This window comes from Mammaliicoccus sciuri (assembly GCF_025561425.1).
Classification (GTDB): Bacteria; Bacillota; Bacilli; order Staphylococcales; family Staphylococcaceae; genus Mammaliicoccus; species Mammaliicoccus sciuri_A.
On record NZ_CP094824.1, the window covers coordinates 1,557,129 to 1,614,799 of the forward strand.

Genomic DNA, 57,671 nt, shown 5'->3' on the forward strand with positions numbered 1-57,671 from the left:
CTTGTGCACCAACAGATTGATATTTACTAAACATTTCATTTACAGAACGTTCAGCTCTTCTAAAAATACGTTTCAATCTAGATTGATTTTGTTTTTGTAATTCATCTGGATTTATTTCTTTTAATTTATTCATTAAGTTTCTTAATGAATTACCAATAGGGCCCACATCTTTAGATTGTACTTGAGTAAGCATTTGATGTGAAAACTGGGATAATTTATTTTGAGCTTGTTGACCATAGAGTAGAAGACCATCATTATCTAATGGCTTTATCTGCTTAGCAATTTCATCAATTTTACGTTGATCTTCATCTGAGAATGTCTTTTCATAAGTTGACGTGACATCAGAAGGGGTTTGCTGTTCTGTAATTTCTGAAGTTTGTGGTGTTAACGCTTCTGATGAATCTTTAAATGGGTCATCAATAAGGTCGTCAAATAAGTTCTTATTCGTTTCAGTCATTGTTACGCTCCATTTCATATTCATATTTTTTATGAGTTTTTGTTAAATTTACTTTTTCTTTCGTTGATTCTGGAATGCCTTTTCTATAGCTATTTCTTTGTTTAGCAATATCAGCAAGTTCCATTTCAATATCTAATTGATGATAACTCGATTCATTTAATTCTTTTAAATCGGCAACGAGTGTTCGTTTGTTTTCATCAATCGTGAGCTTTGTTTGTTTCAGTTTAGCTTTTTCTTCTTTAGATTTATTTGGCATACGTTGTAATATTGTGTAATTATCAATTAAATTCACGGTATTGTCTAAGTGAGAGTAGAAGAAACTTTCTACTTTATAAAATTTCTCAGGTGACTGTTTAACCGTGTTATAAATTGTACGTGCCAATTTAGCGACTTCGTTTAAATTCTTGAATTCTTTATACGATCTAATACGCATATAATTTTTATAAAGTCTTTTCAATTTGGGCTGCGCTTCGTTTAATTGTTTTCTAATAAAATGGAATTCTCGACGCGTTAAACCCATTTCTTTTAAATAACGTCTTGAACTATACCATTGTATAGGTAAAAAGCTAATAACGTAAGTGCCAGCAAATACAGCCATATCTATAAGAAAATTTAAATCTAATTGAAAAACACTAAATAAAAAAGCAATAAATGATATAGGCACTGCTAATAAAGCACCTAATACATATGATAAATTATATTTCATTGTCATCTTCCTAATTTATAACGTTTTGAAATGCTTTGTTTTTTCGTCTAAAGTGGTATCTTCGATTGTATAATTTTCTACAACTGAAGCTGGCGCTACTCCCTGGATAACACCATTAACAAATTGTTCTAATTGATCTTCTTCACCACTTGCGTATATTTCTACATAATCGCTGACATTTTCAACGGTACCAACTATTTTATGTTTCTTAGCGAGTTGAGCTGTGAAAAATCGAAACCCAACACCTTGTACACGTCCAAAAACTTTAATATGTTTTCCGTTCATATTTATCACCTCATATCTTTATTATAAAGGGTTCAGTGTAAAAAAACTAATAATTAGAAACAAACCCACAAGCTATTTTCTTGATTTAATATTCAATAAGATTTAAATTAACTCTAGGGCAATTTTCTAAATAGGGGAGATTTTAAGATGTATAAAATCGTAACAATCCGAACAGATTATGAGGGATGGTGGCTGTTTGACGATTGGAAAGACTATATCATTAAAGAAATTGAATGTCAGGATTATGATGAAATGGTCACGCAATATCATAATTTACTTAATCAATATCAAACGAAGTTTACGAATGAACTTGTAGGTAAACATAACATACATGCTTTCTATAATAATTGTGATCTTTCTTACTGTGAAGACTGTGAAGAAGATATGCAAATATTTTATAGTATTCTTATATTAAATGACAATTCAATTTATACGCCATTACCAAAATAATAAATTCTGAAAATATCTTAAATGGTATTGCATTTGAATATTCTGTGACGTATAATAAGAAATAGCAATATCGTTATTCCATATTGCAAATAACATTATTAATTAATTGTGTTTTTTGTAATATGCGAATATCGCATATTGAATTTTAGTCTTGGAGGTTTCACAATTATGAAACAAGGTACAGTTAAATGGTTTAACGCAGAAAAAGGATTTGGCTTCATCGAAATTGAAGGAGAAAATGACGTATTCGTACATTTCTCAGCAATTAACCAAGAAGGTTACAAATCTTTAGAAGAAGGTCAAGCAGTAGAATTCGAAGTAGTTGAAGGCGACCGTGGCCCACAAGCTGCAAACGTTGTAAAACTATAATATATATGAATTTGAACGACTAAAAAGAAACCCTAACAATGTTAGGGTTTCTTTTTGCGTTATCATATTGTTATTATTTAATAATAAATTTCAAGTTTTCAGCTTATTATTTTACGTCATTCATAATCAATTGTTTTAATGTTTGTCGCTTAATAACTTCTCTCGCTTTTCCATCTTTAACAAATAGAACTGAAGGTTTAAGCATTTGATTATAATTTGAACTCATAGAGTAGTGGTAAGCACCTGTAGATAATACAGCAATATAATCACCGATTTTTGTAGATTTAGGAAGTTTCATATCTCTGCCAATTAAGTCACCTGATTCACATAACTTACCAGCAATTGTAACGTCATGTGTGTCTTCATCATTTCTATTCACTAACAATGCTTCATATTGAGCATCATAAAGTGCCGTTCTAATATGATCACTCATACCACCATCAATTGATACATACGTATTAACATTAGGAATCTCTTTAATTGTTCCTACTTGATACAACGTAACACCCGCTTCACCAACAATTGAACGTCCTGGCTCTATAGAAATCTCTGGAATAGCCATATCATATTTTTGACTATTTTCTTTAATGGCATCTGTAATCAATTTAATACCATCTTCAATAGGGTAGCTTTTATCCGCTTCAGTATATTTAATACTAAAACCGCCACCTAAATTTAATATATCAATCTCAATATCATGTTCTTTTAACCATTCAAATACGATTTGGATTGTGTTGATAGTACCATCAGCTTCAAAAATTTGTGATCCAATATGGAAGTGAATTCCTTTAAAATCAATTTTATCTGATGCTTGTAAAGCACGAACACCTTCAAGTGCAGTACCATGTTTAATAGACAAGCCAAATTTACTATCTTCTTGACCTGTTTGGATAAATTCATGTGTATGTGCTTCAACGCCAGGATTCACTCTTAATACAGCTTTAATAGGCTTAGAAGCTAATCTATTAATACGTGTGATTTCATCTAAAGAATCAATGACGAAATATTCAACGCCGCTTTCAATCGCATATTCAATTTCTTCATTCGTCTTATTGTTACCATGAAAATGAATTTTACTTGGATCAAATCCACTTGCTAAAGCTGTATATAATTCACCTTCAGATACGACATCTAGACCCATTTCTTCTTCTGCCATCAATTTAAACAATTGAATACTACTAAAAGCTTTAGAAGCATACGAGATATTATATGATAAGCCACTTTCTTTAAATGCTTCATGGAATCTTCTACATTGTGTTCTAATTTGTTCCTCATCATATACGATAGTAGGGGTACCAAAACTTGCAGCTATCGTTTGTAATGATACATTGCCCATTGTAAGAACACCTTGGTCATTATATTTAACTGTCATTATCTAATCTCCTTTATTAATGAATGATGGTTTAATGCACTGATTTGCTCAGAATTTGCACCAACACCTTTAAATGTAAATTCATCAATCCTTATATCGTTACTATACATAACAACTTGATCACCACTTTGGATTGTATCATCTACTTCAACGAACATGTGACTCATCATCAACCCTCTAATTGGATAGCGTTGTTGATTAATAAGTACATCATGTTTCGCTCTTGTCTTAAGTATACCGTCTCCATAGCCAATATCAACTACAGCAATGTTACAATCTTTATCAGCTGTATATTGGAAACTATATCCACAAGTTTCTCCTTTTTTAATAGGGCGAACTTGTATCACATTAGCTGTAACCGTAAAGTTCTGATCTGTAAGTGTAGTAGAGAGGGTACTATAAGGTCTTGACCCATAAAGTATAATACCAAGACGAGCATGCGTATGTTGATTGAACAATCCGTCTTCTCGAACATAACTTGCACTATTTTGCGCGTGAATAAATTTGAAGGCATAACCTTGGTCTAATATAAATGATAAACAATCAATCCAAGCTTGTCTTTCTGTTTCATATTCATCGCCACCAAATTCATCTGCATATCCGAAATGTGTCCAAATCCCTTCAATAATCGCTTGCTCTGCAATAGGTAAGCTTTCATTATGTTTGAGTACTTGCAACATTTCATCTTGGTCTTTCAAACCAGAACGGTGTAGTAGATTTTCAAGTTCTAAATGTAATTTAACGCCTGCTAAATCTTCTACATGTTCATGATAGAACGTCAATGAAGGTAACGTCATCGCGATGTTATGTGCCTTTAATGTTTCAAATTCGATAGAAGGATTCATCAAAAAGATATTCACTTGTTTATCTATTTCACGAATTCTTACTGCTTCATGAAGTGATGTCGTACTGAATGTTTGAATACCAGCCTGAATAAAGGATTTAACTGCGAATTCTAGTCCAAAATGATATGCATCGTTTTTCACGACAGCCATAACTTTGTTATCTTTAATAACATTTTTAGCATTTTTTATAAAATTTTGTTCATCAATCGTAATACGTGCTACCATTATTTGTCCGCTCCTTGATTTAATAGTGCTGTATAGTAATCAGCGACACTGATTAATACTTCTTCATCGAAATTGAGTCTATTTGTATGTAGACCATAAATATAATCTTTTTCAACATTTCGTGTTCCAAAAAAGACAAAATAACTTGGTGCTAATTGACGATAGAAACTAAAGTCTTCACCAAATAAATAAGGCTTTTCAAGTTCATGTAATGTTAAGTCGAGGCTTGTTAAAGCTTCTTTAACGCCATCATATAATTGTGCATCATTTGTAGTAGGTGGATATCCTTTAGCAAAATCAACCGTACAAATAACTCCAAATAGCAATTCAACACTTTCTGCGATTTTTTGCATTTGATTTATAACAATTTCAAGATCATTCGTATCATATGTACGAATCGTACCTTCTAAGTATCCATTCTCTGGAACGGTATTAATGGCTTCACCAACATTGAATTGTCCAACATGAACAATATTGCGATTTAAACCATTTAAATGAAATTGCTGAATTTGTGTAACTTGAGATAATACATGCATCATCGCTTCTGATGCTGCTTTACCATCTTCTTTACTGGCAACATGACTCGAACTTCCTTTTAAGTAAAATCGATACTCTGTTGCACTGGCTGTAATTTCATCATTTTTAAAGGCTACTGTGCCGACATCTTCAAATGGCATAATGTGTACGCCATAAATTTTCTCTATATTATATTTATCAAACACATTTGATTGGATTAATTGATTCGCACCAGCTTCAGTTTCTTCTGAAGGTTGGAATATAAACACGACATTATGCGGTAATTCACCTTTATCATATAAAGCTTTACAACGTTGTGTAAAAAGCATTAATGCTGTTGTATGACCATCATGACCACATGCATGCATTACTTGATCAACCGTACTTTTATAAGGTACATCGTTTACTTCTTGAATAGGTAAGGCATCGATATCCGCTCGATACGCAATTGTATGATTCGAATTGCCTTCTAAATAACCAATGACACCTGTTTGAATAGGGCGTTCGTATGGAATATTTAATTGTTTTAAGAAGTCTTCAATATACGCAGTTGTCTCATATTCTTGCATACTTAACTCTGGGTGTTGATGTAAGTATCTTCTTGTATTTTTCACAAATTCTAATTCAGACATTTAACTCAGTCCTTTGTATTATGTATAGAAAGAGGGAGCGGGATAGAAATTTCATTTAAGGAAAATGATATCGCAGTCCCGCCCCGACTAAAATGATATTATTGATTTAAATTACGTAAAGCAGATACAATTTCTTTTTTACCATCTTGTACATCTGCTGATTGTTTAATAACTTTAGCAGGTGTACCAGCTACTACTGCACCAGCTGGAACATCTTTAGTTACGATAGCACCAGCTGCAACGATTGCACCTTTGCCGACTCTAACGCCTTCAAGGATAACAGCATTTGCACCGATTAATACGTCATCTTCAATCACAACAGGTGATGCACTTGGTGGTTCGATAACACCCGCTAATACTGATCCAGCACCAACGTGTACATTTTTACCAGTTGTTGCACGTCCACCTAAAGTAGCGTTCATATCTACCATTGTACCTTCTCCAACAACAGCACCGATATTGATTGTAGCACCCATCATCACAACAGCACCGTCTTCAATAACTGCATGTTCTCTAATGAAAGCACCTGGTTCGATTCTTGCATTTGTATTTGTTAAGTCTTTTAATGGAATTGCTGAATTACGACGATCATGTTCAATTTCTAAATCCGTAATAGCTGATTGATTCGCGTCATAAAAGCTCTTCCAATCTTTAGCATCACAGAAAATTGTTTTAGATGTTTCAGAACCAAATACTTTAAATGACTCTGGGAATTCAACATTTTCAAATGTGCCGTTTACATAAACCTTTAAAGGCGTTACTTTCTCTGCTTCACTAATATATTGTATAATTTCTTCTGCCGTAAAATCTTTAACCATGTTAAATTCTCTCCTCATTTAAATTATTGTATGTGTAATATCCGTTTTCTTTATTGACTAGAACATCTGCTACATTAATTGCGCCATTAGCAAAGATATCTTTAGACTGCGCACGATGTGTGATTTCAATCGTTTCGTCATGGCTAGCAAATAGTACTTGATGTTCTCCAACAATTGTACCACCACGTTGTGAACTAATGCCAATTTCTGTAGGTTCACGTTTAGTAGTTGATTCATGTCTGTCATAAACTGGTACAGATTGTGCTCTTTTTTCTTTAATTGCGTCATATAGTTGAACGAGTGTACCACTTGGTGCATCGACTTTCTTATTATGATGCTTTTCTAACATTTCAATATCAAAGTCTTCCAATAATGGTACTGCATATTGAATAATTTCTTTGAGTATATGCACGCCATAGCTCATATTTGCGCTGAAAAATACAGGCATGTTCTGAGATTTTTCTTTTAACTTTTCTATGATTTGTTCTTTTTCACCAGTCGTTGCGATAACTAAAGGTAATGTGAAGTCTTCTTCTAATAAAGGCAATAATAATTCAGGATTTGAAAAGTCTATTGCCACATCCGCTTCTGGCGCTTCAGAAATAGATTCGAAAGCAGGGTAGGGATATGATTTCGTTGAATCCTTTACAACAACACCAACAATTTCGTTATCTCTTTCTTCTGCTAATCTTGCGACGCGTTCATTCATTGCACCATATCCGATTAATAATATCTTCATTGTTTTACACCATCTTTAAACTTAGTAAATGCTTCACTTAAAACGTTTCTTTCTTGTTCTTCCAATGTAACAAGCGGTAATCTTACTTCATAACAACCGAAACCTAATTCAGACGTTAATAACTTAATCGGCACTGGATTTACATCTACACTTAAATGATCAAGTAATTCGGTAATATCACGATTTAAAGTGTTTGCTTGTTCTAATTGATCATTAACGACATAATCATATAATTGTTGTGTTTCTTGTGGTATAGCATTTGCTACAACTGAAATTAATCCCGCTCCGCCTAATTGATAGTAATCCAACATATTGTCATCATTACCACTATATAATGCAAAGTCACTTGGTAATTGTTGTTTTAAAGTTTTTGCGTATTCTAAATCTCCAGTCGCATCTTTTAAAGCTACGATGTATGGATTTTCACTTAGTTTAAGCACCGTTTCAATATCTATCGTCATATTTGTTCTTGATGGGACATTATAAAGTACAACAGGTAATGCAACTTCATCTGCAATTTTTGTAAAATGCGCGATTAATCCACGTTGACTCGTCTTGTTGTAATAAGGTGTGATTAACATAATTGCATCAGCACCTAATTCTTTGGCTTTTATGGAAGCATCGATAGAAGCTTGCGTATTATTTGTACCTGTACCTGCTATAACTGGTACACGACCATTCACTTTTTTAATCCCACATTCTAATAATGTATTTCTTTCTTCTGTTGTAAGCGTAGGATTTTCTGCTGTTGTTCCGTTAATAATAATACTTTTAACACCATTATCTATTAAAAATTCTATATGATTTTCAAAGGCTTCGTAGTCTACATCCTCATTTGTGAATGGTGTCGTAAGGGCAACGCCCACACCGTTAAAAATATGTGACATACTGAACACTCCTCGTTATTTTTTATTTAATTCTAATACTTGTTCTAGCACTTGAACGGCATTTAAACTTGCACCTTTTAATAAATTATCTGAAGTACACCAGATGTGGAATGTATTGTCTAAAGAATCATCTTTACGAATTCTTCCAACGAATACTTCATCTTTACCAGTAGAATGAATCGCTAATGGATATTCATTATTTTCTACGTTATCTACTAAGACAACACGGTTATCTTCATTAAATAAGTTACGAATATCTTCAACAGTTGCTTCTTTATCTAAAGTTACGTTTATATGCACACTGTGGCTGTCTTGAACAGGTACACGTACACAAGTTGCTGTTACATTTAAAGAAGGTTGATCTAAGATTTTTCTAGTTTCGTCGATCATTTTTTGTTCTTCTTTTGTATAACCATCTTCTAAAAATACATCTATATGTGGTAACACATTATTATAAATTGGGTGAGGGTAGTTCTTTGGTGCTTCTCCTTTTTCACCATTAGCTAAATCTTCACGACCAGCTAAACCAGATCCTGATACTGCTTGATATGTTGTATACGCAACACGTTTCAATCCAAATTGATCTAATAAAGGTTTTAAAGGTACAACTGATTGAATTGTTGAACAGTTAGGGTTTGCAATAATTTTACGATTTAATTTAGGTACATTCACTTCCGGAACGATTAAATCAATATCTTCATGCATACGCCATTGACTTGAATTATCGATTACAATTGCACCATGTTTTTCAAATAGTGGGGCGAATTTCTCGCTTGTACCACCACCAGCACTCATAATAACGTAATCGAAATTGCCATCTGTTTTTTCTTCTGTCAATGCTTCAACAGTATAAGTTTTTCCTTGGAATTCGATTTGTTTACCTGCTGATCTAGGTGATGAAAATAATACAAGTTCATCAAATGGTACATTTCTTCTATCTAATACTTCTAATACTTTTTCTCCTACTAAACCTGTTGCGCCTACAACTGCTAATTTTGTCATTTTGTTCACTCCATCATTCATTATATATTAAATGCTTCACTTAAAGTTCGAACGGCAGTTTCTCCTAATTCGCGATCAACAACGTAAGAAATACTAATCTCAGAAGTTGTTGTTTGATAGAAGTTGATGTCATGACTAATTAAAGTACGGAATGCTTTAGAAGCTATTCCTGACATATCTCTCATGCCAGTTCCAATCACTGAAAGTTTAGCGTAGTTATCTCTCATTTTGTAACGTAAGTGAGGGTATTCCTCAGTAAGTTGTTCAATGATTTGTTCGATTTGATATACGTCTGAATCTTTAATCGTAAACGAAAGCTGTAATCCTTGTTGATTTTCAATTTGAGATATCATATCAACATTCATTGATTGTTCTTCTAATGAATCAAATAATTTCTGTAATAATGCAAAATTTTGCATCAGATAAGTTAAAGTAACATGAATCATATGTGTATCAAGTGCGACTCCTGTAACTGCTTTTTTCTCTAATATCTCTGTTTGTGGCATAATCCATGTTCCTTTCACGTTTGATAATGTTCTACCAAGATATAATGGTATGTTATAATTTTTTGCAATTTCGACACTTCTAGATTCTAATACGCCAGCACCTAAAGCACTCATTTCCATCATTTCTTCATATGAAACTTCATTGAGCAACTTTGCTTCTTGATAAATTCTAGGGTCTGTTCCATATACACCATCAACATCTGTATATATTTCACAAGATGTATCTATACTTGCTGCAATGGCTACTGCAGTTGTATCAGAACCGCCGCGTCCTAAAGTTGTAATTTCCAGATGATCATTCACACCTTGAAATCCTGCAACGACAAGAATGTCATTTGTTTCAAAAGCTTCTTCAAAACGTAGTGCATCAATTTCTGCAATTTTACTTTTCAAATGATTACCAATTGTCTTGATACCTGCTTGATATCCAGTCATTGCTTTCGTTTGAACACCAATATCATTCAATACCATTGATAAGTATGAAATGGTTTGTTGTTCACCAGTCGTTAAAAACATCGCTAAATGCTCATCTTTAGGTTGCGTCGTAAGTGAGCTAATATTTTCAAGTAAAGAATCTGTCGTCTTACCCATAGCACTTACAACCACTACTAATTGTTCTCCATTATCAACACGTGATTTCAACATATGTGCGATATTTTTAATTTTGTCAAAATCACCAACGGACGTACCGCCAAATTTTAAAACACTCTGACTCAAAATAATTCCTCCTATAAATCGGAGACGAACGCTGTAATATAAATAAAAAAACAAGTTCGGCATTCGAACTTGTTTTAATTTATATATACAAGTGATGCACTCCATTATTCTTAAAATAATGACAGACAACTAGCTCTTAACCTAAATGTCCAACACCATATTTCTGCAAAAATATAATGTTTCGGCATCGCACCCTTTCACTCCTTTAAGATTGCAGTCCAATAGGGGTAGTTACTAATGATTGATGCGCCTCATCAAAAACATATTCAATTGGTATGCATTCATTATACATACAAAGAATATTGATGTAAAGAGAGAAAACTGATAATTTCAAAAAGTTCTTACTATTTGATTGATCATTTTAGAATATTAATATTCATTCATATTCATTTTAGATGAGTGTGGAGGAGATGGAGGGAGTTTTTAGGAATGGGGGGAGGTTGGTAAGAAAAGTAGGGCTGGATTTATCTTGTTTAGTCAGTCTTGATAAATAGAGGAATATGTCCATATAATTGTGTAATAAAAAAAGAGCCACATATAGCTCACTTTGGTACAATGTAATCGACTAAGAAAAAATTGTAGAGGTGACTATATATGACTCAATTAAATGTTAACTTAGATTATGAAGAATTGGCAAGTGCTATTTTTGGAAGTGATATGAATGCGTCTATGAAAACAATAGCTATGACTGTCATAAATGCATACATGGAAATGGAAAGAGACAAGTATGTTAATGCTGGATATAAACAAAAGAATTCAGGAAGAAACGCACAACTTAATGGCTATTATGCGCGTGATTTCCTGATGCCTATTGGCAATCTGACATTAAAAGTTCCAAGAACACGTGACGGTGAATTTACAACTGAAGTATTTAATCAATATTCGCGTTCTGACCAATCGCTTATTTTAGCGATGACAGAAGCATACATTAATGGTGTTTCAACTAGAAATGTTAATAAAATTGTGGAATCCCTAACGGGAAAATCTGTGTCTAAATCAACTGTTTCAGGCGTAATAAAAAACCTAGATCCTGAAATTAAAGAATGGGCTGGTAGACCTATTGTTAGTCATCAGTATAAGTATGTATTTGTTGATGCTATGCACATTAAGGTAAGAGAGAATAATAAAATTGTTTCTAAAGGTGTTTATATCGCTATGGGTATCAACGAAAATAGAAAACGCGACATTATTGGCTTTAAAATTTCTAATCAAGAGTCAGAATTAGCTTGGTCAGAGTTTTTTGAAGACTTAAGAATGCGTGGTTTAACAACACCTGAACTTATTATCTCTGATGCGCATTCTGGACTTATTAAATCTATTAAGTCACAGTTTATTGATTCATCTTGGCAACGTTGTACATTCCATTTTCTTAAAAATATTGTAGAGAGATTTCCTAAAAAGAACTCTAAAGAAGCTAGAATGTTACTTAAATCAATATTCCAAGCACCAACATATCGTCACGCTGTTCAGCTCAAAGATGAATTCATTGCACAATATGAAAGTAATCCTAAGTATGTGGAAGCTATTAAAATATTGGATGAAGGCTTCGAAGATGCCTCACAATTCTATAGATTTCCTGCTCAACATCATAAAAATCTAAGAACTACTAATTCAGTTGAAAATATTAATATGCAACTCAGAAAACGAGAAAAAATAGTTAAAACATTCCCTAATCTAGATTCAGCTTTTAGATTAATTGGCGCAGTACTTATGGATATTCAAGAAAGATTTGATAAGTCTAACAGACCATTTATCGCTTAATTAAGCTACTTATTTTTTAAAAAATAAGTAGTGATCAAACAACTATATCTGTTTAAACTTCAAAACAAATATAGTTGTTCGATTCATTAAAAAACCAAAGGTTGATTACATTCTAAAGATATTACACAAACATATGGACTTGACTAAATAGAGGGTGTCTATGTTGCTTGTTTACCCTGTCTTGCAACATTGAACACCTGAACATTGCTAGTCGACGCTCACTTGCAACATTGAACGCCTGAAAACTCACATCTCCATCATTTTCCCCAAAAATAAAAAACTGAGACATGTCCTCATGTCTCAGTTCCATATATGCTAATTAGTTATAAACACCTTGATCTCTCAAGTATTCTTCATAACTGATTTCTTTAGAAATTGCGCCGTCTTCTTTGATTTCAATTACGCGATTAGCGATTGTATTGATAAATTCAAAGTCATATGAAGTAAAGATTAATGATCCTTTGAAATTCTTCAATCCATCATTGACTGCAGTGATACTTTCTAAGTCTAAGTGGTTTGTTGGTTCGTCTAGTAATAATACGTTAGAGTTTGATAACATCATTTTACTTAACATACATCTTACTTTTTCTCCACCTGAAAGGACACTTGCTTTTTTCTTAACTTCTTCACCACTAAATAACATACGTCCAAGGAATCCTCTTAAGAATGTTTCTGTTTGTTCTTCTGGTGGTGCATACTGTCTTAACCAGTCAACTAAGTTCATTTCTATACCTTCGAAATATTCTGAGTTATCTTTTGGTAAGTATGATTGTGTTGTTGTAACGCCCCATTTAACTGTTCCTTCATCTGGTTCAATTTCACCAGCTAAAATACGAAGTAGGGTCGTTTTAGCAATCTCACTTTCTCCGATTAATACAGCTTTATCATTTGGGTTCATTGTAAATGAAACGTTATTTAATACTTTTTGACCGTCAATTGTTTTTGAAACACCTTGAACTTGTAATAAGTCATTACCGATTTCTCGCTCAATTGTGAAATTAACGAATGGATAACGTCTTGATGATGGTTGAATGTCATCAAGTTCAATTTTTTCAAGCATTTTCTTACGGCTTGTTGCTTGCTTAGATTTAGAAGCGTTCGCACTAAATCTTGCAATAAAGTCTTGTAATTCTTTAATACGTTCTTCTTTTTTCTTGTTTTGATCTTGAGCCATTTGAGTAGCAAGTTGACTTGATTGATACCAGAAGTCATAGTTTCCGACAAATAGTTTAATTTTGCCGTAGTCTAAGTCAGCAATATGTGTACATACATTGTTTAAGAAATGTCTATCATGTGATACGACGATAACTGTATTCTCAAAGTTAATTAAGAAATCTTCTAACCAAGCAATCGCTTTAATATCTAAACCGTTTGTAGGCTCATCGAGTAATAGAACATCTGGCTCACCAAATAAACTTTGAGCAAGAAGTACTTTTACTTTTTGGTTGTTTTCTAATTCAGACATCATTTTGTCATGTAATTCGTCTTTAATACCTAAACCTGAAAGTAAAACAGATGCATCCGCTTCTGCATTCCATCCGTTCATTTCAGCAAACTCACCTTCAAGTTCTGCTGCACGCATACCATCTTCATCTGAGAAGTCTGGTTTCATATAAATTTCGTTTTTCTCAGTCATAACTTGCCATAATTTTTCATGGCCTTTTAATACAACATCAATCACTTTTTCATCTTCGTGCGCAAAGTGATCCTGTTTTAATACTGCTAAACGTTCATCTTTACCAAGTGAAACGTGACCTGATTGAGAATCTAATTCGCCTGATAATACTTTTAAGAACGTTGATTTCCCAGCTCCATTAGCACCGATAAGTCCGTAACAGTTACCTGGTGTGAACTTAATATTTACATCTTCAAAAAGCTTACGATCACCGAAACGTAAACTTACATTCGTAACTTGTAACATTAAATGACTCCTTTTCATTAATACTTCTACCGATGAATTATATCATAAATGAAACAAAAATGGGCAAGAGTTTGAACAGTCGTTACACGAAGCAAAATGCATGTTATAATGAATAAACGAAAAACATATGAATGGAGAATGACATGGCACACGAAAAAGATACGCTTGTAGGTCGCATAGACTTTTTAAAATTGGATAGATTGGAAGGTTCAACTTATCACTTACTTGGACCAAATAGCGAACCTATTAAAATGAATGCTTCAGAAGTGGAAGATGACGATCAATTAGAAATCGGTGAAGATTATAGTTTCTTTGTATATCCTAGCCGATCTGGAGAATTATTTGCTACACAAAACATGCCAACTATTACAAAAGACCGTTATGATTGGGTAAAAGTATTGAGAGTAGACCGTGATGGTGCTGCAGTAGATGTAGGATTACCTAGAGAAGTACTCATTCCATGGGAAGATCTACCTAAAGTTAAAGAGCTATGGCCACAAAACGGTGACATGATATTCTGTACACTTAGAATAGATAGTAATAGTCAAATGTTTGCGAGACTAGCAACAGAAACAATCGTTGACACGATGTACAAAATGGCTGAAGAATCTATGTTACATCAACATGTAACAGCAAGACCATATCGCTTATTAAGAGTAGGTACTTTCCTCTTATCTGAAGATGGTTATAAAATATTTGTACATGAATCAGAACGTAAACATGAACCAAGACTAGGTGAAGAAATGGACGTTAGAATCATCGGCGTAAAAGAAAACGGTGAATTAAATGGTTCATTCTTACCATTGGCACATGAAAGGCTAGATGAAGATGGCCAAGTGATATTTGATTTACTTGTAGAATATGACGGAGAATTACCATTTTGGGATAAATCAAACCCAGAAGCGATTAAAGAAGTCTTTAATATGAGTAAAGCAAGTTTCAAACGTGCTATCGGTAGATTATATAAACAAAAATTGATCACAATCGAGACTGGTAAAATTACCATCACTAAAAAAGGTTGGGCTCAAGTTAAAAAAGAAGACTAATTATAAAACCAAACTGACACTTCCAAATGAAGTTGAGTTTGGTTTTTTATCGCGATTATATGCCATTTAATTACAATATTGACATTATTTAAAAAGCGTTGTAAATTATAAATGTAACAATATCGAACATTAATAAACAATCAAATATTTGGATCGTGACTATTCAATTAGGCGAAAACCACAATTCTTGAGGTGCATGAATCACCTCTAAGTCTTGTGGTATTTTTTATTTCAAATGATTGGAGGTATTGCTGCCTATGATAATCAAACAAGTCCTTAACAATAATGTTGCTATTGCCATCAGTGAAAATGGTGAAGAAGTAATCGCTATGGGGAAAGGAATCGTGTTCTCAAAAAAGAAAGGTGATTTCTTATCTCATCAAACACCCGAGAAAATCTTTAGACTCGATAATCAAGAAGTGAGATTTCATTTACAGTCTTTAATTAATGATGTACCCGTACCGATTATTACGACATGTTGTGAAATCATAAATGATGTTCAACATAAATTTGATTTTACATTTCAAGATTACATTTATGTCACATTAACGCATCATTTACATCACGCGGTCAATATTCATCAAAACAACCAAAAGATACAGACATTTTCTATTGATGTTAAAAGCATTCATCCTCGTGCATTTGAATCTAGTTTATACGCATTAACGATTATTAAACGAAATTTAAATATTTCTTTCCCAGCATATGAAGCAAATAATCTAGCATTACATTTTATCAACGCTGAGCAACCTGAGGGTATCGAAAATCAAACTGCTTATAAGAATAAAAATATTCAACTGAACGATTTGATCAATTGCTTAAATCAAATAGGTATCACACGGAATAAGTCCAATGAATATTATTATGATAGATTCATCCAGCACTTAAAGTATTTAACAGAACACATTCTTGATTATTCTGAAGACTTATCTCAACAAGTTGATATATCATTCCAACAGCATTTAAAAACACACTATCCAAATTCTTATTTGTACGCAAAAGACTTATATAACGCCATATCAAGAAAGTTCAATATTGTTATTAATCAACATCACTTGTTCTATTTTCAGTTGCATATAGAACGCATATTATCATCACAAAAAGGAGGCACAACACGAGATGAGTAGAGAAGAGAATATGATGGTAGGTTTCACTATTGTAGCGATAGCTGGGGATGCAAGAAGAGAAGTTATGGCTGCTATGGAAAAAGCTAAAAACGGACTATTCGATGAAGCGCGTAGTCATATTGAAAGTGCAAATACATTTATAACAGAAGCACATAAAGAACAAACCCAATGTTTAGCTCAAGAAGCAAGTGGTGAATCATCTGAATTAAGTTTTATTATGGTACACGGTCAAGATCACTTAATGACAACAATGGCATTACGTGATTCTGTAAATTACATCATTGATATTTATGAACAACTTCAAACTTTAAAACAAAATGGGTGATACATGTGAATAAGATAATTAAATTTATTGAAAAGATGAAACCATTTTTTTGAAAAAGTGGCTTCTAATCCATACTTAACAGCAATTAGAGATGGCTTCGTTGCATTAATGCCAGTTATTTTATTTTCATCATTATTTATTTTAGCTGCTTACGTACCGAACGTTTGGGGATTCCATTGGCCAAAAAATATCGAAACTACCATTATGAAAGTTTATCAATTCACAATGGGTATGTTAGCACTTTATATGGCAGGGACTGTTACGAAATCATTAACTGACAATAAAAACTTAAAATTACCTAAAACGAACCAAATCAATGTCATTTCAACATTCGTAGCTGCAGAATCTTCATTACTAATTGTAGCGATGAACCCCGTTAAAGACGGTATAAGCATTGATATGCTTGGTACTAAAGGACTTATCGCATCATTTATCGTGGCATTTGTAATACCCAACTTTTATAAATTCTTTATTGGCCGAAATATCACAATTAAGATGCCACCTCAAGTACCTGGTAATATCGCACAAGCGTTTAAAGATATGATTCCGTTTGCCGCTTCTGTCGGTTTATTCTGGATTATCGATATCGCGATTCGTCAAATTGCTAATGGTAACTTAGCAGAATTGGCGACAATTATACTGTCACCATTATTTACAGCTGCAAATGGTTACTTAGGATTTGCGATTATCTTCGGATTTATAGCTTTCTTCTGGTTTATAGGTGTACATGGACCATCTGTAGTAGGTCCTGCTGTTATTGCGATTATGTATAACAACCAAGTTGAAAACTTAAGATTATTTAGAGAAGGTCAACATGCACATATTGCATTAACACAAAGTACGCAAGACTTTGTAGCACTGATCGGAGGTACTGGTGCCACATTCTTAGTTCCATATATATTTATATTCTTGTGTAAGTCTAAAGAACTTAAAGCTGTTGGTAAAGCGTCATTTATTCCTACAACATTTGCTGTAAATGAACCTTTATTATTTGGTGCGCCAATTATTTTAAACCCTGTATTCATGATACCTTTTATCGTGACACCAATTCTTAACTCATGGGTATTGAAATTTTTCGTAGAGAATCTAGGTATGAATAGTTTCATGCATTTCTTACCATGGCCGACACCAGGACCTATAGGTATTTATATGGCATCAAACTTTGCGCCATTATCTTTATTATTAATAGCCGTTATTATGATACTCGACTTTGTGATTTGGATGCCATTTATTAAAGCATATGATCGTATTAAAGTGAGTGAAGAACGCGGAACGATTGAAAGTCAAAATATTGTACAGCCTCAATCAAACGTAGAGTCAAACGAAAATAGTCAGGTAGAAACTACTGATACTAAAGTTCAATATGACATTAAGGATCACGTCAACGTATTAGTCGTATGTGCTGGTGGTGGTACAAGTGGTATACTCGCTAATTCGTTAAACAAAGCTGCTAAAGAACAAAATATTCATTTAAATGCTACTGCGAGAGCATATGGTCAAGATATGGATTTAATTAAAGATATGAACATTGTTATATTAGCCCCTCAAATGGATTCAATGAAAAATGAAATGAAGAAATATACTGACCAGCACAATGCTCTTCTTATGACAACAACAGGTAAAGAATATATTGCACTTACAAGAGACGGAGAAGCAGCAATAGAGAAGATATACAAACTACTATCAGAAGAAAAATAAACTAAAGGAGTATAAGCATGTTAGAATTACCAAAAACTTTTGTACTAGGCGCTGCAACTGCAGCATATCAAGTAGAAGGGTCAAGCAAAGTAGATGGAAAAGGACGTGTGCTTTGGGATGAATTTTTAGAGAAACAAGGACGATTTAGCCCAGATCCAGCAAGCGATTTTTATAATCGATATGAAGAAGATATTAAATTAGCTTCAGAACACGGTATTAAAGCGTTAAGAATTTCTATTGCTTGGTCTCGCATATTTCCAAAAGGGTATGGGGATGTTAATCAAAAAGGGGTAACATATTATAAAAATGTATTTGCGACGTGTCGTAAATATAATATTGAACCGTATGTGACATTACATCATTTTGATACGCCTGAAGAACTATTCAAACAAGGGGATTGGTTATGTAAGGAGAACATCACGTATTTTGTGAACTATGCAGCATATTGCTTTGAGACATTTAAAGATGATGTTCAATATTGGATGACGATTAATGAACCGATCGCATATACTTTAGGTCAATATGTGACAGGTGCGTTTCCACCTGGTGAACAATATCAAGTCGTCAAGTGTCTCCAAGCTCAACATAATCTTATTGTTGCGCATAGTAAAGTAGTTAAACTCTATAAAGAGAAAGGTTATGACGGAGAAATCGGTATTATACATGCTTTAACTCAAATTTATCCAATTGATCAACAACCTGAAAATGTGAACTCTGCTAAAGTTCAAGATACATTTATCAATGGATTTTTATTAGATGGTACATTTTTAGGCGCATATTCTAGTGAGAAAATGGATATAATTAATCATTTGCTTAATATATATGATGGTTCATTAGATATGACAGAAGAGGAAATGGCAATCATTAAAGAAGCTAGTCAATTACAAGATTTCTTAGGCATCAATTATTATCAAAGTAATTGGGTGAAAGCAAATGAAGCGGATAGCTTAATACATCATAATGGTACTGGTGACAAAGGTAGTTCGATTTTTAGACTTAAACAAATAGCTGAAATTGTTAAAAACCATGACGTTCCAACGACTGACTGGGATTGGTATATTTATCCTAAAGGTTTATATGATATAATTATGCGTATCAAAGAAGACTATCCAAATTATAAAAAGCTGCTGATCACTGAGAATGGACTAGGGTATAAAGATCAATTTATAGACGAACATACGACAATAAATGATCAACCTCGTATAGACTATATAGCTGCACATATAGAAAGTATTAGTGATGCGATTAAAGATGGTGCTCATGTAACAGGTTATTTTGTTTGGTCATTGCAAGATATGTTTAGTTGGTCTAATGGTTATAATAAGCGATATGGATTATTCTATATCGACTTTGAAACACAAAAAAGATATATCAAGAAAAGTGCGCTATGGTATAAAGCACTATCTGAGTCATTAGAGAATAAAACAGAATAAATAAGAAACTAAACCCCGCTTCTAGATTAAATAGAAGCGGGGTATTTATAATTAAATTATAGCTGTTGCATATTGTTCAATTACTTTATTTAGATTTTGTATATTACTAATACCTTCATCATTTAACCAAGCATTGCATCCTTGTTCGCCATCTTTAACATATGCTTGAGTAGCGCCTGCCCATGTAGCTCTTCCACATAACACACCGTTAAATTTAGATTCTGATTCATAAGCAAATTTCAATGTTTCTTGGAATAAAGTAGGTGATACGCCTGCACTTAGCAAGATAAATGGTAAATGTGTTGCGTCTGATTGCTCTTTGAAATACTGCCTAGCTTGTGCTTTCGTATATACTGGATTATCACCAAAGCCTTCTACAAAATTCATATTAACTGGTACTTCTACTTTTAATACGTCTACTTTAAATCGGTCTTCTGAGAATAATTTCATTGCTTCGATAACTTTATGAGGTTTAACTTTTGCGTATGCTTCACTTAAATTATCATCATTTGTTGCGTCATATGACACGATTTCTAAGAAAAATGGAATATCCAACGCTACACACTCAGCACCGACTCTTTCAACAAAGGCTTCTTTTTGTGCGTTGATTTCTTGTGATTCATCAACATCAAAATATACGAGTAATTTAATGGCATCTGCACCTTGTTGTTTTAAGTGCGTGTACAGACCATGTATTTAATAAATCAGGTAAACGACCTGGTGTTGCTTTATCATAGCCAGTCTTTTCGTAAGCTAAGATTAAACCGCAATTAGGATGCCTTTCTTTTGAAGCGGGTAATCCATACTCAGGATCTAATAATATACTTGAAGAAAATTCCGTTAATGTCTTAGATATTTGTACTTTAAAATCTTCTATCGTTTCTGATGCTACATTTTCACCAAGCATCTTCTTTAATGCACCGCGTTGATCAATAGCAAGTGCAGCAATTTGGCCTATATCGTTTGTGAGTTTTGATAAATTTTTAACCATTTAAAAACACTCCAATTGTTCAATTTTTATTTTTGCTAAATAATACTCAAAATTCTCTTTCATTAAGAATCCAGTTTTCTGTTCTAAAGCATTCGCAATTCCAGCAGCCATGGCTGATTTAACAGCATAGTGAACATCTTGTTTATGTATGAGTCCATAACTAAATCCTGCTATAGAACTGTCACCAGAACCAACTGCGTTAACAACTTTAATTTTAGGAATATTTACTTTATAAATTTGATGCTGATATTTATAAAGTGCACCATTAGAACCAAGTGAAATCATCACACAAGGAATTTGGTTTAAAAGAGGGGATTTCAATGCTTCGATAATCTCTTGATGATTATCATGATTTTTTCACATTAAATAGCTGATTTAGTTCCTCGATATTAGGTTTAATTAAATAAGGTAAGCTTTGACTTTCATGATTTAATAAATCTTTTAAAGTATGACCATTTACATCTAACAATACTTTCTTACCGTGACTAACAGCGAAATCGATAAGTGCCTGATAAGTTTCAACATTCATGCCTGGTAGAGCACTACCTGATATCGCAACAATGTCATGCGCTTGAATAAGTTTAGTCACATGCTTCATAAATGACTGAATATCTTCTTGCGTAATTGGATCTCCTGGTTCAAGTAATTCTGTTTGATGTGCTCCATTTAAAATCGCAATACATTGTCTCGATTCAATATTTGTTTCATAAAAATCATGTTTAATATCATCTTGATCTAAATCACGCTTAATAAATTCACCAGTAGTACCTCTGATAACGCCAGTTGCCAAATGATTAATGCCTAAAATGTTTGCCACTCTCGTAACATTCAATCCTTTGCCACCAGCTGTTTTAATAACATTTTTAACGCGGTTCGTTTTGTTCAATTCAAAATGATCTAGTTGATAGGCGATATCCACTGAAGTATTTAATGTAATTGTTAATAATTTCAATGTTTCACCTCATCCACATATTCTCCTTTATTCCATTTATCAATATATTTGTTAAACTGATTGGAATCATATTGAACTTGGTCGTCTGTTAACAATTGATTTATGCGTTCTATTAATTGATCTGATTCCGTTGTTTGGATATACTCAGCATCTATAAAGGTTTCAACGATATCAGTTATTAAATCAATGCCTGAAATCGTTCCACCGACTCCAATAATATTGCAATTATATTTTTCTTTCGCTAAACGAGCGCTTGTTATGTCTCTAACAAGTGCAACTCTCGCATTAGGTACTTTATTTGCTGAAACACTAATACCTACACCTGTACCACAAAGTACAACACCTAAGTCAGCTTTTCCTTCTATAACAGCTTTTGCGACATTTACACCATAAATAGGGTAGTGTGTTCTTTGATGATCATAAGTTCCAACATCTATCACTTCATGACCAATACTTTTAATAAAATCTGATACTTTGATTTTTTCATCCGTAACGATATGATCGCATCCAATAGCTATCTTCATTTAACTTTCTCCTTAACACAAACTATTTAACATATCTATTCTGATTTGATGTCGGCCAGCATCATAAGATGATTCTCCAAATGCTTTAGCACAATTAATCGCTAGAGTAGGGCCAACAATTTCAGAAGCAAGAATCATAATTTTTGTATTGTTGTGACGTGCTGTCATATAAGCAGAACGGTCATCTGAAACTGAAGCAGCGATTATATTTTTATGTTTGTTCGCGATAATGAATAGTGCAATACCATAATCATCAATAATTAAAGCTTTAGCATCTTCATTATTTTTAACTGCTTCTATAGTATTTACAGTTACAGCAAACACATCGTCTTCAAGTGTTTCATCGTACAAATCAATCCATTCAATGTTAGAATGAGATAGTTCCTGAATAATCTTGTCTTTTAAAGGGCTGGATTTACGAATACAATTAATAAAAACTTTCATATACTTCCTCCTATGTTTGTAATTGTTTGTTTTTTGTTAATTATAATATAAAATCAAACATACTTTCTGTCAATAAAAAACGCAATATAAAATAGCGATATGCTATTCTATATTGCGTTTCTTTTAATATTCATTTTGATAACTACTTAATCTTGTTTGGATATGTGTTTAATATTTCTTCACTTACATCATCATCTGAAATAACAGCATCGACATCGTTAATATTATAGAAGTTATATAATGCTTGAACACCGAATTTAGTGCTGTCTGCTGTAATATATTTAAGCTTTGCATTTTCTAAAATGATATGAATACCTTTACCTTCTTCTTCATTAGCAGTTGTTAATTTTTGACCATATATACCGTTAACTCCGACAAAGGCTTTTGCTACATGAAAGTCTTCCATCATTTTGTTCGCAAAGTGTCCGATAAATGTACCCGTTTTGGATCTGAAACGACCACCTACGAGTAATACATCAATGTTTGATAAATCTTTATATTGTAAGAATATATCAAGCGAATTTGTAAATATGCTTAAGTTCTTATCTTTTATAAAATCAAATATGAGTTCATTTGTAGAACCTGATCCGATAAAAATAATATCTTCATTATGAATCAGTTCGCCACACTTTTGAGCGATTTTCATTTTATTAGAAACATTGATAGTTTGCTTTTCTTTATGTGACTTTTCATTATATAAGTTATCTTCAATTAATTTAGCGCCACCATGAATTCTATTTAATAAACCATTGTTTTCTAGTTCTTGTAAATCTCTTCTAATTGTCATTTCAGCAACGTTCATCTTCTCCGAAAGGGAAGATACTTTCACAGACATATTATTTTTAAGTTCATCCATTATAAAACGGTGCCTATCAACTTTTAATTTCACTTGTGATCCTCCTATATATTAACTTTTTAATAAGTTCGAATTTGTTTGATTATATTGTAACACAAATAATATTAAAATTAGAATAATATATAATACGGTTATTTAATAAGGGTGTTTATATTGAATAAGAAAATGTAGAGACTGAAACAATAAAGTGTACCAGTCTCTACATTAATAATAGAAAACATATTATTCAATTTCGTTTGTAAGTGATTCTAGCTCGTCGATTAAGTGGCCGATATACGCGATTGTTTCTTTAAGTGGTTTATCTGTCGTAATATCAATACCTGCCATTTGAGCAAGTTCAACAGGAGATTTAGAACCACCAGCTTTTAAGACATTTAACCAATCTTCAACAGCAGGTTGTCCTTCTTTTTCAATTCTTTGACTCATAGCAGCTCCGATTGTTAAACCTGCTGAATACGTATAAGGGTATAAGCCCATATAATAATGTGGTTGGCGCATCCATGTTAATTCTGCACCTTCTGTTATTTCAACTTCGTCTCCCCAGAAATCAGAAATAACTTGTTTCTTAATGCTATTTAAAAGTGGGGCAGTGAGTGCTTCACCTTTATCAACATGTCTATAAACTTCTCTTTGATATTTAGCTTCTAATAAATGTGTAACCATATTATGATAGTACGTTCTTGAAATAATTGAGCTAATAACCCAACGTTTAAATTTCGGATCATCTGATTTCTTCAATAAATTATTAGCCATTAACATTTCATTCATTGTTGATGGTGCTTCTACAAAGTACATTGAACAATCTGCTTGATATACATTTTGATGTGCATTTGCTAAATTAAAGTGTCCTGCATGACCAAGTTCATGTGCTAATACAAATACTTCAGTCATTTTACTTGTCCATGAAATAAATATGAATGGGTTAACACCGTATGGACTTGCACAATAAGCACCTGTTTGTTTCCCTTTGTTTTGAGGGAAGTCAATCCAGCGTTTATCATAACTATCATTGACCATTTGCATATAATCTTCACCAAGTACACTTAATGCTTCTTTAATATATTCTTTAGAACCTTCAATTGATACATCCGGTTCATAAGTAGGGTCTAATGATATACGTAAATCTTCAAATTTCAATTTATCTAGATTATTTGTACGTTTAAGTAATTGCGCATATCTTCTCATATGTGGTGCTAATTCTTCTGAAATAACATCTATTTGACGATCATACATTTCTCTCGTTACATCTTGTGATTCTAATAAGAAATCAATTACAGAATCGTAACCACGTATTTCAGATTCAATTTTTTCTTTTTGAACGTGAGCATTGTATGTTGCTGCAGTTGTATTTTCATAACGGCGTAACGCATCACTAAATTTCTTAAATGCATTACGTCTAACTTCTGTATTAGAGTCAACTTCGTAATCACCTTCAAATGATACATAATCTAAAGGTATTTCTTCTCCATTCGCTTCAAAAGTACCAAACTCAATATCTAACATTTTCGTAATACCATATAATTCATATGGCGCACCAAAAGTAGGTGAGAAGGTTGCTAACGCTTTTTCTACTTCAGGATGTAGCGTATGTTCTTTTTGACGTTTTAACAACGTTAAATATTTAGGATACTCAGATTGTTTAATTAAAGCATTGAATGCTTCATCATCTAATTGCAAAATTTCTGACTCTACGAATGATAATAAACCAGCAACTTTTCCATATGTAGTAGAAAATTGTGCAGCTACTTTTTGACTTTGTTCATCTGTCGTATCAGTCGAATAAAGTAATTCTACATATGTACTTAAGTGAATAATACTTACAATAAGATCAGCTTGTTCACGTAAAGCAGATTCAATTGTTGATATTTCATTTAACTGATTCACATATTTTTCATTAAATGCTGTAACATTTTCAACTAATGCTTTTAATGCACTATAAAATGCATCATTGTCTTGATACAAACTTGAAAGATCCCATGTTTCTTGAACAGGAACTTCACTTCGTAATGATTGTCCCATCAAATCACCCTTTTTTAAAATTTACTTATTTATGTACTTATGTACATATTATACATATAAACATCTTCTACGTCATATGATACAACGTACTATTTGAACAATTTATCTGGCGTATCATGGTCACATTTGTGCGATAATGTCCGTAAAATTTAAACAAAATTGCAAATGTAGAATTAAATTTATATAAAAAAATCAAATTTTTATCTATATCGTAATTAAACATAAATAAAAGGGGTATAGACCAGTACAACTAGATAAAGGAGACGTGCATCTTGAATATTTTTGATTTCCCAAATATGGATTTCATTTGTCGTCGTTATTGTTTTTTCTGTATTATCATCATTAATACTTAAAAAACACGTCATCAGTGCAATTTTGACATTTGTCGTATTAGGTATGATTGCATTTATATTACCTAATTTTTATGATATTACATACGAACCATTATTAGGCTATGCAGCATTTATGGCAATCGTAAGTTTATTTGTATGCTTATTAACATGGTACTTAATGAGAAAGAATCAAAAAAGATTAGCTGAAAAAACATAGTCAAGATGAAACAATAGAAGATGAACGTCAATTTAATGAATTAAAAAGACGTAATAAATAGGGGGAGCGGGACAGAAATCTAATTTGTAAAAAAGATTTCATAGTCCCGCCCCGGCAAGGATGACTAGAGTTGAAAAAAGCTTGGTACAAGCGCATTTCGGCTTCAGACATCTACTGCCAAGATACTAGAAAAGTCTGAGACATTACATTATGTCCCAGACTTTTTTGATTGATTGATCGATCGTTATGAACACTTCTGACCAAACTTGTTCGTAACGAGGCTCTTGTGAACACTTTCGGCTAAACTTGTTCATAACGAGGGCGTTAATTACAAAACTTGGCCGAAGTGTTACTAAGGATAGCTATAATTACAAAACTCTGCCGAAATGTTACTAAGGATAGCTATAATTACAAAACTCTGCCGAAATGTTACTAAGGATACACATAGTTACAAAACTCGACCGAAGTGTTACTAACACACTCGTTATTTGGCCTTCTTATCAAAACTGCTAATAACGACACTAGTATTTGCACCTTCAACCAAAACTGCTAATAACGACTGAGATATTTCTATATATACCAGTCGCTTTTTCTTTCTTTATTTAAAATAAACAGGTGTCGTGATTGCATAGAGTGCTTCGTTAATAAAACTTTGTTGGTCTGCGCTTAAATCTGAGTTCTTTAATGTTCCTTCTCGTTCATACCCACATCTTTCAATGGTGTTAATACTTCTTGTATTTTTAACATCTATGTATGCTTCTATTCTTGCAAAGCCATGGTTTTCTATAACATGTTGTGTAATATATTGAATAGCTTCTGTTATATATCCTTTGCCTAAACCTGAATTGACTGCCCAATAACCAATTTCACATGATGGTAATCTTAAATCGATATCTTGAAGTACAACTGATCCTACAAATTGCATCGTATCCTTTTCAAAGATAAAATATCTAAAATATTCTTTGTTATATTGTGGGTCAGTTGATTTATTAAGAAAATCAGTCACTTTATATTCATCGAATTGATAATTGAAGAATGCTGCCCAATCTTTTAATGTATTTACTGAGTTAAGCATTTCGTCCTTTATTGTCTCTTTGTATGAAAAAACTTGTTCTCCAGCTAATAGTATTAACCGAGATGTTTCTAATTTTAATTCAAGTTGTATCTCTTTATTCATTATAAAACTCCTGACTTACGTGATATTCTAAATGTATTATAACATGTACGAAATTGACTTTATTTATTTTTTTGTTTATATAGTTGACTCTAACGTAACGTAAGACTTTATAGTAGGGTTATGAGGAGGTTAAGTAAATGGAAATGACTGTTAAAGAAATTGCTCAATTAGTCGGTATAAGTGTGCGCACGCTTCACCATTATGATGAAATTAATTTACTGAATCCGTCTAATGTATCATCTTCTGGTTATCGATTGTATTCAGACGAGAATGTAGACAGATTACAGCAAATTTTATTTTTTAAAGAACTTGATTTTCCTCTAAAAAAGATAAAAGAAATTCTTGATGATCCTTCGTTTGATAAAGAAAAAGCGTTAAATATGCATAAAAAGATGCTTATCAATAAAAGAACAAGAATTGATCAAATGATTCAAACGATAGATCAAACGACGAAACATATGAAAGGAGAAATTAACATGACGAATGAAGATAAATTTATAGGTTTTGAGTTTAATCAGAATGAATATGAAGATGAAGCACGTGAAAAGTGGGGGAAAAAGACTGTAGATAAAGCCAACAATCGTATTAATAGTTGGTCTAAAGAAGAAAAAGCTTCAAAAGAAGAAGAAATGAATGATATCTTTAGAACATTTGCAGCAAACAGAAATGAATCTCCAGACTCAGAAATTGCTCAATCAATTGTACAAAGATGGTACACGTATTTAAATTCTAATATTGATTGCGAGTATAGTTTAGAAGCATTTGGTAGTATCGGTGATATGTATGTAAGTGATGAAAGATTTACTAAAAATATTAATAAATTTGGTGACGGTACCGCACAATTTGCTAGTAAAGCCATTGCAAGTTATGTCAAAATGAATCAATAGCATAAACTACTATAAATCGTATTTATTTCGATTTATAGTAGTTTTTCTTTATCATGATGTATGATATGCTTTCTTAAAATCAATATGGAGTGATTGAATGATTTATGTATTAAGACATTGCAAAGCTACTTATATGTATCAATCAAACCATATATAACAAAATACCAAACACCATTAACTTATGATAGCCGATTAAATGAGCGTATTTTAAGTGACTTACCAATAGATAATTGGCTAACTGAGCTTAAAATGACTTTCAGTGACTTTAATTATCGTATACATAATGGCGAAACAAGTTTAGAAGCTCAACAGCGAATTTTAGAAGTATTTAAGTCGATACCAGTAAATGAACATGCATTAATCGTAACACATGAAAACATCATGTCATTATTACTAAATCATTTTGATAAACAATTTGGCTTTGATGAATGGAAAGCTTTAATGAATCCAGATCTATATGCAATTGATGAAGCGTTACAAGTTAAACATATAACAATATAAATTAGTTAGGTTTTTATGTAGAATAGGCGTCCCCTAAGACAATATACTTAACTTCCTATAATATATATTATGTAAACTAGTTAATGGATTAAATATGATATGTGTCACTAACCGTATATTTAACGTAAAAAAAGCTGAAATATGAATTTCAGCTTTTTTGATTACTTTTTAATTTTAGATCGTACTTTTTGGATTACATTGTGTAAGAAATATTTTTTCTTATTGATTGGTTTATAGAAATCTCCGATTAATTCTTCGATTTGAACGTTAAATCCTCGTTTAAATCGATATACACCGTAATCTTCGCTATCTTCTGTGAAATCTCCTGATAATCCGTAGAAGTTGTATCTATCAAATCCATTTTCGAAACAATAATTAATCATATGCCAATGCATCATATATGGTCCCATAAAGTGATTGTATTTTTCACTTGAGCCACCTGAGAAATAATTGATTTCATATGCATTTTCAAAGAATACACCTGAAGCTAAGTTTAAGATTTCGCCATCTGTTTTAATAAGTTCGCTAGTTTCTAATAATTCTTTCTGTGCATGGTCGATTAAACGGTCTGTTTCAGCAATTTTCTTTAATTGTTTTTCAGATTTGTTTTCTTTCGCCATCATTTGATCACGTTTTGTTTCTAATTCATTTAAATTCTCTTGTGTTGATTGAATATATTCATTTAAGTCGATATATGCTAATGGTACTAATGCTTTAGAACCATATGTATCGATAAAGTTTAAGAAATATTCATCTGTCTTAGAAATAAAGCCAGCTCTTTCTTCTGTTTCTCTATATAATTTAAAGAATATATCTAATTCATCGCGTTCTAAGAAACGTACTTTAACACCGTAATTATGTGCTTTATTGACGTTACGTTTTCTTTGGCTGTCGAATCCTTTTTTAACTTCTGCTAATGTTTTATCTTTTAAGTTCAAGACACCCATCCATCTCACTTGGCTCGATGGATCATATTTAGTCGTAAAGCCGTGATGGTCATAGCCTAGTGATTTAATGAGATCAACGATTTGGTCATTAGCGCCATCTTCTTTAATTTGTTCAATACCTTTATCGTATATATTGTAAATCCAGTATGGATCGACTTTAACATATAGACATTGATGATGTTTTAAGTACTTTTCAAGTGCTTTGAAGTAATATGTCACTAAATCTAGATTGCTATAATCCATTACCGGACCACGATTTGAATAATACACATAACTACCTAATGTTGGTATTTTAGAGAATAGACTTGCTGCAACGACTTGGTTATTCTCATCTTTAACACCTAATAATACAACTTGAAAACCATCATTTTCCCTCGTCTTGATGTTTTCTTTTACTTGAAAGTAGTGACTTTCGTATCGACTATCAGATACGAACTCATCATATTCAGTAACTGTTAATTCTGTAAATTTCATATTATCTAAATTCCTCTCTTACTGAAAATCATTTATTTTTTTAATACTTTTTTTAGTGTTGTATACGCTTTGTACGCTGGTTTATTAATTGGTTTAACGAAATCACCAATATATTCATAAACATCTGCATTGTAACCTTTTTTAAATTTAATAACGCCAACATCAGGTGCATCTTCTGAGAAGTCTCCGCTGATACCATAGAAGTTATAACGGTCAATATTGTGATCTAATGCGTATTTAATCATTTCCCACTGAATTGCATAACTACCTGCAAAGTGACGATATTCATTAGATGAACCACCTGCATAATATACAACCTCAAATGGATTGATAATGAAGAAACCTGCTGCTATTGGTAATGTATCACCATGTTCTTGTTGTAATTGACGTGCTTCTTCTAATTTAGCTTCATTTGCTTCTCTTTGTTGTTTTAAGTTGTCTATTTTATTAATCGTTTTTTGATTATCTGGTTTCTTTTCTAAATCTTTTTCAGCTTTCGCAATATCTTTGTTGTATTGTTCATGGTCTTTTTCTAATTGTGGAATGTAAGTTTCAAAGTCTATATAAGCTAAAGGAATCTTTACATTTTCAAAGTATTTTAATCTGTTGTAATAGAAGTCATCACCGCGATCGTTGAAATCTTTCTTCTCTGTTGTATCTTCCATAAATTGACGGAATATTGGCATTTCATCTTTAGATAAGTAACGTACTTTAACACCATTTTTTTGAACTTTTTTAGTATTTCTTTTTCTCAAACTATCCATGTTCTTGATAAGTGTCTTTTCGTCCATGCCTTCTAAATTAAGTACAGAATGCCATCTAATTTGATGTATTGGGTGGAAACCAGTTGTGAAGCCTTGATGTTCATAGCCTAATGATTCAAATTGTTTAATTAAACCATCACGGTTGAATGATTTTTTAATATTGCCATCATGATCTCTTAGTTCATATGGCAAGTAAGGATCGATTCTAAAGAATAATCCTTTATAACTTTTTAAATAGCTCACGATTTCTTTAAAGAAAAAGTCAACAAGTTCTTTGTTATCATAATCCATTACTGGTCCTCTATTTGAGTAAAAGTAATTAAACTTCTTCATAACTGGTACACTTGTTAACAGACACGCAGCTAATACTTCACCTTGATTATCTTTGACCCCTACTAAATGTGTTGAAGTGCCTTCAGATGTTTTTAATTCATAATTACCTACTGCTTGTGTAAAATGCGCGTACGGCATTTTATTTGTAAAAGCTTCAAATTCACCAGTTGTTAAATTTGTAAATTTCATTTATACAATACTCCCAATCTCATTTTTATGTATTTGTTACAATTATACAATATTTTGTCTTTATTCTAAAATAATACTCATTACTATACCATTATTTCATAAATAAAAACCTACCGAATGGCAGGTTTTTATTTATATTGCTTAACTATTTTAATACATTTACAAATTTTTCGGCAACCTCTTCACTAGAATTCGGATTTTGTCCTGTGACAAATTTACCGTCTGCAACTGTATGCGATTCAAAGTCAGCACCTTTAACGAATCGAGCACCTTGCTTTTCAAGTTTTGTTTGTAGCAAGAATGGTACATCATTTTCTAAATTCATTGCTTTTTCTTCACTATCAGTAAAAGCAGTTAATTTAACACCATCCACTAAATAGTTCCCATTTGGAAGCTTAGCGCCAACAAATGCACTTGGACCGTGGCAAACTGCACCAATCACCTTATCGTTATTTCTATAATATGCTAGCATATCTTCCAAGTCTTCATTATTCGGAAAGTCAAATACTGTTCCATGACCACCAGGTAAGAAAATGCCATCATAACTCTCAAACACGATGTCTCTAATACTATATGTTTGTTGTAACTTTTCTAATACGTCATGATATTCTTTCGCTTCGTCATTTTGAGTTGAATTTGGATCTATCGGAACACTGCCACCTTTTACAGATGCAATATCCACTTCTAATCCATTTTTAATAAATACTTTATAAGGAATTGCTGCTTCTTCTAGCCATAACCCAGTTGGTTTTCCATCTTTAAATTGAGATGCATTTGTAACAACTATGAGAACTTTTTTGCTCATTAGAAACACTCCTTTTCATTTGTTAATGTCGATTATACATGAAGTGTGTTTCTATTTCTTCTATTAAGGGTTATGCTTTTTTATTCTTCATCTAAAGCTTTTCTAATACTTTGTAAATACGCTTGAGTTTGTTCTGTTGAATCATTTTTTAATCTTTTAACAATTTCACTACCAATTACAATCCCATCACTAAATGACTTTATTTCTTTAGCATGTTCTTCAGTTCTAATACCAAATCCACAAACAACAGGTACATTAGCGTGTTGTTGTATAAATTTAATTTTATCTTTTAAAGATTCATGGAAACCACGGCCATCACCAGTCGTTGCATTCATTGTCACTGTGTAAATAAAGCCTTCTGCATGCTCAGCTATTTGCTTAATTCGTTCATCACTAGAAGTCATCGCAATTAAAGAAATTAATTTAATGTTTTTAGGCTGTAAATGTTTTTTAAATCTTTGTCCAAGTTCAAATGGTAAATCTGGAATGATTAAACCGTAAACGTTTGCTTCAGCAATTCGTTCTATAAAAGCGTCGACACCGTATGCATCAATTAAATTATAATAAGTCATAAATAAATATGATGTATTGATTTCATCTTTATGTTCGATCAGTTGATCAATAATTTTATTAACAGACATCCCTTGTTTAATCGCTTCTTGTCCAGCCGCCATAATCGTTGGGCCATCAGCAACAGGATCTGAGAAAGGTAAACCAATTTCTATATAATCTGCGCCATTTTCGTCCATAAGTTTGACTGAATCTATAAAATCTTTGTTTCCCATGACATATGGTATAAATAATTTACGCATGATGATCCCCCTTCTCTTGCATATACTTTCTAATTGTTTCCATGTCTTTATCTCCTCTACCAGAAACCGTCACAACAATAATTTCATCTTTATCCATTGTTGGCGCTAGTTTCTCGACGTAACTCAATGCATGAGCACTTTCAATAGCTGGAATAATACCTTCTAATTGTGTAAATTTAATAAGCGCATCCATCGCTTCAGTATCACTTGCATTCGGATATTGAACACGCCCAATATTGTTATAATAACTATGTTCCGGACCTACACCTGGATAATCTAATCCTGCAGAAATAGAGTGCGCAAGCTCGACTTGTCCATTTTCATCTTGAATTAAATACATTCTAGAACCATGTAACACGCCTGGTTTCCCTTTTTCAATAGCTAAAGCGTGTTTAGTGGTATCTACACCTTCACCAGCAGCTTCAACGCCGTATAATTTAACAGATTCATCATTTACAAATGGATAGAATGTACCAATTGCATTTGAACCGCCACCTATACATGCAACGACTGCATCTGGTAATCGAGATTCTTTCTCTAATATTTGTTTCTTAATTTCTTTACCAATCACACTTTGTAAATCTCTTACGATAGTTGGGAATGGATGAGGACCTAACGCTGATCCAAGTAAATAATGTGTATCTTCAACATGTGAAACCCAATATTGTAAAGCTTTGTTTACTGCATCAGATAATGTACCTTGTCCGTCTGTTACAGGTACAACTTTAGCGCCTAACAATTCCATTCTGAATACATTTAATGCTTGTCTTTCAATATCTTCTTCACCCATAAATACGATAAGTTCCATATCAAACAGTGCTGCAATTGTTGCACTTGCTACACCGTGTTGACCGGCTCCAGTTTCAGCAACGAGCTTTCTTTTACCCATTTTCTTAGCAATAAGTGCTTGTCCTAATGCGTTATTGATTTTGTGAGCACCAGTATGATTTAAATCTTCTCTTTTTAAGTATATTTTTGCGCCGCCAAGTGCTTCTGTATAACGCTCAGCATATGTCAAAGGTGTCTCTCTACCTACATAATCTTTTAAATAAGCATTTAATGTTTTATGAAATTCCGGATCATTTTTTAATTGTTGATACGTATCGTTTAATTCTTGTATAGCTGGCATTAATGTTTCTGGTACATATTGTCCACCAAATTCACCGAAAAATCCTAATTCATCTGCTTCTAATTGTATATTTTTATTCAATTCAATCATTCCTTTACATATGTTAGTAATGCTTTAATTTTCTCTTTATCTTTTTGTCCGTTCGTTTCAATTCCACTTGATATGTCATAACCATTATGATTAAAGTTTAATGATTCGATTTGTTTAATTTTATCTATATTAATACCACCAGCAATTAAATACGGAATATTGTTTAATGCATTTAATATGGACCAATCATAAGATACCCCAGTACCACCATAATCTTTTGAAGGCGTATCGATTAAAAATAAATCTATATCATTTTTAAAAGTTTCTATATTAGTAAGTAATTGATCATTAGCAGGTAAAGCTTTATAAATCTTAATATGCGGATACTTTTCTTTAACCTCTTGTATAAATGACACAGATTCATCACCATGAAATTGTAGTGTATTAATAGAAGTTTCTTGAATAAGTTGATCAATTTCTACCATTGTTAAATTCACAACAACAGCTACGATATCAATCGTTTGGGGAATGTCTTTACTTAATGACTTTATTTCTTCAACAGATACATAACGTTTACTTTTTGGATACGTGATAAATCCAATTGCATCGACATGATACAATACAGCTGTTTCGATAGCTTCTTTATCTTGAAAGCCACAACATTTAATAAACATGTTGCTCACCTTGTTTTTCTAGTCGTAAACTTGGTAAAAATTCATCTAAGTGTGGATGTTTCATTAATGACTCCCCAATTAATGCGCCATCAATACCACTACCGATAATACTTTTCACATCATCTAAAGTACGAATACCACTTTCAGAAATGTATGTTACACCTGGTTTAATTTGTGTTAAGATCTCATTCGTATGTTTAACGTCTGTGACAAATCTTTTTAAGTCACGATTATTAACGCCAATTAACTGTGCACCAATTTCGTGTGCGATATCGAGTTCCTCTTTATCATGTACTTCGACAAGTACTTCTAAACCTTTTTCTGTCGCATATGCGTATAACGTTTCGAGTTCTTCTTTTGATAAAATATTCACGATTAATAATACGATTGAGGCACCAACATGATGCGCTAAGTCAATTTGTCTTTTATCAATAATAAAATCTTTACATAATACAGGTAATGTCGTCTTAGTTGTTAAACTTTGTAATCTTTCATAACTGCCATCGAAATATTTTTCATCCGTTAATATTGATATAGCAGATGCACCGTGTTGTTCATATAGTTTTATTTGAGTAGCCATATCTCGTTTCGGAATATCTGATACTGTAGGACTTTTTGCTTTTAATTCAGCAATAATATTTAATTTATTATCATGCTGTGTACGACTTAAGAAAGATGTTTTATGTTGAACATCCACTTTTTCCAATGTATTTAATTTTTGTTCATAATATTGATCATTTAGTAATGTTTTTTTATATTCTACAATCTCATCCAATATTGTCATAAACTTTGCCTCCTACAGCTTCTAATGTATTTAATGCATGTTTCTCATCTATTAAAGATTCTGCTAACGTAATACCTTCTTTGATAGAGTCTACTTTTTGACCTGTATATAACGCTAACGCAGCATTTAATACAACGACATCTCTTTTAGGACCATGATCTTGTCCTGTTAAAATATCTAAAGTAATGACTTTGTTTTCTTCAGGTGTTCCACCTTTTAATGATTCGTTAGGCGCTGATTGTAATCCGTAGTCTTCAGCATTTACAGTGTAATGTTTAATACCTTCATCTTGAGATACTTCATATATAATGTTGTCACCAGATAAAGTAGCTTCGTCCATGCCACCTGCACCATGTACGATAATGGCACGTTTTCTTCCTAATTTATAAATTGCTTCAGCAATAATTTTAAGTTTCGTTTCATCATAAACACCCATCACTTGGTAATCTAAATGATATGGGTGAATCATTGGTCCAAGTAAATTAAATGTTGTCGGTGTTGGTATTGATTTACGAACAGGTTGTACAGTTTTCATAATCGGATACGTTTCCGTTGCACTTAAAAATGCTAAATTTGTTTCGTTTACTTTTTCTGTCGCTTGTTTAATAGGTGTTGTTTGTATATTTAAAGCAGATAAGATATCAATGCTACCTGTTTTAGATGTAATACTTTTATTACCATGTTTCAAAACTTTTAAGCCAGCTGCCGCAACAACAAATGAAGCGGTTGTTGAAATATTAAAGCTGCCAGAATGGTCACCACCTGTGCCACAAACACAAATACTATTTTCTAAATAAGGTCTTTCTTTATATGTTGTTTCGATTAAACTTTGACTTAAGTTCGATAATTCATCTGATGTTTCACCTTTCATACTTAATGCTACTAAATGTGCAACCTTTAATGATACATCTGCTTGTTCATCCATCATTAAATCTACAAATGATTTCATTTCTTGTTGCGATAAATCATGATACTGAATGAGTTGTTTTAATGTGTTCATAATTTGCACCTTCCTTTGTTATGCCGATAAAAGCTTTTATAATTTCATTTCCATGATCTGAAGCAAATGATTCAGGATGAAATTGTACTCCGAAATGTGGTTTTATTTTATGTTCAAATGATTGTATGGAATCCTTCGTTCTTACTGTAATTTTTAAAGTGTTAGGAAATGTTTTTTCATCACTAATTAACGAGTGATATCTCATAATATTAAAATGCTGCTCGCATTCTTGATATAATTTCGAAGTTTCGATAATATCAATTTGATCGACTTTACCGTGCTTAACTTCTTTACCTACGACAACTTCTCCACCGTAATATGTCGTTAATGCTTGAGCGCCTAAACAAATACCTAATATCGGTTTATCTTTATAAGCTGTTATTAAATTTTTTAAGTCTTCTGTATCATTAGGATGACCAGGTCCTGGAGATATTACCAATCCATCAATATTTAAATTGAATGGAGCCTCATCTGGATGATAGATCACGACATCATCATGTTGCTTAATTAAATCTACTAAGTTGTATGTGAATGAATCATAATTATCAATTACTAGTATCATGGTGTAACCTCCAATAAACTTTTTGCTTTGATCATCGTTTCTTTTAATTCTTTTTGTGGGTTTGAATCATATACAACACCGCATCCAGCTTCTACATTTACATATTCGTTATCTACAACCATCGTTCTAATAGTTAAAGCAAAATCTAAATCGTGGTTGCAGTTAATATAGCCAACACCACCAGCGTATATACCGCGTTTTCTTTTTCTGCTTTCATAAATTCTTGTAATTGCTCTCGTCTTAGGTGCACCGGATACTGTTCCTGCTGGTAATAAAGCTGTAATCATTTGAAGCGGTGTAATGTTTGGTCTAATTTTACCTTCGACGATTGAGACGATATGCATAACATGTTCAAATCTTTCAACAGTCATTAACTTAGGCATATATACTGAACCTGTTTGTGCAATCATATTTAAATCATTTCTTCCAAGATCGACAAGCATGCGATGTTCAGCTAATTCTTTTTCATCTGTAATCAGTGCAATTTCATTTTGTTTATCTTCTTCTTCTGTTTGACCTCGTTTGTTTGTACCTGCTATTGGATTCGTTGTAATGATGTCACCTTGTTTCTTAATGAAACTTTCTGGTGAAGAACCGATGATCGTTCTTTCTTCATCGTCAATGTAATACATATATGGACTTGGGTTTTGTCTTTTTAAGTTTTTATAAATTTGAAGTTTCAATGTATCTTTATGTTGTTCGTTAAAGTAATGTTTATATTTATAAATTCTTGAAGGTACGACTTGGAACATATCACCTTTACTAATCAGTGATTTATAATATTCGACTTCTTGCATGAAATCTTCTTCACTTATATTTGTTTCAAGTTCACCTCTTAATGTATGATCAATTTTATTTTGAAATAGTGAAATATCTTTTAATGTTTCAATCATATTATTAAGTTCTTGCTCAACTTCTTCTTCCGTAATCTGACTAAAAAGATTAGATGCGATAACAAACAATTCTTCTTTAAAATGATCAAATACGTATACAGATTCAACGAGATTAAATGAAGCGTCAGGAATATCTGATTGCAATTCAATTTGCTTAAGTAATTTATTTTGATATCTTATTAAATCGAAACTACAATACCCGATCATGCCAGATACAAATGGTAAATGTGTTAACGCCTCTGGAACTTCGTCAACTTTCATATTATTGATGAAATCTTCTAGTGATTCATATGGGCGCTCATTTACAAGTTGCACTTCTTCATTTATGAATATTTGTAAATAATCATCATATAAATTCACTTTTCCAACTGCATCGAAAGCTACAATCGAAAATCTACCTTTCATTTGATCTGTACTTGCACTTTCTAAAAGCATTTTCTTTCGATTTATTTGTCCTAAAGTTTCTGGGGTAATATCAGCATTTAACTTTTTAAATTTAATAATCATCTTAATCCTCCTTAATAAAAAAACCGCGCATAAACATCCTAATCAAACAGGACGCTTATGCGCGGTACCACCTTAATTAATAAGTATATAACTTATTCGCTCATTCAATATTTAATTATGTCGACATGGCCCCCATTTCTAAATTAAACTGTGTTAGTTTACATCAACCACTAACTTTCTGTTTGCTACAGGCTTTAATTTATACTTATAACCACTGATTTAGGTATACAAAAAGACACCACAGTATACGCTATCTGTAAGGACGCGTTACCGTGGTGCCACCTTAGTTAACATTGAATTTCATGTTCACTCTAAATTTCATTTAATTGATAATTTGAAAGCCCAATTCTCTCATTGTGTGTAGTGCTAATTTACATCAACCATTAGCTTTCTATTTGCTACTATCAACACGAGATACTCATCTTTCAAATTCCGAATGATTTCTTCGGATTAATTAAATATCACTATACGAGAATAAATTTTAAATGTCAACCCTTAAATTCTGATTAGTTTTTAATTTCTGATAAACAATAAGCTCTTAATAACTTTTCACTTTCAAGAATAGAATCTTCATGTGTGCGTTCTAAAGCATGTGAAGATTCAATACCTGCACCGAATAATCCATGTCTAATATCTGCTCCAGCATGTAAAGCAGCAGAAGCATCAGAACCATAATAAGGATATATATCTAATTTATATTGAATATCATTTTCTTTACATAAATTGACTAAATGATTTCTCAAACCTACATGATATGGACCTGAAGCATCTTTTACACAAATAGATACTGTGTATTCATCAGAAGCTTGCCCATCTCCTAATGCGCCCATATCAAATGCGATAAATTCTACAACTTTATCTGAAATACTTGAATTTGCACCATATCCAATTTCCTCATTGTTTGAAATATAAAATTGTGTCGTATGTGGAAGTTCGACATTTTCTTCTTTAAGATATTTTAAAAATTGTAAAATCATCGCAACACTCGCTTTATCATCAAGGTGTCGAGATTTAACAAATCCTGATTCTGTATGTACAAATCTTGGATCGAAACTCACAGCATCTCCAATTTCAATACCTAATGCTCTTGTATCTTCTGGATTAAATGTCTTTTCATCTAATCTGACTTCCATATGTTCGGCATTTCGTGGAATTTCTGTATTATTTTTATAAACATGGACACTTGTTTCATGTAAACAAATGGTACCTGTTATTTCTTTTCCACTTTGCGTAGTGATGGTACAATATTCCCCTTCAATCGCATTCCAACTAAATCCCCCAATTAAATCTAGTTGCAATCTACCATCTTCTTTAATATCTTTAACAATTGCACCTAATGTGTCAACGTGTGCTGTAATCAGACGTTGTGCATCATCATTTTTTCCTGGTACGTTGATAAATAAGCCGCCTTTGTGTGTTACACTCGTATCATAATTTAATGATTCAGCAACTTTTCTACAATATTCAACTGCTGGATCAGCAAATCCCGATGGACTATTAATGTAAACAAGTTCTTTAATTGTATTGATCGTTTCTTTTACGTTAATTGTCATATTACCACTCCTTATACATTTATTATCATTCTATACTTTTAAAAAAATAAATCAATAACACTTGCTTTCACACACTAACTTACTTTAAACTATTAAAGTATTGGAGGGATTTTATGCAACGCGTATTTATAGTTGGACTAGGATTAATAGGTGGGAGTTTAATACAAAATATTAAATTTTATCATCCCAATTTACATATAACAGGTTACGATTATTTTGAAAAACATTCAGAAATCGCATTATCAATGAAAATTATAGATGAAATCGCAACAGACTTTGATTCTAGTGCAAGTCAAGCAGATTTAATTATATTAGCCACACCCGTACAACAATCTATCGAGTATGGTAAGCGTTTATTAGAAATTGATACTAAACCAGGATTAATCGTTACCGATACAGGTAGTACGAAATTAGGATTAAGTTCACTTGAATCACAATTATTAGAACAAGATATACATTTAATCGGTGGACATCCAATGGCAGGTAGCCATAAGTCAGGTGTCACAAATTCTAAAAAACATTTATTCGAGAATGCTTATTATGTATTGATATATGACCAAGAAGAAAATGAAGCGGCTTATAGTGAAGCCAAACATTTGCTAGAACCTACTAAAGCAAAATTCATCAAAATGTCAGCAAAAGAACATGACTATGTAACAGGCGTCGTCAGTCATTTTCCACATGTCATCGCATCAAGTTTAATTCATATGAACGAAGAAAACACACAAATATCCGAATATGTCAGAACACTAGCAGCAGGCGGTTTCCGTGACATCACACGAATCGCGAGCAGTAATGCAGATATGTGGCGTGACATCACATTAGAAAATAAAGAACATCTTGTCACACTTATGGAAAATTGGATCGAACAAATGACACATACGAAAGAAATGATTGAAGAAGGAAATCCAGCATTAATTCATGATTTTTATCAATCAGCCAAAACATATAGAGACCAACTCCCTATTAAAGAACAAGGTGCCCTAACTTCAACATTCGATTTATATGTTGATATCCCAGATAAACCAGGTATGATCAGTGAAGTAACAAGAATACTCGGTCAAAATCACATATCAATAACAAATATCCGAATATTAGAAGTAAGAGAAGACATTATGGGTGCATTGAGACTAAGTTTCAAATCAAGCACAGATAGAGATCGCGCAATAGAAGCCTTACAATCATTTGATACGTATACATTGTAATATTGAATATCGAGATTAGGAAAAAAGCCAAGAGATTTAAGGTCTCTTGGCTTTGTTTTGCGTATAACTCACATTTTTTACGATTTCGTGAGTTTACTGCCTTCTTAACTCACATCCTCCTTCATTCAAACAAAAAACTGCCCATAAGGTACTGCACCCCTAAAGTTAGAGTAAAAAAACTAACTTTAGGGGGTCACTACCTAATAGGCAGTTTTTTATATTGATTCTGATACTTTTTTAGAGTAATACATTGTGTTGACTAAATATAAAATAATTAATAATGACACACTAAAGAATTGATTATTGTTTGAAGATATTGAGAATATTGATGATAATGCTATACATCCGATTATTAATTGTTGGTTCAGTGTATAAGTTTTTTGTAATGCAATTAATGTAATATATTGTTCTCCACTATCCATCATATCAATTATTTTTTCATTTAATTTTTTATCTCCTGCTTTAGGATAGTTTCGCTCTGGGTATAATTTTCTCAATTTAGATAAATGCATATAAGATATTGGTGCTGTTGCTATTAATGAAATCATCGCAATTAATAATGACATCATACTTGGTTCTTTTGTTAAATTAATGACGATATTTAGTATTGTTAGTGCTATTGTCATAATGATACCAAGCAAAATGGGTGGTTAAATTAATGTTTTTTCTAACTGTATTTCTATTTCATCTTCATTTTCTGGATTTGTTTCAAATTTTCTATATTTTCCAGCTTTTTTATAAACGTTTAATAAAATGATAAATAAAATGATTAATACAATTGCTAGTATAATGGCTGTAATATCAGTTTGCACAGTTGTAAGTTCAATTTCTAAAAAGTCATGTCCTTTTTTAAAAATACTTGTGAGTAAGCCACCTACTAGACCACCGATCAGCATATATAAGATTAAGTTACCAATTAACATAATTTTATTCTTTTTCATAATTCATCCTTCTCGAATATGAAAACATCTTCAACATTTTCTTTGAGTATTCTTGCTATTCTAACAGCAGTCAATACAGATGGCATAAAGTTATTCCGTTCTATCAAAGAAACTGTTTGTCTTGAAATACCTGCTCTTTTAGCCAATTCAGTTTGGTTAAATCCTTCCCGAGCTCTTAACTCTTTTACCCTATTTCTCATTTGACCACCACCTATATTTATAATATACATAATTATAGTCGAAATGACAACTATGCTTGTCATTTTGTTATATATAATTGTCACAAATTCTTCGCATAAGAATACATATCATTGTTAATTTATTAAAAAGATATTTACTTATCTATAATTATATGTGAAGATTAAATAATTACATATTTCAGAATATTTTGAAGGGGGTATTTTTATGGATCATTTTGGCTTTTGGTCGATTATTCCTCCAATTATAGCCATCATTATGGTATTACTTACGAGAAGTGTTATTGTTTCATTATTTTTAGGATTATTTTCAGGCATACTCTTGTTAACGAGTTTTCATCCAATTTCTTCTTTAAAAAAATTATTCGGAGATTATTTGTATAGCACAGTTGCGGATGAATATAATGCTGGAATTCTTATTTTATTAGTGTTTATCGGTGGCTTTGTTGCATTACTTGAGAACTCAGGTGGTGCTATGGCATTTGCGAATCGATTTATATCCGGTGCGAAAAGTCGTATCAAAATCCAACTTGCTGCTTGGTTCAGTGGTATTATTATATTCTTTTCTGAAATGGGTACACCTTTAATTGTTGGACCAATTTATGAAAGTTTATTTGATAAAGCGAAGATTTCTCGAGAAAAATTAGCTTGGATTATTGATTCAACTGCATCGCCAGTTTCAGTAATGGTACCGTTTATTGGTTGGGGCGTTTATATTATGGGGTTAATTGATACAGAATTTAAACGATTAAGTATAGATATGTCCTCATGGGATGCCTTTATGGTTTCATTACCCTACTTTATTTATCCAGTCCTTGCGGTATTAATCGTCCCTCTTATTATTTTATTAAAATTAGATTTCGGACCCATGAAATCAGCTGAGAATCGAATAATGAATACTGGTCAAATTTATTGGGACAATGCGAAACCATTAAGAGAAATTGTGGAAGTCGATAAAGATGTTGAAAATAAAAGTAAACCTATTTTAATTTGGTTACCTATCGTCATCTTAATTGTTTCATTGTTTACATTATTAGCACCAAAAGGCTTTCCATTCCAAAGTGTGGAAGGTAAAGATTTCAGAATTGCTTTAAGTTTATCCTATTTCTTTGCAGCAATTTCTATTATCTTATTAATGTTATTTTATAAAGTTAAAACAATTAGCCAATCATTAAATATTTATACTTCTGGTATGAAAAACATGACAGATATTTTAGTTATTTTAGTATTAGCTTGGTCATTAGGCGGTGTATTAGACAAATTAGGAACGGCTAACTATATCGTTCAAGTCATCGATGGCACGATACCACCTGCTATAGTACCTGCTTTAATATTCCTAGTTGGAGCTTGTATGTCTTTCGCAAACGGAACTTCTTGGGGGACATTTGCAATTATGTTACCCCTCGCAATTCCATTAGGGTATCATTTAGACATTCCGTTAGCAGTTTGTATTGGAGCTGTTATTTCTGGAGGTATCTTCGGTGATCATAGTTCTCCAATATCAGATACGACCATATTATCATCAACAGGTGCTGGTGCTGACCATAAAGATCACAACAAGACCCAAGTACCTATTGCAATTTTTAACGGTATCATAACAATAATTGCACTACTTATAACAAGTATGATTGATTTTAAATTCACACTTATTTTAGCTATCTTATTTATGGTTTGTAGTGTCTTTATTATTAATCAAGTCCAGAAATATCGGTATAATCATTAAAAAGAGGTGGGATTTTTTCCACCTCTTTTTATTATTTCCATTTGAGCGCTCTAAATATTTGTTCAGTTTTTTGTTCAATGAGTTTACCACCATTATTCATAGCTTCTTCTAAAGTCATAGGACCATTTGCAATACTAAATGCTGCAGTTAATCCTTGTTCATGAAGTGCTGATAATGGCATTTCAACCGTACCACCAATTGCAATAACAGGTATTTGATAAGATTTTGCAATTTGTGCAATTCCTGATATAACTTTACCACCAGAAGTTTGACCGTCAATTTTCCCTTCACCAGTGATAATCAAGTCTATTTCATTTTCTTCAATAATATCTTTAAAATTCACAAAATCTACTACAAGTTCGATACCTCTTTTTAATTCAGCATTTAATAATGCTAACATACCACCTGCTGATCCACCTGCAGCGCCAGCACCTTCTATATTGCTTATTTCTTTGCCGTTAAATGACTTAATAATATCTGCAAAATGAATAAATGATTGGTCTAGCCTCTCAACAATTTCTGGAGTTGCACCTTTTTGAGGACCAAATATATAACTTGCACCTTGTTTACCAACGAATGGATTCGTCACATCGCAAGCAATTTCAAATTTTACATCATGTATTTGTAACATCACATTTGATTCATTTATCGATTCAATTTGATGAATATGTTCTGCACCTAAAGGTATATCTACTCCATTTTTATCTAGAAATTGATAACCTAATGCTTGTAACAATCCAATACCCGCATCATTTGTAGCACTTCCACCTAAACATACAATAAAATGTTTAATACCTTTTTCAATCGCATCTTTAATAAGTAATCCAGTACCATAAGTAGTCGTATGTAATGGATTAAGTTCCTCTCGTTTAAGTAAATCAATACCTGAACTTGTTGCTAGTTCGATAATAGCTGTCTTTCCATCGCCAGTTATACCATAACTTGATTGTATAGATCTTGATAATGGATCTATACTATTAACTTCTACTACTGTTCCTTTAGTTGCTTGCACTAAATTAATCATCGTACCTTCTCCACCATCAGCCATTGGAAGAAGAAACGTTTTAGTATCAGGATCTACTGTTAAAATGCCACGTTCTATTGCTTGCGCAGCACTGAGTGCATCTATACTACCTTTAAAGGAATCTGGTGCAATTAATACTTTCATGAATAACGCCACCTTCTTAAGATTTCGTTCTATTTATATGTTACAGAAAAATTATAAAATTAACAGATTTAATTAATAAAATGGGAAGAATATTGGTAACAGAATCATCGAAACAATGATAGATAAAATAATAAGTGGGATACCCGCGATAGCATAGTCTTCAAACTTAAATCCTCCAAGACCATAAACCATTGTATTGGCAGGCATTCCAATCGGTGTCGCAAATGCTAATGAACCACCAATTACAGTCGCCATTAATACAGCGCTAGGATCTGCCCCCATAGCATTTGCAATAGAAATACTAATTGGAACTAATGATGCAGTTGTTGCCGTATTAGACATAAAATTCGTCATAGTAGCAGACAACACGAGTATAACAAATAATAATACATACGGTGATGGGTCTTTACCTAATGTACTCATTAATGAACTGGCTATTACCTTTCCTGCACCAGATACTTGAATAGCATTTGCTAAAGCAAGTGAACCTACAAATAACAGTATCGTATTCATATCTATTGATCTCATTGCCTTTTTCTCTGGAATAACTCTCGTTGCTATTAATACTAAAGCGCCAATCCATGCAGAAACATGCAACTCAATACCTATTTGCTGTTCGAAAATCATTGCAATAACGGTTAAAATCAATACACCTAAAGACATAACTTGTTTCCATTTTGGAACTTTTGAATAGTCAACTTCTTGGGCATATATTGAATCTTCTTCAAGCTCGACTTCTTCTCTTTTTGGTAATAATTTATGTCCAATTAAAGTGAAATATATTATACCGATAATCAGAATTGGTAACCCTACTTTTGCATATTCAAAAAATCCAAATCCGTCACCTATTTGTTTTAGCTCTGATTGTGCAATCATGTTACCAGGTGTACCAATTAAACTTAAGTTACCACCCATCGCAGCTGCAAAAACTAATGGTAATAGTAAAGTAGATCTTGAGAAACTGGATTTCGCTGCGATACCAATTACAACTGGTATTAAAACTGCTGCTGTACCTGTATTAGAAAGTATCCCTGACATTAAACCAGTTATTAACATAACAGAAATAATTAATTGTCTTTCAGTTTTAGCAAACTTAGTGACGATTCCCCCTATTTTTTGAGCCATTCCTGTTTCGAAAAACGCACCGCCAACAATAAACATAGCCATAAATAATAGCACATTACTATCGACAAATCCTGCAAAGGCTTCTTCAGGTTTAAGTACGCCTGTAATGACTAATCCAATTGCGACGATCATCGCAGTTACTGCTAACGGTATCTTTTCCCAAGCAAACATAACTATTGCAAACACTAAAAATATTAAAGTAATTATTGAACTATCCATACTAAACACCCCTTATTTCAAAATTTGATAGCGTTTTCATTTCAATCATCGTACATTAATGTATACATTAAGTCAATAAATTAGTGAAATATTTTTCTTTTTAGGTTATATATTGACATTAACGTATACATTATTTAATAATGGATGTATCACAAAGAAACAGGAGGTTATTTATCATGTCACAACAAAAAACATTTAAAATTGCTGTCATTCCAGGTGATGGTATTGGTAAAGAAGTTATTAACGAAGGGGTTCGAGTATTAGATCATTTAGCAGAGCAATCCAATAATCAATTTTCATTTGATTTTGATTACTTCCCTTGGGGATGTGAATACTATTTAGAAAATGGTCGCATGATGGCTGAAGATGGATTAGAAACATTAAAAGACTATGATGCTATATACTTTGGAGCCGTTGGTTTCCCGAATGTCCCTGACCATATTAGTTTATGGGGCTTGAGAATCGCTATATGTCAAGGTTTTGACCAGTGGGCAAATATTCGTCCAGTTGAATTTTTACCAGGTGTTCAAAGTAAATTAAATCATCCTGATGTTGAATCTTTAAATTGGGTACTCATTCGTGAAAATTCTGAAGGTGAATATTCAGGTGTTGGTGGTCGTAACTTTACTGGTAGAGGTGAAGGAAATGAAGTAGCCGTTCAATCTTCTTTATTTACTGAAAAAGGCTGTGAACGTGTAATTAGATATGCTTTTGAAACTACAAAAAAACGCAAACGTAAAAAAGTAACAAGTGTTACTAAAAGTAATGCGCAACAATATGGGATGGTATTATGGGATGATGTATTTAAACGCGTGAGCAAAGAATATCCTGATGTTGAAACTGATCAATGGTTAGTTGATGCTATGGCTGCAAACTTTGTGTTACATCCAGAAGATTTAGAAGTCGTAGTTGCATCTAACTTATTAGCAGATATATTATCTGACTTAGGTAGTGCATTAGCAGGCAGTTTAGGTATTGCAGCAAGTGCAAACTTAAATCCAGATCGTCGTTATCCAAGTATGTTTGAATCAGTACATGGTTCTGCACCGGATATTGCAGGTAAAGGTATCGCAAACCCTATTGGAGCTATTGGTAGTGCAGCATTAATGTTAGATCATTTAGGATTAAAAGAAGAAGCAAATCAAGTTAATGAAGCTATTAAAAAAGCGACAGGTTCTGGCGCACTTACAATAGATATAGGTGGTAATACAACAACTAAAGAAATGGCAGATTCAATAATTGAGAATTTACATTCGAATGTGAAACAATAATTTTATTCGTAATCATTTTATATAACCGCACGTCTTTCTGTTATAATGAGAGAAACTCATTTTAAGAAAGACGTGTTTTTTTATTATTTGAATGAGGAGGATACGACATGTCAGAAGAACAGCAAATTGAGTATGATTCTTTAAAAGGAAAACTTCTAGACATCGCTAAACAGTTAGATGAACAGCGATTACCTATTCGTGCTTATCATATATTACGTATTGCGATTAAAAATTTAATTCTCGAGCCTGGTCAAACAATTTTAGAAAGAGAAATTGCTGAAGCTTTGGAAATGAGTCGTACACCTATTAGAGAAGCTTTAGTAAGATTACAAACTGAAGGATTACTAACTTTAATTCCGAGGCGTGGCTTTCATATCAATCCGATAAAAAAGCATGATTTGAAGGAAATTTATGAAATCACTGAAACATTAGATGGTTTGGCAGTAGAATTAGCGACAACTAAAGTGACAGAAGAAAATATAGAACATTTAAAGCATTTAATTGTATTACAGCAAGAACAACTTGAACAGAATAATTTATACGAATGGTCTATATTAGATGATCAATTCCATGCGGATTTAATTAGTTTTGCTAATAATACTCGCTTAAGTAGCGTTATTAATATACATGCAGACCAATTATTTAGAGCTAGACTATTTACGATCAATGATCGACCTGTTCCGTATCAATCTATCGTTGAACATAAAGCCATTATTGCATGCATAGAAGCGAAGGATAAGCATGCAGCACGATTAGCAATGCAATCTCACAGAAAAAGATCGTGGGGAGAAATTGTTAATTCATTAAATGACTAGATTAAAAAACCATAAACTTTACTCAAATATTGTTTATGGTTTTTCTTTATACTTTATTTTATTGATGAGTATACGTTAAATCCCAACTGATACCAAATTTATCAACTACTTTTGCATATGTCTGACCCCAGAATGTTTGTCCAAGTTCCATTTGAACTTGTCCATCTTCTTTAAAGATATTATAAACTTCATTAATTTGTTCTTCTGTTTCAAATTCTAAAACAATATATATATTGTGATTCTTATGAAGTGAATCATCATTTGGTATATCAGAAAACATAAATAAATGACCATTAACTTCTAATTGTGCATGTATAATTCTATTAGGATCTTCGGAGGCATCTACACCTGCGTCACCATAAGTTTGTGATTCTCTTACGCTTCCATCTAAGGCTTCACTATAAAACGCTAACGCTTCTTCGCAAGTTCCGTTAAAGTAAAGATAAGGTGTAACTTGTTTAATCACCATGCACCACTCCCCGTATTTGATTGTTAATCAAAATAAGTATATAAATGTGCAAAGAGTTTGTCAAATATTAATAATATTTACATTTTAAACACAAAATGATTATTTATTATATTTCAGTTATGATTAATTAGATGATGATTACTTTCTTCTTGTCTACTATATGAGTTATTGACACTCATTTCATTAGTAAGCAACACTAATGCTTCATCACGTTCTCGCTCAAATGTATCTATAAATAAATTCAGTTCACGAGCTCGTTCTGGCACGAGTTGTGTTAGTGAAATACTTAATGCTGAATACTTCTCCTGCTTATCACTTAACTGTTCTGTAAAACTCCAGATTACTCTAAATATATCCATCGTAATATTCGTGCCGTCTTTTAAAGTGTAAGATTTAGAGATTGTATTGGCATTACTTTTCAGTGAAAAAGCAATTGTCTTAACTAATAAATTTCTAGATCTTAATTGTTTCGTTAATCGTTCCACTTGTTGAAGAATGATTTCTTTCATCTCATAATATTGGTATTGTTTTTCAAGCGCGACTTCACATTTAATGTCTGGATTATAAATTCTATGTGTTTCACGTACGATATTAGTATCTATACCATTACTGATTAAATTCAATTCCTTACCCATAGCGCCATATAATTGCGTTAATTTATTAACTGGATAGCGCGCTAAGTCTCCAACAGTATATAAACCAAGTTCATTTAGTTCATTTTCTAACCGATCATTTATCCCCCACACTTTATGCAATGGATGTATCGGCCACACTTTATCTCTTATATCGCTATAATTTAATAATCCAATTAATTGTTCATGTTGGTAAGACTCATTATCTAAAGCCAACTTGCTTAACAACATGTTTGGTCCAATACCTATATGACAATTCAATTGCGTTTCCTGTTCTATTTCAGTTCGGATCCTTGCAGCAAATTCAATTGGACTATCACAATATTGCTTATAATAATCTGTCACATCAATAAAAATGTCATCTACACGCTGTTGTTGGATATCTTCTGCATGTACATATTTAAGTAATACTTTATAAATAGCATTTGCATAGTTTATATACTGTTTCATATTTGGATTGATGATAAAGATATCATTTCTATGTGGTATTTCAAATAGTCTTGAACCAGTCTTGATTCCTAATTCTTGTAACGGCTCAGTAGCAGAAATAACGATAGCTCCTTGCCTTTTCGTATCAGAAATAACAGCTAATTTATATTCATTTGGGTTAATACCTTTAGAAACACATGACACATTTGCAAAAAAATTATGATGACTTAAACATAAAATATATCTCTCTTGGAAATCACTGTAATTGTACATCACATCACCTCCCAGAACATTTGTTTGTATTATTATATACGAACACGTGTTCTATTTCAAGAGATTTATTTATCAAAATAAAAAAGTCCTACAAAGCATTAACCTCTTATAGGTCAACTTTGTAAGACTTCGTTATAAGTTATCTTACTATACTTAATTTTTCTTCGTCGTCAGCGCCAATTGACTGATCAATATGAACATGTGTCTTTAAAAATATTTCTTCTGGCTCACCTTTGAATTCAATTTGTTCTAATTTAAATTCAAATTCGTATTCTTGATGGTCTTTTTTCTTGATCAAGAAGGATTGATTAACTTTATGCTTATGCAATTCATAATCAAATTCCGAAAAATCACTATCCTCATTTTGATTATTGACACGTTCAATAAGTGACAATTCAATATATTTAACTTCTAAATCACATGAACCACCTTTAAATATTACTTTACCTTTAATGGGCTCTTCTTCATTAAAAGTCATCTTTTCTAAACGCGTATCGATTGTTAGATTACCGACACCTATAGAGGTAAGTAACTTTTCAAACATAATACAAATCCCCCTTAATCTTCATTAAAGATAGTTTAACTCGATTAAACTAAAATTTAAAGTGATTAAAGAGGATTTTTTAATTATAATTGATAATTTTTTTAACAAACGTCAATTTTCAACATAAACTTACTTATATAAACCTAATGCTTTCGAAGTTGATGTATTAATTTCATTAAATAAATCTGGATTATCAGATAAGTTTGTTCTAAATGAAGGAATCATTTGTTTAATTTTATCTTCCCAGTTTACAAATTCATTAGGGAAACATTTTTCAAGTAACTGCAACATAACATGTACAGCAGTAGAAGCACCTGGAGACGCACCTAATAACGCAGAAATAGAGCCATCTTCACTTGTTACAAGTTCAGTACCAAATTGTAATGTACCCTTGCCGCCTTCTTTTGTATCTTTAATGACTTGTACACGTTGACCAGCGATTACGATATCCCAATCTTCTAACTTAGCAGTCGGTATAAATTCTTTTAGTTCTTCTAAACGCTTTTCATCTGACAATAAGACTTGTTCTACTAAATATTTCGTTAATCCCATTTCTTTTAAACCAGCTGATAACATCGTAAAGATATTATTCGGTTTCACTGAACCAAATAAATCTAAGTTAGAGCCAGTTTTTAAGAATTTAGGTGAGAATCCAGCAAATGGTCCAAATAATAATGAACGTTTACCTTCAATATATCTCGTATCTAAATGCGGCACAGACATAGGTGGCGCACCAACTTTTGCTTTACCGTATACTTTAGCATCGTGTTTAGCAATAATTTCTTCGTTATTACATACCATAAATAAACCACTAACTGGGAAACCTCCAATATTAGAAGCTTCCTTAATACCTGTCTTTTGTAATAATGGTAAACTACCGCCACCAGCACCGATAAACACAAATTGAGTATTGTGATATTCAACCTTTTTAGTTTCGGCATTATAAATCTTTAATTGCCATGAATCGTCCTCATTTATGCGAATATTCTGAACAGAATGATTGTAATTCAACTCAACACCCTGGTCTTTTAAGTCACTTAATAATGAGCGTGTTAAATTCCCAAAATTTACATCTGTACCAGATTCAATTTTAGTTGCGGCAATTCTTTCATCTTTAGAACGACCTTCCATCATAAGCGGCATCCAATGCTTTAACGTTTCAAAATTATCTGTAAACGTCATACCATTGAATAATGGATTTTTTGATAACGCATCACATCTATTTTTCAAAAATTGTACATTTTTGTCTCCATACACAAAACTCATATGTGGTACAGGACGAATAAATGATTGTGGATCTGTTAAACTACCTTTGTTTACTAAATATGTCCAAAATTGCTTTGATAATTGAAACTGTTCATTTATTTGAATAGCTTTATCAATATTAACTGAACCATCCGCCTCTTCTTTAGTGTAATTCAATTCACATAATGCTGAATGACCAGTTCCGGCGTTATTCCATTCATTAGAACTTTCTTCAGCAGGTTTTGATAATTTTTCAAATAATTTAATTTCTAAGTTTGGTGATAATTCTTTAAGCATTGTACCTAAAGTAGCACTCATAATGCCTCCACCAATTAATATTACATCTGTTTTCTTATGTAAAGCATTCATAATTAACTACAGAGCCCCTTTCAATATTAACCATTTCGACTAAATATATGTATTACTACTATTATAAACCTTATGCTTTCATTTAAAAAGTGACAACAAGTGCACAATGTGTAATAAGTTAATATTATTATTAAGTTACATTAAAATAGTCGAGAATTAGTATAACTTAATTAATATATCTATATAAATAGTATAACACATTCCCTAAATGATGGTTTAAAAAATTTCAAATAACATTTATAGTTTACATATTATTATTATGATATTTACATAAAAATACTTATATTATTATAAATTTGGGTATTACAGTGATATAATCAAAACAAAAATATTTTAAAGGAGTTTTTTATGAAAGATTTCATTAATTTACTTAAAAAAGGAAGCAAGTCTTCGCTTTCTGCTGCAATTGTTAACTTTATTTTAGGTTGTTTAAAGTTATTCGCTTTCATCTTTACAGGAAACATTGCGATGTTTGCTGAAATGATGCACTCTTTCGGTGATGCAGCAAACCAACTTTTTGTATTTTTAGGATCAGCATTTTCTAAAAGAAGTCCAAATCAGAAGTTTCCTCTTGGATACGGAAGATTAATTAACCTCGTCTGTTTAATAGCTGTCATTATTGTAGGTATTTTATCTTATGAGACGGTTAAAGAAGGTTTTCACCATATTGTCCATCACAATGAAACTGGTGGATCATTATTATTATTCTGGATTAATATCGCCGTTCTATCTATCGGTATTATTTTAGAAGGTAGTGTATTAAGAAAAGCTGGTAAAGAAATCTTGGAAGAAGCTGGTGAAAGCAGTAAGGGATTATTGACACCTTTTACTAAAAGTTATTTACTGATTGGTAAAGCTAAACCTGCAACAAAATTAGTATTCATGGAAGATACTGTCGCAACTGGTGGTGGTATTATTGCCGTTCTTTCAATCATTATCGCAAGATTAACAGGATTGGGTATGTTAGAAGGTATTGCTTCAGTCATCATTGGTGTGATGATGTTTATCGTTGTGGGTATTATCTTCATTGAAAATGCACAAGGCGTTCTTGGTATCGCCGATCATGAATCTGAAATACATGCTTCACGTGTCATACTAGATGATAAAGCAATTAGTGATATTAAAAGACTTGCTGTTATTAAAGAAGGAGAAGCACTTCATATAGAATGTTTATTAGAAGTTAATCACAATTATACACTTAAAGAGTTGTCAGATATCAGAAAACGGATTATATTAAAACTGTTAGACTTATCTCATGTTGAAGATGTGAACATTGAATTCATTGAAGATGACGGTCAAACAGACTGGAATGGAGATAGTGGTCCTTCAGCAAATATTCAATATAATAAGGAGCGTTTATAATGCCAATCGTAAACATTAAATTAATTGAAGGTAGATCTGATGAACAATTGAAAGGTCTTGTAAAAGATGTTACTGAAGCCGTTCATCAAAATGCAAAAGCACCAAAAGAAAATATTCATGTCATTATTGAAGAAATGAAACCTGAACACTACGGTGTTGCTGGTACACGTAAATCTGATTCATAAGAACTATATCAATATAAAAAGCAATAAATGGTCAAAATGACCATTTATTGCTTTTTTAGTTCCCTCATAAATTAATCGTTAAGAAATTTCTTAATAGCTTCTTTATTTTTTTCTTTGTCGATTTTTAATATTGCCCCATTTTCAATATCATTCTCATTTGTATAAGAACCTTTAACAGGGACTGTTAACGTCTTAATATCTTTATCGCCTCTAGCTAAGAAGCTAGCTCCCGTTTTGTAAATTGTTTGATCATCTAAATTGGTATTAACATAACCTCTAGCAATACCAGCTAATTTCGGTGCTTTAACAACTGAATCTACACTCATCAATTCTGATTTTAGTGCAGTCATAACTTGTTGTTGTCTTCTAACACGACCAAAGTCACCTTCTTCATCGTGTCTAAAGCGCGCATAACCTAATAATTCTTTCCCGTTTAAATTATGTTGCCCTTGTTTTAAAGAAACACCAATTTTTGCAGACATATCTTTTTCAACATCGATTGGAATGCCTTTAGGTGCAATTTCATCGACCATTTCTTCAAATCCATCAAAATCGATAATTGCATAGTATTCCGGATCAATATCAAGGTTCTTCTTCAATGTCTTACGTAATAATTCAGGTCCGCCTAATGAATATGCAGTATTAATCTTATAATTACGATAGCCACCTGGGATTTCTGAATAAATATCTCTCATGACAGATACAATTTTGAGATCTTTTTTCAAGTAATCGTATTGAACAATCATAATTGAGTCTGTTCTAGGTTGTGAATTATCTACTTTGCGGTCCTCACCTAATACGAGCACATTTACTTTACCATCATTCCGCGTTGTACTATTGAATTTATGTAATTGATGCTTTTTACCGTTATCTGATGAAACTTTCAAACCAGATTTATAAGAAGCATTAATGTAAAATCCAAGTCCAATTAAAAGTAAGATGATACCTAAGAAAATAAAAGGTCTTTTTTTTATTCTACGCTTTTTTCTTCTTGTAGGTATATTCTTTTGACGATTATCTTCAGTTTCTAATTGATTATGCGAAGTCATTGTTACCAACCTTTTATCTTCAAAATTGAGTCTAATTATATTATAATGAGACTCATACATTAAGTTAACCAATTTATAAACTAAAAATCAAGAAAAATTGCAAAGCTAACTTAAAAATAAGACTTGAGACTGAATAAAGGATGGTAAAAATATCATGAATATGAATAAAGCGTATTTTGCAGGAGGATGCTTTTGGTGTATGGTTAAGCCATTTGACCAATATGAAGGAATAGATAAAGTGACTTCAGGTTATATGGGTGGAACAACTGAAAATCCAACATACGAAGAAGTAAAAAAAGGTGATACCGGACATTATGAAGTTGTCGAAATCCAATATGATGTAGCTTTATTCTCATATAATAGACTGCTAGAAATATATTTTTCTATTATTGACCCTACTGATGCTCATGGACAATTCCAAGACAGAGGTACACAGTACGAAACAGCTATTTTCTATACAAATGATGATCAGAAGAAACTTGCTGAACAGTATATCGAACAACTCAATAAAGAATTACCAGAAGGAAAATCAGTCGTTACAAAACTATTACCATATAAGCCTTTTTACAAAGCTGAAGATTATCATCAAGATTTCTATAAGAAGAATCCTGAAAGATATCAAGAAGAACAAACAATTAGACAAAGTTTAAAATAAACAAGTATAGCATAACAGTATCGTATACAATTATGCTATACTGTTATTTTTATATAACATCTATCAGTATTTAAGATATAAAAGGAGAACATTATGGAACAATGGATTACTGATTTTATGACGCATTATGGATATATCGGTGTCTTCATACTCGTATTTTTAGAATATGTTATACACCCCTTCCCTTCTGAAATCATATTAACATTTGCAGGCTTTATGACTTCACAATCAGACTTGAATATCATAATTGTATGTTTACTTACAATTTTAGGTGCTGTACTCGGAGCACTTGTATTATATAGTGTTGGTGCTTTTATAGGAGAAGAACGTTTATATAAATTTATACATAAACGCGGCAAATATATAGGTATCAAAATTCAAGACTTAGATAAGACCATTCAATGGTTAGACAAATATGGACATTGGGCTATCTTTTTAGGACGCTTTATCCCAATCGTCAGAACACTCATTTCATTACCAGCCGGTATAACTAAAATGAACTTACCCGTATTTATACTTTTAACAGCTGTCGGTACAGGTATGTGGAATATATTTCTAATTATGCTCGGTAAAATGCTAGGTAATCACTGGCATCAAATTCTTGTATATGTAGGTATGTATTCTAAAGTGTTTATTGTAATCATTGCGATAGCAGTGCTATACGTACTATACTTATGGTATAAACGTATAAAAGAAACACGTGTTAATTAAATACAAGCAAAAACCCAAAACCACTTTTTCACAAGTGGTTTTGGGTTTTTATTTATGATTAATTGTTAAAGATACTCTTATTAAATTCCATAATAGCGAACTATATTTACGATATACTAAATATCTCGGTTCCCATTCTGGATAAAATTTTTGTTTATAATTCCGTAATCCTTGGAAGCTATATAATCCATTCATATTTTCAAATACTTTTGCTGCAAATTTTTCTCTTAAATATGCATATTGATTATGTCCTACATTGGATAATGTAGCCATTCCGATATTAAATTGTTTATAGCCTTGTTCTTGTGCCCATAACAACATATGGATATATAAAGCATCCATCATTGGTAGTTCTACTTCTTTGTTCCATCTAATTAAATCTACGGATATGGAATCATTATAGTTCGTATACATTAATGAACAGAACCCTACTATTTCTTTGCTATTATTTCTTATAACTGCGATTGGTGCTTTATTTAAATAATCTTCATCAAATGATCCAACTGAGAAACTCATTTCTCTCTTGTCACCTAACCAGCCGTCACTAATAGATTTCAGCATATTGATGTCATCTTGTGCATATGGCACTTCTATAATTTCAAATTGATAGCCTTCTGACGCCATTTTATTATGTGTTGCACGCATACCACGTTTTTTCTTACCAGATAAACTAAACGTTTCGAGATCTATGAGCGCTTCTTCTCCTAATTTGAAAAAGACATTTCCATAATCATGATATAAAGAAAGTAATTTACTTTGTACTTGATAGAAAATAATATCATGACCTAAAAAGTGCATTTGATCATAAAATTCTTTTAATACTTCATGATATTTATCCGAGTTACCGACTGGATCACCTAACACGATAACAGCATTCATCGTGTGTCGATA

57 protein-coding genes, 3 pseudogenes and 1 riboswitch (2 of these 61 cut by a window edge) are annotated in these 57,671 nt (G+C 32.2%); of the genes and pseudogenes, 19 read left to right on the top strand and 41 right to left on the bottom strand.

Annotated features, from left to right (window positions below):
• The 3 genes in view from MUA60_RS08065 to MUA60_RS08075 are tightly spaced (at most 15 nt apart) and all read right to left on the bottom strand, a layout consistent with a single transcriptional unit that may run on beyond the window.
• Positions 1–457, bottom strand: the 5' end (the start) of a protein-coding gene (locus MUA60_RS08065; protein WP_262647823.1) for a toxic anion resistance protein. The gene continues 746 nt to the left of window position 1, outside the view; only the first 457 of its 1,203 coding nucleotides appear in the window; it begins with the start codon at positions 455–457; its stop codon lies off the left edge, out of view.
• Entirely contained in the window at positions 450–1,163 is a 714-nt protein-coding gene (locus MUA60_RS08070) for a 5-bromo-4-chloroindolyl phosphate hydrolysis family protein (protein WP_025906028.1), read from the bottom strand. The genes MUA60_RS08065 and MUA60_RS08070 overlap by 8 nt, the downstream gene beginning before the upstream one ends.
• Positions 1,164–1,178: 15 nt before the next feature.
• On the bottom strand, positions 1,179–1,448 hold the full coding sequence (locus MUA60_RS08075; protein WP_243558494.1) for an acylphosphatase: 270 nt from the start codon (positions 1,446–1,448) through the stop codon (positions 1,179–1,181).
• A 147-nt stretch (positions 1,449–1,595) separates the two neighbouring features.
• On the opposite strand from MUA60_RS08075, the gene MUA60_RS08080 reads away from it, so the two are divergent.
• Both MUA60_RS08080 and cspA read left to right on the top strand, forming a co-directional pair.
• Complete coding sequence (locus MUA60_RS08080) at positions 1,596–1,898, top strand: DUF1033 family protein (RefSeq protein WP_262647824.1); 303 nt, start codon at positions 1,596–1,598, stop codon at positions 1,896–1,898.
• 168 nt (positions 1,899–2,066) lie between these two features.
• Positions 2,067–2,267: a cold shock protein CspA gene (gene cspA / locus MUA60_RS08085; protein WP_016912585.1), complete on the top strand. Its 201-nt coding sequence runs from the start codon at positions 2,067–2,069 to the stop codon at positions 2,265–2,267.
• A 106-nt stretch (positions 2,268–2,373) separates the two neighbouring features.
• Here the strand turns inward: cspA and lysA are convergent, their stop codons facing one another.
• The 8 genes from lysA to MUA60_RS08125 form a co-directional block, all read right to left on the bottom strand.
• Positions 2,374–3,639, bottom strand: a complete 1,266-nt coding sequence (gene lysA, locus MUA60_RS08090) for a diaminopimelate decarboxylase (RefSeq protein ID WP_107577143.1) — start codon at positions 3,637–3,639, stop codon at positions 2,374–2,376.
• On the bottom strand, positions 3,639–4,709 hold the full coding sequence (alr, locus tag MUA60_RS08095; RefSeq protein WP_262647825.1) for an alanine racemase: 1,071 nt from the start codon (positions 4,707–4,709) through the stop codon (positions 3,639–3,641). Before alr ends, lysA begins: the two co-directional genes overlap by 1 nt.
• Positions 4,709–5,857: a M20 metallopeptidase family protein gene (locus MUA60_RS08100; protein WP_262647826.1), complete on the bottom strand. Its 1,149-nt coding sequence runs from the start codon at positions 5,855–5,857 to the stop codon at positions 4,709–4,711. The genes alr and MUA60_RS08100 overlap by 1 nt, the downstream gene beginning before the upstream one ends.
• 98 nt (positions 5,858–5,955) lie before the next feature.
• Positions 5,956–6,675, bottom strand: coding sequence for a 2,3,4,5-tetrahydropyridine-2,6-dicarboxylate N-acetyltransferase (dapD, locus tag MUA60_RS08105; RefSeq protein WP_262647827.1), 720 nt, complete (start codon positions 6,673–6,675; stop codon positions 5,956–5,958).
• Position 6,676: 1 nt separating this feature from the next.
• On the bottom strand, positions 6,677–7,414 hold the full coding sequence (dapB, locus tag MUA60_RS08110; protein WP_262647828.1) for a 4-hydroxy-tetrahydrodipicolinate reductase: 738 nt from the start codon (positions 7,412–7,414) through the stop codon (positions 6,677–6,679).
• Positions 7,411–8,301 carry a 4-hydroxy-tetrahydrodipicolinate synthase gene (dapA, locus tag MUA60_RS08115; RefSeq protein ID WP_262647829.1) on the bottom strand — a complete coding sequence of 297 codons (891 nt, stop codon included), beginning with the start codon at positions 8,299–8,301 and terminating at the stop codon, positions 7,411–7,413. Before dapA ends, dapB begins: the two co-directional genes overlap by 4 nt.
• Positions 8,302–8,316: 15 nt before the next feature.
• Positions 8,317–9,303: an aspartate-semialdehyde dehydrogenase gene (locus MUA60_RS08120; RefSeq protein ID WP_262647830.1), complete on the bottom strand. Its 987-nt coding sequence runs from the start codon at positions 9,301–9,303 to the stop codon at positions 8,317–8,319.
• Between the two features lie 20 nt (positions 9,304–9,323).
• Positions 9,324–10,526 carry an aspartate kinase gene (locus MUA60_RS08125; protein WP_262647831.1) on the bottom strand — a complete coding sequence of 401 codons (1,203 nt, stop codon included), beginning with the start codon at positions 10,524–10,526 and terminating at the stop codon, positions 9,324–9,326.
• 86 nt (positions 10,527–10,612) lie between these two features.
• A riboswitch (Lysine riboswitch) is annotated at positions 10,613–10,789 on the bottom strand.
• Positions 10,790–11,120: 331 nt separating this feature from the next.
• On the opposite strand from MUA60_RS08125, the gene MUA60_RS08130 reads away from it, so the two are divergent.
• A complete protein-coding gene (locus MUA60_RS08130; protein WP_262647832.1) occupies positions 11,121–12,287 on the top strand; it encodes an IS256 family transposase in 1,167 nt (388 codons plus the stop codon).
• Between the two features lie 319 nt (positions 12,288–12,606).
• Here MUA60_RS08130 and MUA60_RS08135 read toward each other — a convergent pair whose 3' ends face one another.
• Entirely contained in the window at positions 12,607–14,208 is a 1,602-nt protein-coding gene (locus MUA60_RS08135) for an ABC-F family ATP-binding cassette domain-containing protein (RefSeq protein ID WP_243539401.1), read from the bottom strand.
• Between the two features lie 143 nt (positions 14,209–14,351).
• Between MUA60_RS08135 and MUA60_RS08140 the strand changes: the two genes are divergently transcribed.
• From MUA60_RS08140 to lacG, 5 genes and pseudogenes are all read left to right on the top strand, one after another.
• Positions 14,352–15,254, top strand: a complete 903-nt coding sequence (locus MUA60_RS08140) for a CvfB family protein (protein WP_262647833.1) — start codon at positions 14,352–14,354, stop codon at positions 15,252–15,254.
• Between the two features lie 257 nt (positions 15,255–15,511).
• A complete protein-coding gene (locus MUA60_RS08145) occupies positions 15,512–16,381 on the top strand; it encodes a CAT RNA binding domain-containing protein (RefSeq protein ID WP_262647834.1) in 870 nt (289 codons plus the stop codon).
• Positions 16,374–16,706: a PTS lactose/cellobiose transporter subunit IIA gene (locus MUA60_RS08150; RefSeq protein WP_262647835.1), complete on the top strand. Its 333-nt coding sequence runs from the start codon at positions 16,374–16,376 to the stop codon at positions 16,704–16,706. Before MUA60_RS08145 ends, MUA60_RS08150 begins: the two co-directional genes overlap by 8 nt.
• 5 nt (positions 16,707–16,711) lie before the next feature.
• A pseudogene (locus MUA60_RS08155) lies at positions 16,712–18,404 on the top strand (lactose/cellobiose PTS transporter subunit IIB).
• Positions 18,405–18,421: 17 nt separating this feature from the next.
• Positions 18,422–19,837: a 6-phospho-beta-galactosidase gene (gene lacG, locus MUA60_RS08160; protein ID WP_262647836.1), complete on the top strand. Its 1,416-nt coding sequence runs from the start codon at positions 18,422–18,424 to the stop codon at positions 19,835–19,837.
• Positions 19,838–19,888: 51 nt separating this feature from the next.
• On the opposite strand, the pseudogene lacD reads toward lacG, so the two are convergent.
• The 7 genes and pseudogenes from lacD to pepF all read right to left on the bottom strand — a co-directional run bounded on the left by lacD (position 19,889) and on the right by pepF (position 25,623).
• Positions 19,889–20,828 (bottom strand): annotated as a pseudogene (gene lacD / locus MUA60_RS08165) (tagatose-bisphosphate aldolase).
• The gene (locus tag MUA60_RS08170; RefSeq protein ID WP_262647837.1) at positions 20,829–21,149 is read right to left on the bottom strand and encodes a PfkB family carbohydrate kinase; all 321 of its coding nucleotides are present in this window, start codon (positions 21,147–21,149) and stop codon (positions 20,829–20,831) included. It abuts the pseudogene before it with no gap.
• 25 nt (positions 21,150–21,174) lie between these two features.
• Complete coding sequence (locus MUA60_RS08175; RefSeq protein WP_262647838.1) at positions 21,175–21,780, bottom strand: 1-phosphofructokinase family hexose kinase; 606 nt, start codon at positions 21,778–21,780, stop codon at positions 21,175–21,177.
• Positions 21,777–22,304, bottom strand: coding sequence for a galactose-6-phosphate isomerase subunit LacB (lacB, locus tag MUA60_RS08180; RefSeq protein ID WP_262647839.1), 528 nt, complete (start codon positions 22,302–22,304; stop codon positions 21,777–21,779). Before lacB ends, MUA60_RS08175 begins: the two co-directional genes overlap by 4 nt.
• 12 nt (positions 22,305–22,316) lie before the next feature.
• Positions 22,317–22,748, bottom strand: coding sequence for an RpiB/LacA/LacB family sugar-phosphate isomerase (locus MUA60_RS08185; protein WP_262647840.1), 432 nt, complete (start codon positions 22,746–22,748; stop codon positions 22,317–22,319).
• A 142-nt stretch (positions 22,749–22,890) separates the two neighbouring features.
• Complete coding sequence (locus MUA60_RS08190) at positions 22,891–23,637, bottom strand: DeoR/GlpR family DNA-binding transcription regulator (protein ID WP_172965063.1); 747 nt, start codon at positions 23,635–23,637, stop codon at positions 22,891–22,893.
• A 189-nt stretch (positions 23,638–23,826) separates the two neighbouring features.
• A complete protein-coding gene (pepF, locus tag MUA60_RS08195; protein WP_262647841.1) occupies positions 23,827–25,623 on the bottom strand; it encodes an oligoendopeptidase F in 1,797 nt (598 codons plus the stop codon).
• A gap of 282 nt (positions 25,624–25,905) precedes the next feature.
• Here pepF and MUA60_RS08200 point away from each other — a divergent pair, with 282 nt between their 5' ends.
• Complete coding sequence (locus MUA60_RS08200; RefSeq protein ID WP_262647842.1) at positions 25,906–26,172, top strand: hypothetical protein; 267 nt, start codon at positions 25,906–25,908, stop codon at positions 26,170–26,172.
• A 598-nt stretch (positions 26,173–26,770) separates the two neighbouring features.
• Here MUA60_RS08200 and MUA60_RS08205 read toward each other — a convergent pair.
• Positions 26,771–27,349 carry a GNAT family N-acetyltransferase gene (locus tag MUA60_RS08205; RefSeq protein WP_262647843.1) on the bottom strand — a complete coding sequence of 193 codons (579 nt, stop codon included), beginning with the start codon at positions 27,347–27,349 and terminating at the stop codon, positions 26,771–26,773.
• A gap of 137 nt (positions 27,350–27,486) precedes the next feature.
• Here MUA60_RS08205 and MUA60_RS08210 point away from each other — a divergent pair, with 137 nt between their 5' ends.
• Positions 27,487–28,236 (top strand): MerR family transcriptional regulator, encoded by a 750-nt coding sequence (locus tag MUA60_RS08210; protein ID WP_262647844.1) that lies wholly within the window; start codon positions 27,487–27,489, stop codon positions 28,234–28,236.
• 93 nt (positions 28,237–28,329) lie between these two features.
• Positions 28,330–28,737: a histidine phosphatase family protein gene (locus tag MUA60_RS08215; RefSeq protein ID WP_262647845.1), complete on the top strand. Its 408-nt coding sequence runs from the start codon at positions 28,330–28,332 to the stop codon at positions 28,735–28,737.
• Between the two features lie 161 nt (positions 28,738–28,898).
• Here MUA60_RS08215 and MUA60_RS08220 read toward each other — a convergent pair whose 3' ends face one another.
• The 11 genes from MUA60_RS08220 to MUA60_RS08270 all read right to left on the bottom strand — a co-directional run bounded on the left by MUA60_RS08220 (position 28,899) and on the right by MUA60_RS08270 (position 40,193).
• On the bottom strand, positions 28,899–30,158 hold the full coding sequence (locus MUA60_RS08220; protein ID WP_262647846.1) for an aminoacyltransferase: 1,260 nt from the start codon (positions 30,156–30,158) through the stop codon (positions 28,899–28,901).
• A 32-nt stretch (positions 30,159–30,190) separates the two neighbouring features.
• A complete protein-coding gene (locus MUA60_RS08225; protein ID WP_262647847.1) occupies positions 30,191–31,444 on the bottom strand; it encodes an aminoacyltransferase in 1,254 nt (417 codons plus the stop codon).
• 145 nt (positions 31,445–31,589) lie between these two features.
• Positions 31,590–32,249, bottom strand: coding sequence for a type 1 glutamine amidotransferase domain-containing protein (locus MUA60_RS08230; RefSeq protein ID WP_262647848.1), 660 nt, complete (start codon positions 32,247–32,249; stop codon positions 31,590–31,592).
• Positions 32,250–32,329: 80 nt separating this feature from the next.
• Positions 32,330–33,061, bottom strand: a complete 732-nt coding sequence (gene trpA / locus MUA60_RS08235; RefSeq protein ID WP_262647849.1) for a tryptophan synthase subunit alpha — start codon at positions 33,059–33,061, stop codon at positions 32,330–32,332.
• Complete coding sequence (trpB, locus tag MUA60_RS08240) at positions 33,054–34,271, bottom strand: tryptophan synthase subunit beta (protein ID WP_103361024.1); 1,218 nt, start codon at positions 34,269–34,271, stop codon at positions 33,054–33,056. The genes trpA and trpB overlap by 8 nt, the downstream gene beginning before the upstream one ends.
• Positions 34,272–34,276: 5 nt before the next feature.
• The gene (locus tag MUA60_RS08245; protein ID WP_262647850.1) at positions 34,277–34,894 is read right to left on the bottom strand and encodes a phosphoribosylanthranilate isomerase; all 618 of its coding nucleotides are present in this window, start codon (positions 34,892–34,894) and stop codon (positions 34,277–34,279) included.
• A complete protein-coding gene (trpC, locus tag MUA60_RS08250) occupies positions 34,884–35,678 on the bottom strand; it encodes an indole-3-glycerol phosphate synthase TrpC (RefSeq protein WP_262647851.1) in 795 nt (264 codons plus the stop codon). Before trpC ends, MUA60_RS08245 begins: the two co-directional genes overlap by 11 nt.
• The gene (gene trpD / locus MUA60_RS08255) at positions 35,662–36,678 is read right to left on the bottom strand and encodes an anthranilate phosphoribosyltransferase (RefSeq protein ID WP_262647852.1); all 1,017 of its coding nucleotides are present in this window, start codon (positions 36,676–36,678) and stop codon (positions 35,662–35,664) included. The genes trpC and trpD overlap by 17 nt, the downstream gene beginning before the upstream one ends.
• Positions 36,644–37,240 carry an anthranilate synthase component II gene (locus MUA60_RS08260; RefSeq protein ID WP_262647853.1) on the bottom strand — a complete coding sequence of 199 codons (597 nt, stop codon included), beginning with the start codon at positions 37,238–37,240 and terminating at the stop codon, positions 36,644–36,646. Before MUA60_RS08260 ends, trpD begins: the two co-directional genes overlap by 35 nt.
• Complete coding sequence (locus MUA60_RS08265; RefSeq protein WP_262647854.1) at positions 37,237–38,640, bottom strand: anthranilate synthase component I; 1,404 nt, start codon at positions 38,638–38,640, stop codon at positions 37,237–37,239. The genes MUA60_RS08260 and MUA60_RS08265 overlap by 4 nt, the downstream gene beginning before the upstream one ends.
• A gap of 506 nt (positions 38,641–39,146) precedes the next feature.
• Positions 39,147–40,193, bottom strand: coding sequence for a M42 family metallopeptidase (locus MUA60_RS08270; protein ID WP_262647855.1), 1,047 nt, complete (start codon positions 40,191–40,193; stop codon positions 39,147–39,149).
• A gap of 113 nt (positions 40,194–40,306) precedes the next feature.
• Between MUA60_RS08270 and MUA60_RS08275 the strand changes: the two genes are divergently transcribed.
• The gene (locus tag MUA60_RS08275) at positions 40,307–41,398 is read left to right on the top strand and encodes a prephenate dehydrogenase (protein WP_262647856.1); all 1,092 of its coding nucleotides are present in this window, start codon (positions 40,307–40,309) and stop codon (positions 41,396–41,398) included.
• Between the two features lie 215 nt (positions 41,399–41,613).
• Here MUA60_RS08275 and MUA60_RS08280 read toward each other — a convergent pair.
• Together MUA60_RS08280 and MUA60_RS08285 are read right to left on the bottom strand one after the other, a co-directional pair.
• Positions 41,614–42,339: pseudogene (locus tag MUA60_RS08280) on the bottom strand (DUF3169 family protein).
• Positions 42,336–42,539, bottom strand: a complete 204-nt coding sequence (locus tag MUA60_RS08285; protein ID WP_262647857.1) for a helix-turn-helix transcriptional regulator — start codon at positions 42,537–42,539, stop codon at positions 42,336–42,338. The pseudogene MUA60_RS08280 and the gene MUA60_RS08285 overlap by 4 nt, the downstream one beginning before the upstream one ends.
• 205 nt (positions 42,540–42,744) lie before the next feature.
• Here MUA60_RS08285 and MUA60_RS08290 point away from each other — a divergent pair, with 205 nt between their 5' ends.
• The gene (locus tag MUA60_RS08290; RefSeq protein WP_262647858.1) at positions 42,745–44,259 is read left to right on the top strand and encodes a Na+/H+ antiporter NhaC family protein; all 1,515 of its coding nucleotides are present in this window, start codon (positions 42,745–42,747) and stop codon (positions 44,257–44,259) included.
• A 31-nt stretch (positions 44,260–44,290) separates the two neighbouring features.
• Here the strand turns inward: MUA60_RS08290 and MUA60_RS08295 are convergent, their stop codons facing one another.
• Together MUA60_RS08295 and MUA60_RS08300 are read right to left on the bottom strand one after the other, a co-directional pair.
• Complete coding sequence (locus MUA60_RS08295; protein WP_262647859.1) at positions 44,291–45,427, bottom strand: glycerate kinase; 1,137 nt, start codon at positions 45,425–45,427, stop codon at positions 44,291–44,293.
• Positions 45,428–45,499: 72 nt separating this feature from the next.
• Positions 45,500–46,771 carry an SLC13 family permease gene (locus MUA60_RS08300; protein ID WP_262647860.1) on the bottom strand — a complete coding sequence of 424 codons (1,272 nt, stop codon included), beginning with the start codon at positions 46,769–46,771 and terminating at the stop codon, positions 45,500–45,502.
• A gap of 176 nt (positions 46,772–46,947) precedes the next feature.
• On the opposite strand from MUA60_RS08300, the gene MUA60_RS08305 reads away from it, so the two are divergent.
• Both MUA60_RS08305 and MUA60_RS08310 read left to right on the top strand, forming a co-directional pair.
• Positions 46,948–48,042, top strand: coding sequence for a tartrate dehydrogenase (locus MUA60_RS08305; protein ID WP_262647861.1), 1,095 nt, complete (start codon positions 46,948–46,950; stop codon positions 48,040–48,042).
• Between the two features lie 107 nt (positions 48,043–48,149).
• Positions 48,150–48,857, top strand: coding sequence for a GntR family transcriptional regulator (locus MUA60_RS08310; protein WP_262647862.1), 708 nt, complete (start codon positions 48,150–48,152; stop codon positions 48,855–48,857).
• A gap of 58 nt (positions 48,858–48,915) precedes the next feature.
• On the opposite strand, the gene MUA60_RS08315 is transcribed toward MUA60_RS08310, so the two are convergent.
• The 4 genes from MUA60_RS08315 to mqo form a co-directional block, all read right to left on the bottom strand.
• A complete protein-coding gene (locus MUA60_RS08315; protein WP_262647863.1) occupies positions 48,916–49,326 on the bottom strand; it encodes a VOC family protein in 411 nt (136 codons plus the stop codon).
• Positions 49,327–49,439: 113 nt separating this feature from the next.
• The gene (locus MUA60_RS08320; RefSeq protein ID WP_262647865.1) at positions 49,440–50,660 is read right to left on the bottom strand and encodes a Y-family DNA polymerase; all 1,221 of its coding nucleotides are present in this window, start codon (positions 50,658–50,660) and stop codon (positions 49,440–49,442) included.
• Positions 50,661–50,799: 139 nt separating this feature from the next.
• On the bottom strand, positions 50,800–51,204 hold the full coding sequence (locus MUA60_RS08325) for a sporulation protein (protein ID WP_025905962.1): 405 nt from the start codon (positions 51,202–51,204) through the stop codon (positions 50,800–50,802).
• A 129-nt stretch (positions 51,205–51,333) separates the two neighbouring features.
• Positions 51,334–52,818: a malate dehydrogenase (quinone) gene (gene mqo, locus MUA60_RS08330; protein ID WP_262647867.1), complete on the bottom strand. Its 1,485-nt coding sequence runs from the start codon at positions 52,816–52,818 to the stop codon at positions 51,334–51,336.
• 348 nt (positions 52,819–53,166) lie between these two features.
• Here mqo and MUA60_RS08335 point away from each other — a divergent pair, with 348 nt between their 5' ends.
• On the top strand, positions 53,167–54,180 hold the full coding sequence (locus tag MUA60_RS08335) for a cation diffusion facilitator family transporter (RefSeq protein ID WP_262647868.1): 1,014 nt from the start codon (positions 53,167–53,169) through the stop codon (positions 54,178–54,180).
• Entirely contained in the window at positions 54,180–54,365 is a 186-nt protein-coding gene (locus MUA60_RS08340; RefSeq protein ID WP_037560206.1) for a 2-hydroxymuconate tautomerase, read from the top strand. The genes MUA60_RS08335 and MUA60_RS08340 overlap by 1 nt, the downstream gene beginning before the upstream one ends.
• A gap of 71 nt (positions 54,366–54,436) precedes the next feature.
• Here the strand turns inward: MUA60_RS08340 and MUA60_RS08345 are convergent, their stop codons facing one another.
• The gene (locus MUA60_RS08345; RefSeq protein ID WP_262647869.1) at positions 54,437–55,414 is read right to left on the bottom strand and encodes an LCP family protein; all 978 of its coding nucleotides are present in this window, start codon (positions 55,412–55,414) and stop codon (positions 54,437–54,439) included.
• Between the two features lie 154 nt (positions 55,415–55,568).
• Here MUA60_RS08345 and msrA point away from each other — a divergent pair, with 154 nt between their 5' ends.
• Positions 55,569–56,069, top strand: a complete 501-nt coding sequence (gene msrA / locus MUA60_RS08350) for a peptide-methionine (S)-S-oxide reductase MsrA (protein ID WP_058611338.1) — start codon at positions 55,569–55,571, stop codon at positions 56,067–56,069.
• A gap of 93 nt (positions 56,070–56,162) precedes the next feature.
• The gene (locus MUA60_RS08355) at positions 56,163–56,780 is read left to right on the top strand and encodes a DedA family protein (protein ID WP_262647870.1); all 618 of its coding nucleotides are present in this window, start codon (positions 56,163–56,165) and stop codon (positions 56,778–56,780) included.
• A 48-nt stretch (positions 56,781–56,828) separates the two neighbouring features.
• Here the strand turns inward: MUA60_RS08355 and mprF are convergent, their stop codons facing one another.
• Positions 56,829–57,671, bottom strand: the end of a protein-coding gene (gene mprF, locus MUA60_RS08360; protein ID WP_262647871.1) for a bifunctional lysylphosphatidylglycerol flippase/synthetase MprF. Its footprint extends 1,683 nt past the window's final position; 843 of the gene's 2,526 nt are visible here — the last part of the coding sequence; its start codon lies off the right edge, out of view; its stop codon occupies positions 56,829–56,831.

Coding starts and splice junctions, on each gene's coding strand:
- MUA60_RS08075 (WP_243558494.1), bottom strand. CDS start 1,448: ATGAACGGAAAACATATTAAAGTTTTTGGACGTGTACAAGGTGTTGGG.
- trpA (WP_262647849.1), bottom strand. CDS start 33,061: ATGCGTAAATTATTTATACCATATGTCATGGGAAACAAAGATTTTATA.
- MUA60_RS08335 (WP_262647868.1), top strand. CDS start 53,167: ATGAAAGATTTCATTAATTTACTTAAAAAAGGAAGCAAGTCTTCGCTT.
- MUA60_RS08100 (WP_262647826.1), bottom strand. CDS start 5,857: ATGTCTGAATTAGAATTTGTGAAAAATACAAGAAGATACTTACATCAA.
- MUA60_RS08285 (WP_262647857.1), bottom strand. CDS start 42,539: ATGAGAAATAGGGTAAAAGAGTTAAGAGCTCGGGAAGGATTTAACCAA.
- MUA60_RS08355 (WP_262647870.1), top strand. CDS start 56,163: ATGGAACAATGGATTACTGATTTTATGACGCATTATGGATATATCGGT.
- cspA (WP_016912585.1), top strand. CDS start 2,067: ATGAAACAAGGTACAGTTAAATGGTTTAACGCAGAAAAAGGATTTGGC.
- MUA60_RS08325 (WP_025905962.1), bottom strand. CDS start 51,204: ATGTTTGAAAAGTTACTTACCTCTATAGGTGTCGGTAATCTAACAATC.
- MUA60_RS08140 (WP_262647833.1), top strand. CDS start 14,352: ATGGCACACGAAAAAGATACGCTTGTAGGTCGCATAGACTTTTTAAAA.
- MUA60_RS08130 (WP_262647832.1), top strand. CDS start 11,121: ATGACTCAATTAAATGTTAACTTAGATTATGAAGAATTGGCAAGTGCT.
- MUA60_RS08270 (WP_262647855.1), bottom strand. CDS start 40,193: ATGACAATTAACGTAAAAGAAACGATCAATACAATTAAAGAACTTGTT.
- MUA60_RS08245 (WP_262647850.1), bottom strand. CDS start 34,894: ATGTTTATTAAATGTTGTGGCTTTCAAGATAAAGAAGCTATCGAAACA.
- MUA60_RS08300 (WP_262647860.1), bottom strand. CDS start 46,771: ATGGATAGTTCAATAATTACTTTAATATTTTTAGTGTTTGCAATAGTT.
- MUA60_RS08145 (WP_262647834.1), top strand. CDS start 15,512: ATGATAATCAAACAAGTCCTTAACAATAATGTTGCTATTGCCATCAGT.
- dapA (WP_262647829.1), bottom strand. CDS start 8,301: ATGTCACATATTTTTAACGGTGTGGGCGTTGCCCTTACGACACCATTC.
- MUA60_RS08070 (WP_025906028.1), bottom strand. CDS start 1,163: ATGAAATATAATTTATCATATGTATTAGGTGCTTTATTAGCAGTGCCT.
- MUA60_RS08310 (WP_262647862.1), top strand. CDS start 48,150: ATGTCAGAAGAACAGCAAATTGAGTATGATTCTTTAAAAGGAAAACTT.
- trpC (WP_262647851.1), bottom strand. CDS start 35,678: ATGACAATATTGGATGAGATTGTAGAATATAAAAAAACATTACTAAAT.
- MUA60_RS08290 (WP_262647858.1), top strand. CDS start 42,745: ATGGATCATTTTGGCTTTTGGTCGATTATTCCTCCAATTATAGCCATC.
- dapD (WP_262647827.1), bottom strand. CDS start 6,675: ATGGTTAAAGATTTTACGGCAGAAGAAATTATACAATATATTAGTGAA.
- MUA60_RS08340 (WP_037560206.1), top strand. CDS start 54,180: ATGCCAATCGTAAACATTAAATTAATTGAAGGTAGATCTGATGAACAA.
- mqo (WP_262647867.1), bottom strand. CDS start 52,818: ATGAATGCTTTACATAAGAAAACAGATGTAATATTAATTGGTGGAGGC.
- trpD (WP_262647852.1), bottom strand. CDS start 36,678: ATGAACACATTAAAACAACTCATTCAGTATCATGATTTATCGCAACAA.
- MUA60_RS08320 (WP_262647865.1), bottom strand. CDS start 50,660: ATGTACAATTACAGTGATTTCCAAGAGAGATATATTTTATGTTTAAGT.
- MUA60_RS08220 (WP_262647846.1), bottom strand. CDS start 30,158: ATGAAATTTACAGAATTAACAGTTACTGAATATGATGAGTTCGTATCT.
- MUA60_RS08135 (WP_243539401.1), bottom strand. CDS start 14,208: ATGTTACAAGTTACGAATGTAAGTTTACGTTTCGGTGATCGTAAGCTT.
- MUA60_RS08305 (WP_262647861.1), top strand. CDS start 46,948: ATGTCACAACAAAAAACATTTAAAATTGCTGTCATTCCAGGTGATGGT.
- MUA60_RS08295 (WP_262647859.1), bottom strand. CDS start 45,427: ATGAAAGTATTAATTGCACCAGATTCCTTTAAAGGTAGTATAGATGCA.
- alr (WP_262647825.1), bottom strand. CDS start 4,709: ATGGTAGCACGTATTACGATTGATGAACAAAATTTTATAAAAAATGCT.
- MUA60_RS08225 (WP_262647847.1), bottom strand. CDS start 31,444: ATGAAATTTACAAATTTAACAACTGGTGAATTTGAAGCTTTTACAAAT.
- MUA60_RS08150 (WP_262647835.1), top strand. CDS start 16,374: ATGAGTAGAGAAGAGAATATGATGGTAGGTTTCACTATTGTAGCGATA.
- dapB (WP_262647828.1), bottom strand. CDS start 7,414: ATGAAGATATTATTAATCGGATATGGTGCAATGAATGAACGCGTCGCA.
- MUA60_RS08275 (WP_262647856.1), top strand. CDS start 40,307: ATGCAACGCGTATTTATAGTTGGACTAGGATTAATAGGTGGGAGTTTA.
- MUA60_RS08120 (WP_262647830.1), bottom strand. CDS start 9,303: ATGACAAAATTAGCAGTTGTAGGCGCAACAGGTTTAGTAGGAGAAAAA.
- msrA (WP_058611338.1), top strand. CDS start 55,569: ATGAATATGAATAAAGCGTATTTTGCAGGAGGATGCTTTTGGTGTATG.
- lacG (WP_262647836.1), top strand. CDS start 18,422: ATGTTAGAATTACCAAAAACTTTTGTACTAGGCGCTGCAACTGCAGCA.
- MUA60_RS08265 (WP_262647854.1), bottom strand. CDS start 38,640: ATGATTATTAAATTTAAAAAGTTAAATGCTGATATTACCCCAGAAACT.
- MUA60_RS08205 (WP_262647843.1), bottom strand. CDS start 27,349: ATGAATAAAGAGATACAACTTGAATTAAAATTAGAAACATCTCGGTTA.
- lacB (WP_262647839.1), bottom strand. CDS start 22,304: ATGAAGATAGCTATTGGATGCGATCATATCGTTACGGATGAAAAAATC.
- MUA60_RS08315 (WP_262647863.1), bottom strand. CDS start 49,326: ATGGTGATTAAACAAGTTACACCTTATCTTTACTTTAACGGAACTTGC.
- MUA60_RS08345 (WP_262647869.1), bottom strand. CDS start 55,414: ATGACTTCGCATAATCAATTAGAAACTGAAGATAATCGTCAAAAGAAT.
- MUA60_RS08210 (WP_262647844.1), top strand. CDS start 27,487: ATGGAAATGACTGTTAAAGAAATTGCTCAATTAGTCGGTATAAGTGTG.
- MUA60_RS08230 (WP_262647848.1), bottom strand. CDS start 32,249: ATGAGCAAAAAAGTTCTCATAGTTGTTACAAATGCATCTCAATTTAAA.
- lysA (WP_107577143.1), bottom strand. CDS start 3,639: ATGACAGTTAAATATAATGACCAAGGTGTTCTTACAATGGGCAATGTA.
- MUA60_RS08260 (WP_262647853.1), bottom strand. CDS start 37,240: ATGATACTAGTAATTGATAATTATGATTCATTCACATACAACTTAGTA.
- MUA60_RS08080 (WP_262647824.1), top strand. CDS start 1,596: ATGTATAAAATCGTAACAATCCGAACAGATTATGAGGGATGGTGGCTG.
- MUA60_RS08185 (WP_262647840.1), bottom strand. CDS start 22,748: ATGAAAGTTTTTATTAATTGTATTCGTAAATCCAGCCCTTTAAAAGAC.
- pepF (WP_262647841.1), bottom strand. CDS start 25,623: ATGGGACAATCATTACGAAGTGAAGTTCCTGTTCAAGAAACATGGGAT.